Genomic DNA, 56,494 nt, shown 5'->3' with positions numbered 1-56,494 from the left:
CCATCACCCGCACCGACATGACACGCCCCTCTCCGTCACCCACCACGGGCACGACCGCCCGCTCGCCAACCGCCCACAGCGGCCGACGACGAGGAACATACACACCGTCACTGACAATTCACTCTGAGGAGTGAACACGGAGCTCCAGTGGCCCGGGGCGGACACGCAATGGTCCACGAACAGCAGGCACCGAGCACTGAACAGCGAACAGGCTTCGGATGACAGCTGACAGATGACAGATGACAGATTTCAAAGTCTGTCATCTGAAATCTGTCAGTTGTCATTTGTTTGGCGCCCCGCCCCTGCGTTCCCCCGCCGACCACCTCCTCCCGAACCCCCGGGCCCACTGTTCCGCCCGAGATTGTCAGTGACGGACGTTAGGGTCGGGGACCATGCGACTGCTGCATACCTCCGACTGGCATCTCGGGCGCTCGTTCCACCGGGAGAGCCTGCACGACGCCCAGCGTGCGTTCCTCGACCACCTGGTGGCGGTGGTCGAGGAGGAGCACGCGGATGCCGTGCTGGTTGCCGGCGACGTGTACGACCGGGCGTTGCCGGGTCTGGACGCGGTCGCGCTGTTCGACGACGTGCTGCACCGGCTGGCCGGGCTCGGCGTGCCGACGGTGTTCATCAGCGGCAACCACGACTCGGCCCGCCGGCTGGGCGTCGGGGCCGGGCTGATCGGGCAGGCGGGCATCCATCTGCGCACGGATCCGGGCGAGTGCGCCGTCCCGGTGCTGCTGGCCGACGAGCACGGGCCGGTGGCCGTGTACGGGCTGCCGTACCTGGAGCCGACGCTGGTGCGCGAACGGTTCGGGCTGGAGCGCGGAGGGCACGCGGCGGTGCTGGGCGCCGCGATGGAGCGGGTGCGGGAGGACCTCGCGGCCCGCCCGGCGGGGACGCGCGCCGTGGTACTGGCGCACGCCTTCGTCACGGGGGGCGCGCCGAGCGACAGCGAGCGGGACATCGCGGTCGGCGGCGTCGCGTCGGTGCCGGCCTCGGTGTTCGACGGGGTGCACTACGCCGCGCTCGGCCACCTCCACGGCTGCCAGACACTCGCGCCGCACCTGCGCTACAGCGGTTCGCCGCTCGCGTACTCGTTCTCCGAGGTGAACCAGCGCAAGACGATGTGGCTGGTCGATCTCGCCGCCGACGGCTCGGTGGCCGCCGAGCGCGTCGACTGCCCGCAGCCCCGCGCGCTCGCCACCCTGCGCGACAAGCTCGACACGCTGCTCACCGACGAGAAGTACGCGCCGTTCGAGCACTCCTGGGTGCAGGTCACCCTGACCGACGCAGCCCGCCCGAGCGAGCCGATGGAGCGGCTGCGCCGTCGCTTCCCGCACACCCTCCAGTTGCTCTTCGACCCGGAGGAGACGGAGACGGCGCCCTCGCAGTCGTACGCGGCCCGGGTCAGCGGGCGGGCCGACCTGGAGATCGCGGAGGGCTTCCTGCGGCACGTGCGCCCCGGCGCCGAGCCGGACGGGGACGAACTCGGCTGGCTGCGGGCCGGGTTCGAGAGCGTGCGGGAGACCACCGACCGGAAGGCGGACCTGCCCCGATGAGGCTGCACCGGCTCACCGTCACCGCCTTCGGCCCGTTCGCGGGCAGCGAGACGGTGGATTTCGACGCGCTCGCCGCCGGCGGGCTGTTCCTGCTGCGCGGCGCGACCGGGGCGGGCAAGAGCAGCGTGCTGGACGCGGTGTGCTTCGCCCTCTACGGCGACGTTCCCGGCAGCCGCAGGGCCAACCGGCTGCGCAGCGACCACGCCGACCCGCACCAGCTGACGGAGGTGCGGCTGGAGCTGACGCTCGGCGGGCGACGGCTGCAGATCACCCGGCTGCCGGAGCAGCGGCGCCCGAAGAAGGTCGGCTCCGGCACGACGGTCGAGCGACCGCAGACGCTGCTGCGCGAGTGGGCGGCCGACGCGGGGGACGGCGCGCCCGGTTGGCGCGGGGTCAGCAAGTCGCACCAGGAGGCCGGGGAGGAGATCCACCGGCTGATCGGCATGAACCGGGAGCAGTTCTGCCAGGTCGTTCTGCTGCCGCAGGGCGACTTCGCGCGCTTCCTCAAGGCCGATTCGGAGGAGCGCGGCAAGCTGCTGCGGCGGCTGTTCGACACCGAGCGGTTCCAGCACGTCGAGGCGTGGCTGGCCGAGCAGCGGCGGGTCCAGGAGGCCGCCGTCCAGGCGGGGCGGCGCCGACTGCGCGATCTCGCCAGCAAGGCCGAGCAGGCGGCCGGCCCGGGCGCCGAGCCGGCCGGCCAGTGGGTGCCCGACGAGGACGAGTCCGCCGACCTGACGGCGGGCGTGCTCGGCTGGGCCGCGATCCTGCGCGCCGGCGCGGCCGAGCAGCAGGCCGTCGCGGACGCGGCGCTGGCGGGCGCCGAGGCGGCCCACCTCGCCGCGCAGAGGGACCGCGAGGCCGCCGAGGAGCTGGCCGGGCGCCAGCACCGCCACCGACAGGCCCGGCAGCAGGCCGACCGGTTGGCCGAGGTCGAACCCGTGGTGGAGCGCGACCGACAGCGGCTGGCCGCCGCGCAGGCGGCCGTCGGGGTGGAGTCCCCGCTGCGGCTGCGTGAGGGCGCCGCCGAGGCGCACCGGCGCGCGCAGGACGCCGAGCGCCGCCACCGGGAGGCGCTGGCCCGCACCGGCGGCGAGGGCCAGGCCCTCGCCACCGCCGGCGCCGCGGAACTGGCCGAGGCCGAACTGCGCCTGCGGGCCGAGGTGGTACGGCTGGAGACGGCCCGGGCGGACGAGCGCCGCTGCGCCGAACTCGCCCGCGAACAGCGGACCACGGCCGACGACCGCCGCCACGCCGAGGAGCTCGCCGAGGAGGCCGAGGACTGGCTCGCCGAGTTCGAGGACCAGTTGAACCGGCTCCAGAAGGAGCAGGCCGGGGCGCAGGCGGCGAGCGCGAAGGTCGAGCAACTGGACGGCCGGCGCACCGAGTTGACCGCCCGCCTGGGCGCAGCCCGGGAGCGAGACGGACTGCGGGCCGAGATCGCGGCCGGCGAGCCGAGGGTCCACGCGCTGCGCACCGCCGCGCTGGACGCCCGCGAGCACAGCCAGGACCTGCGCGAGCGCCGACTCGCCGGCATGGCCGCCGAGTTGGCCGAGCAGCTGCGGGCGGGCGAGGCCTGTCGGGTCTGCGGCTCGCCCGAACACCCGGCGCCCGCCGAGGCCGGCCCCGGTGGCCGGGTCAGCGCCGCGGACGAGGACCGGGCGCGCGCCGCCCAAAGCTCCGCCGAGCAGGCGGCGGCGAACGCCGAGCAGGCCCTCACCGCGCTGCGGGTCCGCGAGGCGACGGCTGCCGGGGCGGCCGGGCCGGACGGCGCCGACGCCCGCACGGACGCCCTCTCCGGCGCCCTCGCCGCACTGGAACGCGAGCACCGCGAGGCACGGCAGGCCGCGGAGGCGCTCGGTCGGGTCGAGCAGGAGATCGGCCGCCTCTCCGACGACCGCGCCCGCCGACTCGACGAGCGTCGCGAGGCCCGCGAGCGCGCCGCCGTCCTCACCGACCGGCTCCAGGCCCTCGACGCCGAGCAGCGGGAGCTCACCGCCCGGGTGGCCGCCGCCCGGGGCGAGGCGGCCTCCGTGGCCGAGCGGGCCGCGGACCTCACCCGGCTCATCGACGGCGTCGCCGCGGTGGCCGGCGCCGCGCGGGTCTGCCAAGAGGCGGCGGCCCGACTCTCCGAGGCCGAGGACGAACTCGGCAAGGCCGCCGCCGCAGCCGGCTTCCCGGACGCCGAAGACGCACTCGCCGTCCTGCTCCCCCGGGAGCAGCGCGAGCAGCTGGAGGACCGGCTGGACCGGCACCGCGCCGAGCTCGCCGCCGTCCGGCACGAGCTCGCGCTGCCCGAACTCGCCGAGGCCGCGGCCCGTCCCGCCGCCGACTTGCCCGCCGCCCAAGCCGCACTCGACGCCGCCACCGCCCGGCTGCGCCGCGCGCACGCCGCCCAGGCCGCGGCCCGCGAGCGCCTCGAGTCGCTGACCGCGATCGGTCGCCAGCTCGCCGACCTGACCGCCGAACTCGCCCCCGCGTTGGTGCGGTACGGGCGGATCAACCGGCTCGCCACGCTGGCCGCCGGCACCTCCACCGAGAACCGGCTCCGGATGCGCCTGGAGTCGTACGTCCTGGCAGCCCGGCTGGAGCAGGTCGCCGCGGCGGCCAGCGACCGGCTGGTCCGGATGTCGGGCGGCCGCTACACCCTCGTCCACAGCGACGACCGCGGCACTGGCAACAAGCGCTCGGGCCTGGCCCTGCGCGTGGTCGACGCCTGGACGGGCACCGAGCGGGACACCGCGACCCTCTCCGGCGGCGAGAGCTTCTTCGCCTCCCTCGCCCTCGCCCTCGGCCTCGCGGACGTCGTCACCGACGAGGCCGGCGGCATGCCGCTGGACACCCTCTTCATCGACGAGGGCTTCGGCACGCTCGACGAACACTCGCTGGAGGAGGTGATGGACGTCCTCGACGGCCTGCGCGAGCGCGACCGGGCGGTCGGCATCGTCAGCCACGTCGCCGACCTGCGCAGCCGGATCCCGGCCCAGCTCCTGGTCCGCAAGGGCCGGCACGGCTCGACCCTGGCCCTGGCCGGACGGGAGGACGCGTAGGGCCCGCCTTCGAACGTCCGGCCGCGTTCCGGTCGCTGGCCCGGGGCCGCTGCTCGGGACCGCTGCTCGAGGCTCAGCCCGAGCAGGCGATCCGCTGCGCCTGCTGCCAGGCACACACCGGGCAAAGCGTGCTGCCCGGGTGGTCGGCGGGCAGCTCGGTCGGCTCCCCGCACAGGACGCAGTCCGCCCGCGGCCCGGTCAGCGCGGGGTCGTGCACCAGCGCGGCCTCGGCGTCGTCCCCGGCAGGCAGGGTGCAGACCGCCGGGGCTTCGCTCGTCTCGGCCTCGTTCGGCTCAATCTCGTCGGTCGTGCTCTCGGTCATGCCGTCTTCCTACTCCGCGCCCCCGCAGTATCGCAAGGCGGCTACGCCGCCTCGATCATGGCGGCGACGCCGTCCAGCAGGGGCCCCAGCCCGAACGCGAACAGCGCGTCCAGATCGAGGTCGTAGCCACCCTCGGCGGCCCCGGCACGCGCAATGGTCCGGGCGAACACCGGGTAGCGAGCCGCGTTCACCAGGGCCGCCAGGGCCGGAGTCTGCTGGTCCATCCACTGCTCCTCGGTCAGACCTGTGTCGGCCTGCGCCCGGGCCTCCCGCTCCACGTGGACGGCAACCCCCTGGACGTAGCAGTAGAGCAGGACGTGCAGGTCGAGCATCGTCGAACGGCGCCTGCGTCCGTTCGTCGACCTCAATCAGGCTCTGGCCACCGAGAACCCCGGCGGACCTGCCTCCGAAGCCTCCGTCGAGCACGCCAAGAACGCGTTCGCGCTCGACCACTGACAGCCCGCGCGACAGATGACGGGTGACGAAAGACAGCAAACAGATGACAGATGATGAAATCTGTCAGTTGTTCGTTGTCATCCGCACCGCCCCACCCTCCTCCGCCGCGACCACCCCCACTACCGTGGCGGCATGCGCCAGGACCTCCATCAGCGTCTCCTCGCCGCCCGCGCCGCCACGCCGACCTACCCCCAGGTCGGGGCAACCAGGGGCGGCCGACTGCCGGACGGCTATGCGCACCTGCGGCGGCGGGTGCACCTCGGCCACGGCCCCGAGGTGCTGGAGCGCGCCGGGCGGTACGTCCTCGGCTGGGGCAGCCAGTTGGGCACCGGTTTCGCCGTCCATCCGGGCGCGCCCGCCCAGGAGGGGGCGACGGTCCTGATCCGGCTGAGCCTTCCGGGGAGCCGCTGGCCACGGATCGTCATCCCCTGCCGCGTGGTGTGGACGGTCGACGAGCCGGACCGGATCGGCTTCGCGTACGGGACGCTCCCCGGGCACCCCGAGTGCGGCGAGGAGTCTTTCCTCGTGAGCATGGACGCCGATGGCGAGGTGTGGTTCGAGGTCGCCGCGTTCTCCCGGCTGGCCGCGTGGTACGCCCGCCTCGGCCGCCCGGTCGCCGCGCTCTGCCAGTACCTGGCGATCGAGCGCTACCTCGCTGCGGTGGCCACCGTCGCTGCCGGCCCCGGCGCGCAGCGCCCCTGAGGAAGCCGGCCCGGTCAGCCGAGGAAGGAGAGCCGGACCGTCCGGCGCGGGTTGTCCCCGTTGGTGTCGACGAGGACGACGGACTGCCAGACGCCGAGCGTCAGTTGGCCGCCGATCACGGGCAGGGTGGCGTGCGGGGCGACCAGACCGGGGATCACGTGGTCGCGGCCGTGTCCGGGGCTGCCGTGCCGGTGGCGCCAGCGGTCGTCGGCGGGCAGCAGCTCGCGCAGGCTGGCGAGGAGGTCGTCGTCGCTGCCGGAGCCGGTCTCCAGGACGGCGATCCCGGCGGTGGCGTGCGGGACGAAGACGTTGAGCAGGCCGTCGCGTCCGGCGGCCCGGTCGGTGAGGAACGCGGCGCAGCGGTCGGTGATGTCGAGTGCGACCTCACGGCTGCCGGTGGTGATCTCGAACGTGGCGGTCTGGAACAGACCGGTGGGGTGGGAGTGGATGTTGTCCGCCATGGCGTCATCCTGGCCCACGTCACGGGGCCCGGCGCACTGCCTCGCCGACTCCGCCTGCCCGGGAGGCAAACTGGCGTAGGGTGATCGGTTCGGGCCGGGACGGCACCCGTACGCGTTTCGGGCACGCCGAAGACCCGACGGTCCAGAAGGTCCGCCGGGCCGGTGCCGGGGCATGCGGGGGTAGGCCCGGGGGCCTAGCCGCGTCCGCCGAAGAGGCTGCGCCGCAGCCGGCGCAGCGGCGCCAGCAGTGACACCCGCGCGTGGCGGCGCCGCGCGGCCGGGGCGCCGACGCCGCGCGGCGTCAGCTCCCTTATCAGCCCGAGCGCCTCGGCGGTGTCCACCGCCGGGAGTGCGGGCGCGCCGAGCACGGCCAGGTGTCGGTCGATCCGGCGGCCGGTCGCGCCGACACCGCACTGGATCGCCGGCACGCGGGGCCGAGTCCGCACTTGCATGTGTTCCATCAGTTTTCCCACCCCTACGAGGCGCCAGGGCCGTGAGGCGAAGACTATCCGTGAGGGACGGCCTTCGCGCAACCGTCCTTGGTCTTGTGCCACCGTATCGTGCGGCGTCAACTGACGATGCACCAGGGGGCACTCGGACGGTCACGACTGGACATCAATGGTGGTGCACGACCGGCTGTCCGTCAGCGGAGTTCGGAGGCACGGGCCCGGCGCCCGCCCTCCGAGGCACGCGCCGGGCGCATGGGATGACCCCGGCGATCGGGTCGGCGACAGAGACAGGGGTTGATATAGGGGTCACCCTTCCTCGGCGAATCCGCCAAGTGATCATTCATGAAGTGAAGACATTCGAGGGATTGACTCGGGCGAAACCTCCAAGCAATATCTCTTTCTACCGCACGCACCGCGCATGGGCCCGCACGTTGCCCGAGCGTGCGTTCGAGTGGTGAATAACTCCGGCTCCCCCGAGCCACTGCCCGGCCGCCTCGACGCTGCGGCGGCCAGGCTCGGAAGGGTGCCCGGACCGGCGGCCGGCCGTCGAGGGTCGGCCGGGCCGCCACCAGACTGCCGGTGCCGCCCCGATCAGGGGCCCGGCACCGGCGGTTCCGGCCTCCGGCCGACGAAGACTTCCCGGCGGCGGGCGATCCCGCCTCGCGAAGACCCTGGTCCACAACAGTCCACGAAGGTCCGCGAAGGTCCACGGAGGCCCCAGTCCGCGGGCTCCGGTCCGCGAGGGCCCCAGGACAGGACGTCCCCGCAGGTCGCATCCGGGGATCGGTAGAATCGGCCAGCGTGTCCCTCCTCCTCAGCATCGTGCTCCCGGTCCACGGCGTGGAGCGGTTCCTGCCGCGCTGCCTCGACTCGATCCTCGGCGACACCCCCGCCGCGGAGTCCCGCTTCGAGGTGATCGCGGTCGACGACCTCTCCCCCGACGGCTCCGGCGCGATCCTGGACGAGTACGCCGCCCGCGACCCCCGGCTGCGGGTCCTGCACCTCACCGAGAACCAGGGCCTCGGTGGCGCCCGCGCCGCCGCCCTGCCGCACGCGCGCGGCGAGTACGTCTGGTTCGTCGACAGCGACGACTGGCTGCCCGAGCGCACCGTCAGCGTCGTCCTGGACGAACTGCGCCACGAGGGCCGCCAGCCGGTCCCCGCCGACGTGCTGATCACCGACTTCACCCACGTCTACCCGGACGGCGAGACCGAGCCCAACCCGTGGCGCCACGTGCTGCTCGGCTCCCCGCTCGTCGACGGCTGCACCCTGGCCGAGCACCCGGAGCTGTTCCAGACCGTGATGTCGGTCTGGAACAAGGTGTTCCGCCGCGCCTACCTGGAGGGCCTCGGCGTCTCCTTCGGGCGCGGCTACTACGAGGACATCTCGGTCACCTACCCGGCGCTGCTGGCGGCCGGGCGGCTGCGCTACCTCGACCGCCCCTGCTACGTCTACCGGCGCGGCCGGGACGGCGCGATCACCGCCACCGCGTCCCCCAAGCACGCCGACGTGTTCACCCAGTACGACGCGATCTTCGCCTTCCTGGACCGCCCGGACCGCCCCGGCCAGCCCGTCCCGGCCGCGCTGCGCACCCTGGTCTTCGACCGGACCGTCCGCCAGGCGCTGAACGTCTACGACACCCCCGGGCTGGTCCCGGGCGACCGGCGCAAGGAGTTCTTCCGCCGGATATCCCAGCACTTCGCCCGGCACCGCCCGGACGGCTACCAGTTCCCCGGCGGCGTGCGCGGCGTGCAGTACCGGCTGGCCGCGCGCGGCGCGCGCATCGCGTACGCGGAGCTGCGCCGCACCGGCCGGCTGCCGCGCGAACTCAAGCGCGGGGCGCGGGCGGTGGCCCCGGCGGTGAAGAAGGGCGTGCGCAGCGGAGCCCGGTTCACCGCGTACAACGCCTTCCGCCGGCTGCCGCTGGACGAGCACCTGGCCGTCTACGCGGCCTACTGGCACCGGGGTTACGCGTGCAGCCCGGCGGCGATCTACGAGAAGGCGAAGGAACTCGCCCCGCGGATCCGGGGCGTGTGGGTGGTGGAGAACCGCGCGCAGGCCGCCACCATGCCGCCCGGGGTGCCGTACGTGATCGTCAACACCCCCGCCTACCTCAAGGTGATGGCGACCGCCAAGTACTTCGTCAACAACGTCAACTTCCCGCGCACGATGGCGAAGCGGCCCGGCACGGTGCACGTCCAGACCCAGCACGGCACCCCGCTGAAGGCGATGGGCATGGACCTGCGGGACCGCCCCGAGGCCGCCGACGGCATGGACTTCGGCCGGCTCCAGGAGGCCATCGACCGCTGGGACTTCCTGGTCTCCTCCAACCCGCACACCAGCGAGCACTTCGCCCGCGCCTTCCCCGGCCGGTACGAGATGCTCGACACCGGCTACCCGCGCAACGACCGGCTGGCCAACGCCACCCCGGACGAGGTGCGCGCCATGCGCGAGCGGATCGGTCTGCGGCCCGGCCGCACGTCCGTGCTGTACGCGCCGACGCACCGCGAGGCCAAGGGCGGCTACGTGCCGCTGCTGGACGTGAAGGAGCTGGCGCGGCGGCTCGGCCCGTCGTACACGCTGCTGGTGCGCACGCACTACTTCCACACCGGCGGCCCGGGGGACCTGGCGGCGGGCGAGGACGCGGCGGAGATCGTGGACGTCTCGGCGCACCCGACGGTCGAGGACCTGTACCTCGCGGCGGACGTGCTGGTGACGGACTACTCGTCGATGATGTTCGACTACGCGGTGCTGGACCGCCCGATCGTCGTCTTCGCGCCGGACTGGGACGAGTACCGGCGGGTGCGCGGGGTCTACTTCGACCTGTTCGCGGAGCCGCCGGGCGCGGTCACGGTGGACGTGGACGGGCTGGCGAAGGCACTGCTGGCGGGTGACGCCGATCCGGCGGCGCGGGCGCGGTTCCGGGCGAGGTTCTGCCCGTGGGACGACGGCGGGGCGGCGGAGCGGGTCGTACGCCGGGTGTTCCCGGTCTAGCCGGGTCGGCCTGCCGTCTCCGGGTTGCCGGAGGGGTTGGCCGGAGGGGTCCGGATGGGGCCGGTGCCGCCGGTACGGCGACCGGCCCCGCCGGCACGGGCTCAGCCCCGGCGGGCGGCCAGGAACTCGTCGAAGGTCAGGTAGCCCTGGTGGCGGGTGTCCATGGCGTGGATCAGCGCCTCGGCCATCGAGAGCGTCACGTCGTGGTCGCCCATCTCGTTCGCGACGAGCGCGTACTCGGCCGGAGTGATCTTGCCGTCGCCGTTCTTGTCGAAACGGTCGAACATGGCCTTGATCGCCTCGGTGGTCTCCATGGTTGCCCTCCTGGTACTGCGGGTTGTGCGATGTTCGGACGGGCGTACCCTACCCGGCCGTGGTGTGGGCCACGGCGGGCAGGAGTGGACGGGCGGCGGGGCCGGTGGCGTAGTCTGCGGAACCGATACCGGCCCGGGCACCTCCCGGGCGCTCATTCGTCCAGGGAGGGACCATGCTCGATCTCGTCACCAGGCTGGTGCTGAAGCCCGTCTCGCGCGGCATCTGGCGGCCGGTCATCGAGGGTGTCGAGAACGTGCCGCGCAAGGGCGCGGTGATCCTGGCCAGCAACCACCTGTCGTTCATCGACAGTGTGGTGATCCCGCTGACCACTCCGCGCCGGGTGCACTTCCTGGCCAAGGCCGAGTACTTCACCCGCACCGGCCTCAAGGGCCGGCTGTCCAAGGCCTTCTTCGAGGCGATCGGCGCCGTGCCGGTCGAGCGCGGGACGTACCGCTCCGCCCAGGCCTCCCTGGAGTCGGCGCTGGAGATCCTGCAGGACGGCAAGGCCTTCGGCATCTACCCCGAGGGCACCCGGTCGCTGGACGGCCGCCTCTACCGCGGCAAGACGGGCGTCGCCTGGCTGGCGCTGACCGCGGGCGTGCCGGTGGTGCCGGTGGCGCTGGAGGGGCCGGAGCGGATCCTGCCGCTGGGCAAGCGGGTGCCGCGGATCAAGAAGGTGACCGTCCGGTTCGGCGAGCCGCTGCACTTCGACGAGTTGCACGGGCAGGCCCGGTCGCTGAAGGCCCGCCGGCAGGTGACCGACGAGGTGATGGCGGCGATCCAGCGGCTCTCCGGCCAGGAGGTCGTGGAGAGCTACAACGAGGTCCCGAAGGCAGCCTGAGCCGCCTGCGCCGCCGGGTGTGCCCGAAGGCGGCCCGAGCCGGCGCGGCGTCAGGCGCGCGGGCTCAGGCGTGCCCCAGCGCCGCCGCCGTCGGCTCGGGAACGGTCGCGGCCGCCTCCGGCGCCTCCCGGCGCAGCAGCGCCGCGTACCGGCCGTCCAGCTCCACCAGATCGTCGTGGGTGCCGAGTTCGACGACCTCGCCGTGGTCCAGGACGGCGATCTGGTCGGCTCCGCGCACGGTGGAGAGCCGGTGCGCGATGGTGATCGTGGTGCGGCCGGCCGCCAGGGTGTCCACGGCCTGCTGGACGGCGCGCTCGGTGCGGTTGTCGAGCGCGCTGGTGGCCTCGTCGAGGATCAGCACGGGCGGGTTGCGCAGGATCGTGCGGGCGAGCGCGAGGCGCTGCTTCTCACCGCCGGAGAAGCGGTAGCCGCGCTCGCCGACCAGGGTGTCGTAGCCGTCCGGCAGCGCGGCGATGGTGCCGTGGATCTGCGCCGCGCGGGCGGCCTCGACCAGTTCGTCGTCGGTGGCCTCCGGCTTGGCGAAGCGCAGGTTCTCCGCGACGGAGGCGTGGAAGAGGTAGGTCTCCTGGGAGACCACGCCGACCGCGCGGGCGAGCGTGTCGAAGGAGAGCTCGCGCACGTCGGTGCCGTCGATGGTGACCCGACCGCCGGTGACGTCGTAGAGCCGTGGGACGAGGTAGCTGAGCGTGGTCTTGCCCGAGCCCGTCTCGCCGACCACGGCGAGCGAACTCCCCGCCGGGACCTTGAGTTCGACGCCGGACAGGGTCGGGCGCTCCTGCTCGGGGTCGTAGCGGAAGTCGACGCCCTCGAACCGGACCTCGCCGCGGATGTCCGCCAGGACGACGGGCTCCGCCGGCTCGGCGATCTCCACCGGCAGGTCGAGGTACTCGAAGATCCGCTGGAAGAGCGCGAGCGAGGTCTGCACCTGCACGCCGGTGGAGAGCAGGCTGACGGTCGGGCGGAACAGGCCCTGCTGGAGCGTGGTGAAGGCGACCAGGGTGCCGACCGAGACGATCGGCGCGCCGTCGGCCGCCGCCAGCCCGGCCGCCCAGTAGATGACGGCGGGCATCGCGGCCATCACGATCTGGATGGTGTTCATCCGCCAGCGCCCCGCCATGCTGGACCGCACCTCCAGGTCGGCGAGGCGGTCGGACTGCTCGGTGAACTCCCGGGCGAGCGAGTCGGAGCGGCCCATCGTGCGGCCGAGCAGGATGCCGCTGACGGACAGCGACTCCTGGACCGCCGAACTCATCGCGGCCAACTGCTTCTGACGCTCGGTGGTGATCTTCTTCCGCTCGTTGCCGACCCGGCGGCTGATCCAGACGAACAGCGGGAGCAGGAGCAGCGAGACGACGGTGAGCCGCCAGTCGAGCGCGACCATGGCGACGACGGAGGCGATCACGGCGGTGAAGTTGGAGACCAGGCTCGTCGCGGTCGACGTCACCGTGGACTGCATGCCGCCGATGTCGTTCGCGATCCGGGACTGCACCTCGCCGGTGCGGGTACGGGTGAAGAAGGCCAGCGACATCCGCTGGAGGTGCCCGTAGACGGCGGTCCGCAGGTCATGCATGACGCGCTGGCCGACGGTGGTGGAGATCAGCGTCTGCAGGACGTTGAACACGCTGTTCACCACGGCGGCGGCGATCATGCCGAGCACGAGCAGGCTGAGCAGCCCGGTGCGGCCCTGCGGGACGGCGGTGTCCAGGACGGCCTTCAGCAGGAACGGCGAGACGACCGACACGACGGCGGAGGCGCCGACCAGCAGTCCGACGGTGGTGAGGCGGCCCGTGTAGGGGCGGAAGAGCGCGAGGATGCGCCGCCACTGGGCCGGCGGGTGGGGCATGCCCTCGGCGTGCTCGGGCGGGGTCCAGTCGATGGAGTCGGGCCTCAAAAGCGGGCCTCCCTGGGTCGGACGCGCGAGGGCGCGCTGGGGCGGACGGGCGAGAGTGCGGAGAATGCGGCGGGCGCGGCCAGGGTGGCCGGCGTGGCCGACACGGCTGTCACCACCGGTACGGCCGGCACGGCCGGCATGGCGGTCGGGCTGGCGCCCGCATAGCGAGAATAGCTCATAGTTAGACAAGCTAATAGTGAGACTAGCTCTATTCCCGTTATCGCACGCCGCGGGCCGCCCGACCGCCTCCCCATATCGTCCGGTTCAGTTCACGCTGTTCAGTTCGCGCGGTTCAGTTCGTCTGGTCCGGTCGGCGCAGCTCAGTTCGTGCGGTAGGTGCGCGCCGCCTTCGAGGAGAGACCGCCCAGCTTCCCGGACGGCAGCACCCTCGCCAGCGCGACCGCGAGCTTGTACCGCTTGCCCGGCACGGACACCGACCGGCCGCGCCCCAGGTCGCGCAGCGCCTCGTCCACCACGCGCTCGGCCGAGAGCCAGGACCAGGACGGGATGTTGCCGGTGCCCATGCCCGCGCGCTGGTGGAACTCGGTACGGGTGAAGCCGGGACACAGCGCCATCATCCGCACCCCGCTGCCGCCGAGGTCGCGCAGCACCCCCTGCGTGAAGCTCACCACCCACGCCTTGCTCGCGCCGTACGTGCCGCGCGGCAGGAAGGCCGCCACCGAGGCGACGTTGACGATCGCGCCCCGGCCGCGTTCCCTCATCCCCGGCAGAGCGGCCGTGGTCAGCCGCAGGATCGCCTCGACGTGCACCTTCAGCATGTCCAGCTCGTCCTGGAGCGGGACGGTCAGGAACGCGCCCTTGTTGCCGAAGCCCGCGTTGTTGACGAGCAGGTCCACCGGGCGCGCGGTGTCGGCCAGCCGCGCCTCGACGGCGCCGATGCCCTCGTCGGTGGCGAGGTCGGCGGTCAGCACCTCCGTCTCGATGCCGTACTTCCCCTGTAGCTCGGCGGCCGCTCGCTCCAGGCGCTCGGCGTCCCGGGCCACCAGGACGAGGCGGTAGCCGCCACGGGCCAGCCGACGCGCGAACGCGGCTCCAATACCGGCGGTAGCGCCGGTGATCAAGGCTGTGGTCATACCCCCGACCGTACCGACTCGCCGCGACCACGCCCACACCGAATGCGACACCCTGCTCGGCGGAGTGCGGATGCTCAGACCGCGACGGCCTTGGCGCGGTCGGCCGCGATGTGGAGGGCGAGGCCCCCGAGGACCGTGCCCATCGCGTAGCGCTGGATCCGGAGCCAGGCGGGGCGGCGGTTGAGGAAGGAGGCGATGCTGCCCGCGCTCATCGCGATCAGCCCGTTCATGCTCACCGCCACCGCGATCTGGGTCAGGCCCAGCAGCAGGCTCTGCGCCGCGACGTGACCGCGCTCCGGGTTCACGAACTGCGGCAGCAGGGACAGGTACATGATGGCGATCTTGGGGTTGAGCAGGCAGGTCAGGAAGCCCATCACGAACAGCTTGCGCGGTGGGTCCGGCGGCAGCTGCTGCGGAGCGAACACCGCCGCACCGCCCGGCTTGACGGCCTTCCAGGCCAGCCAGAGCAGGTAGCCTGCGCCGGCGAGCTTGATCGCGGTGTATAGCACCGGTACCACCGTGAACACCGCGGCGACCCCCACCGTCACGGCGCCGAGGTACACCAGGAAGCCGGTCGCGACCCCGACCAGCGACAGCATTCCGGCGCGGCGCCCCTGGGCGATCGAGCGCGAGACCAGGTAGATCATGTTGGGCCCCGGCGTGAGCACCATGCCCAGCGCCACGGCGGCGATTCCGAGCATGGCGTGCACGTCGACGACGGAGGTGAGCGCGTTCATGCGAGGAGGCTAGGGTGCGGGCCGATCTCAATGCAATGATGGCTTTGCACTCGGTGCAATCTGCGGCAACCCCACCGAGTCCTGCCGACGCTTGCCGACTCCCGCGACCCCACCCCGGAGGGCCCGCCGATGGACGACTACCGGCTGATCGCCGACGAGATCGCCACCGCCATCACCGAGGGGCGGCTGCGACCCGGCGAACAGCTCCCCACCCAGCGCGCCTTCGCCCGCAGCAGGGGCATCGCCGCCTCGACGGCGGGACGCGTCTACCGGGAACTGGTCCGGCGCGGGCTCACCACCGGCGAGGTCGGGCGCGGGACCTTCGTCCGAGCCGACCGGCGGCCGCCCGGCCCTCACGTACCGCTCGCCGAGCCCGCCGGTACGCCCATCGACCTGGAGCTCAACTACCCCGTCGTCCCCGAGCAGTCCGCGCTCCTCGCCGCCGGGCTGACGCCGCTGTTGCGGGCAGACGCACTGGGTGCCGCGCTGCGCCCGGTGGGCGCGGCCGGGACGGCAGCGGCCCGGCGCGCCTTCGCGGAGCTGGCGTCCGGGCCGGGCGGCGCGTCCTCGTGGCAGGTCTCCCGGGAGGACGTGCTGTTCGCGGGGAGCGGTCGGCAGGCCATCGCCGGGGCGCTCGCCGCGCTCGTACCGCCCGGCGGGCGCCTCGGCGTCGAGGCGCTCACCTATCCGGTGGTCAGAGCCGTCGCGCAGCGTCTGGGTATCGCGCTCGTGCCACTGCCCATGGACGAGTCCGGCCTTCTGCCCGATGCCCTCGCGGCCGTGCACCGGTCCGCTCCGCTCAGCGCCGTCTACCTCCAGCCGCGGCTGCAGAACCCGCTCGGCGGCAGCCTTCCGGCCGAGCGCCGGGCGGCGCTCGCGGACGAGTTGCGCAGGCTCGACCTGCCCGTCGTCGAGGACGCGATCTGGTCGTTCCTGCGGCCCGACCTCGCGCCGCTCGCGGCTCTCGTGCCGGAGCGGACCATCCTGGTCGACAGCGTCTCCAAGCGCCTCGCCCCTGGCCTGAGCACCGGGTTCGCCGTCGTTCCGGCCGCCTTGCGCGATCGCATGGCCGCCGCGCTGCGATCCGGCGGCTGGGCGCCCAGTGGGTTCGCACTGGAGGCGGTCGTGCGCTGGATCGGGGACGGCGCGGTCGCGGCGGTGGAGGCGGCGAAGCGTGCGGATGCCACGGAGCGTCAGCTGCTCGCCCGGAAGCTGCTGGCCGGGCAACAGGTGCGGTCGGACCCGTGCTCGTACTACGTCTGGTGGGAGCTGCCGGCGGCCTGGCGGGCGGAGACCTTCGTCGCGGCTGCGGCGCGCGAGAGCATCGCCATCACGCCCGCCGCAGCCTTCGCCGTCGACCCGAGGGTATCCCCGTCGGCCGTCCGGGTCGGGCTCGCCTCGCCACCGCTTCCCGACCTGACCCGCGCCCTGGAGACGCTCGCGCGAATCGCGCGGAGCTCGCCGGAGGAACTGCTCGAGTAACCGCGGGCGGGTGACGGGGAACAGCCGACGGATGACAGCTGACAGATAACAGATTTCGAAATCTGTTATCTGTCAGCTGTTACCCGTCCGTCGTCACCCGTCGGCCCGCGCCCCGCTGCCGCGCGCCGCCGTGTCCGCCGCTCCACCGGCGCCGACCGCACGGAGGCGGGAGGCAGCGGTGGCGGCGAGCTGCGGGGCGATCCTGGCGACGTCACGGGAACCGACCACCGCGATCAGGCTCGGCAGCAGCCAGCGGACCGGCTGCATGCCGCGCAGCCAAGGCTGGGCGTAGACGTGGACGGACCGGCGGGCGATGCCGGCCACGATCCGGTCCACGGCCGGCTCCAGCGGGTACGTCTTGTTGGCGGGCCACGGCAGGCGGCTGCGCATCTGCTTGAGGACGGTGTCCTCGTCCGCGCCGCGCACCATGTCGGTGTCGGTCCAGCTCAGGTAGCCCACCCCGACCTTGACCCCCTGGTGCGCGACCTCCGCGCGGAGGGAGTGGGCGAAGGCCTCCACCCCGGACTTGCTCGCGCAGTACGCGCTCATCAACGGCGCGGGCGTCAGTGCGGCCAGCGAGGCGATCTGGAGCAGGTAACCGCGGCTTTCCGTGAGGGCGGGCAGGAACGCCCGCGCGGTGGCCACGCTGCCGAGCAGGTTGACCTCGATCACCCGGCTGAACGCCCGGTGGTCGCTGTCCGTCAGCGGTCCGCCGATGGCGATCCCGGCGTTGGCGACCACGGTGTCGATCCGGCCGTAGTGCTCCTGGATCCGGCGGGCGGCGTTGGTGAGCGCGTCGAGGTCCGTGACGTCCACCTCCCAGGTGGTCGCGGACGGGCCGCACTGGGCTGCGACGTCCTTGAGTTCGGCCGGTTCCAGCCCGAGCAGCGCGACCTTGGCCCCACCCCGGGCGAGCTTGCGCGCGAGGGACGCGCCGATCCCGCGGGCGGCCCCCGTGACAACGACGACCTGCTCGGACAGCGACGGAATGGCGTTCATGCGACGACGGTCCTCTCGGAAGCGGAAGCGGAGGCAGGGGCGGGGGCGGGGGCGGGGGCGCGGACAGCGGCAGGATCGGCGCTCAGGTGCGCGGCGGCCAGCCGGTGGATCTCGGCGGCGACCTCGACGGGCCGCTCCAGCGGCGCCATGTGGCCGACCCCGGGAAGCAGCAACAGCCCCTGAGGATCAGCGAGTTCGGCGACGATGCGGTGGGCGTGCACCAGCGGGGTCAGCCGGTCCGCGGTGCCCGCGATCACGGCGGTGGGAGCGGCGAGCCGGGCGAGCCCGGCATGGACGTCCAGCCGCCCGAGGACGCTCGCCCAGCGCGCGCGGACGCTGGTCGGGCATGCGTGGACGATCCGGGCCGTCGCCTCCACCCGTCCGGCGGGCGAATCCGGGCCCATGGTGGCGTACTTGAGCGCAGCGCGGCTGACCGCCGACACCCGCCCGAGGGGCATCCGGGAGTGCAGCAGCCGCCGGTGCAGGAAGCGGCGCAGCCCTGCGGAGCGCACCGCCTCCGGAACCACGGCGAGTTCCTCCACCAGGCGCCCGGCGCCGGTGGAGATGAGAACGGCGGCGGCGGTCCGTTCGGCGATCTCGGGGCGTCCGCCGGCGGCCATGATGGTCATCCCGCCCATGCTGTGGCCGGCCAGGACGGCTTTCTCGCCCGCCGGAACGGTCCGGGCGAGCACGGCGGACAGGTCCTCGGCGAGCGCCCGGGTGGAGTAGCGGGCCCTGCTCGGCGGGATCTCGCTATGCCCGTGGCCGCGCTGGTCGTAGGCCACCACCAGGTAGCGGTCGGCGAGTTCGCGAATCACCGGAGCCCAGAAAGCGGTTGAGCACGTCCAGCCGTGGGCGAGCACGACGGTCGGTGCGCCGGGTTGCCCGTGGATCTCGACGTGCAGGCGCACCCCGTCGGCCGAGCGGACGCTCAACTCCTCGACGGGCGCGGGTGGTACGCAGTCGGCCGGAAGCTGCGGACTCATGCCGACACCCCCTGGGCGACCCGTGCCACGGCCGGGGCGGCACGCATGATCAGCTCGTACTCGCCGAGGTCGACCTTGCGGGTGGCGCGGCGGAAGGCGGTCGTGGAGCCGGGCCACAGCACGGTGTTCTTGCCGCTCGAATCCATGTACCAGCTCCGGCAGCCGCCCGTCGTCCAGACGGTTCGGTCCATCCGGTGCTGGAGTTCGAGGTTCCACTGGCGCTGGGCACGGGCGGTCGGCTGCATCGCGACGGCGCCGATCGAGCCGAGCGTGGTGAGCGCGTCGATCACGTAGTTCAGCTGCGACTCGATCATGAGGATCATCGAGTTGTTGCCGAGGCCGGTGTTGGGGCCGATCACGAAGAACAGGTTCGGGAAGCCGCGCACGGTCGAGCCGCGCAGTGCCTCCATGCCGTCCTTCCACTCGCCGGCCAGGCTGGTGCCGTTGACCCCGAAGACCTTTGTGCCGATGGGCATGTCGGTCACGTGGAACCCGGTACCGAAGACGATGGCGTCCACCTCGTGTTCGCTGCCGTCGGCCGCGACCAGGGTGGAGCCGCGCAGTTCGCGCAGGCCGGAGGGGACCACCTCGGTGTTGGCGGCGGCGAGCGCCGGGTAGTAGGTGTTGCTGAGCAGGATGCGCTTGCAGCCGATCCGGTAGTCCGGGGTGAGCGTCGCACGCAGGACGGGGTCGGAAACGCCCTGGGCGAGGTGGCGTTCGGCGATTTGCTGGACGGCGCGCAACAGCCCTGGCCTCCGGACGAACGCATCGACCTGAAGTTCGCGCAGTGCGAAGAGCGCGCCGCGGCGGATCTTGCCGGTGATAGGGAGCCGGCTGTGCAGCCACTTCTCCAGCTGCGTGATCTCGCGATCCCGGCGCGGCAGGACCCACGCCGGGGTTCGCTGAAATACCGTCAGTTTGCCGACCTGCGGCTGGATCGACGGGATGATCTGGGCGGCGGACGCGCCGGTGCCCACCATCGCGACGCGCTTGCCGGTCAGGTCGTAGTCGTGGTCCCAGCGGGAGGTGTGGAACACCTTGCCGGGGAAGCCGCCGAGGCCCGGCAGGTCGGGGATCTGCGGGTCGGCGAGCGCGCCGGACGCGGAGACGATGGCGTTGGCGGTCCACTGCCCGGCCGAGGTGGTGATCCGCCAGCGGGTGTGCTCGTTCTCCCAACGCGCCTCCAGCACCTCGGTGTTGAGCCGAAGGTGCGGGCGGAGGCGGAAGACGGTGGCGACCTTCTCCAGGTAGGCGCGGATGTCGGCCTGGCCGGAGAAGCTGCGCGGCCACTCGGGGTTGGGCGCGAAGGAGAAGGAGTAGAGGTGCGAGGGGACGTCGCAGGCGCAGCCGGGGTAGCTGTTGTCGCGCCAGGTGCCGCCGACCGAGTCGGCGCGCTCCAGGACGACGAAGTCGGTGATCCCGGCGCGGCGCAGCCGGACGGCGGCGCCGAGTCCGCCGAAGCCGGAGCCGATGACGGCCACCCGGACATGCGGAACGGCCTCGGCGACCCCGGGGGCGTCACCGGCTCCGGGGGTGTCGACGGCCCCGGACGTATCGGAGGCGTCGGACGCGCCGGGGCGGGGGCGCTTGCTGCTGGATGCCATGCGGCGTCCTCCTGAGGTGGGGGGCGGTGGTGTGCGCGCCGCCAAGAGGAACTCTCCCGGGCAGTCTGCCCGGGACTCCGATTAACAATGCCAGCAATCACTGGCATGGTTGGCAGGGTAGCCCCTGCCGGCACCGGAGGGAAGACGGCCCACCACCCCGACCCCGGCGGCGGCCCGGCGCCCACAGCCGACGGTCCTATGCTGAACGCCGTGGACAAGGTCAGAGCTGCTGCGGGCGACAGAAAACGCGAGTACCGGGTGGAGGAACTCGCCGAAGCGGCCGGCATCACCACCCGGACGCTGCGCTTCTACCGCGAGCGCAAGCTGCTCCAGCCGCCCCGCAAGGAGGGCCGGATCGCCTGGTACGGCGAGGAGCACCTGACCCGGCTCCGGGTGATCGGCGAGCTGCTGGAACGCGGGCACACCCTGGGCGGCATCGCGGAGCTGATCGGCGCCGGTGAGAGCGGGCGGGACGTCGCCGAGCTGATCGGGCTGGAGGCCGCGATCGTCGCGCCCTGGTCGGACGAGACCCCTCTGCGCCTGACCTGGGACGAGCTGAAGGCCACCTTCGGCGACCAGCTCACCGAGGAGAACACCGCCGAGTCGATCGCGCAGGGCTACATCGCCGTCGACGACGACGGCATCACCCACATCAGCCGGCGCCTGATGGACGCCACCACCGCCCTGGTCGCGGAGGGTGTGCCGCTCTCGGCCGTCCTGGACGCCAGCCGGCGCACCCGGGAACACGTGGACGCCATCGCCGAGATCTTCATCGAGCTGGTCAGCACGCAACTGCTCGGCGCCCTGTCCGCGGACGCCCCGCTGCCGCCCGGCGAGGCGGCCCGGCTCACCGAGCGCATCCTGCGGGTCCGACCGCTGGCACGAACCGTCGCGGACGCCCAGTTCACGCTCGCGATGGACCGGCGGGTGCACGCCGAATACGACGAACTGCTGCGCCAGCGACGGGAGAGCAGCGCGGAGAACGGCGCCGAAGGCGATCGGCCGAACACCTGAGCACACACGGCGGGGGCGACGGTGGTCCACCCACCGTCGCCCCCGCCGCAGCACCGCCTTGGTGCTTCACCGCGTCAGTGCCTCACCGCTTCGCCCGCAGCCCTGGGAAGCGCCTCAGTTGACGTTCACCGCGGTCCACGCCGCCGCGACCGCGTTGTACTCGGCGCTGCCCGACCCGTACAGGTCCGTCGCCGCGCTGAGCGTGGCCGCACGGGCGCCCGCGTAGTCGGTGGTGGACGTGAAGTAGACGGTCAGCGCGCGGTACCAGATCTGTGCGGCCTTGTCCCGGCCGATGCCGGTGACCGTCGAGCCGTCGGCCGTCGGACTGTTGTAGTCGAACCCGTTGATCGTCTTCGCGCCACTGCCCTCCGACAGCAGATAGAAGAAGTGGTTCGCCACGCCGGACGAGTAGTGCACGTCCAGGTTGCCCACATCGGCCGACCAGTTGTCGGCGGAGACGCCGTCCTTGCTCGGCTGGTCCATGTAGCGCAGCGGGCTGCCGTCGCCGCGCAGGTTGATCAGCTCGCCGATCAGGTAGTTCGGCGGGTTCGAGGGCAGGTTGGCGTAGAACTCGACCATCGTGCCGAGGATGTCCGAGGTGGCCTCGTTCAGGCCACCGGACTCACCCGAGTAGTTCAGGTTGGCGGTCGCGGCGGTGACACCGTGCGTCATCTCGTGGCCGGCCACGTCCAGCGCGGTGAGCGGGTGGGTGTCGCCCGAGCCGTCGCCGTACGTCATGCAGAAGCAGTCGTCGCTCCAGAAGGCGTTCACGTAGTTCGAGCCGTAGTGCACCCGGCTGGCGGCGCCGACGCCGTCGTTGCGGATGCCGTTGCGGCCGAAGGTGCTCTTGTAGAAGTCCCATGTCTTCGCGGCGCCGAACTGGGCGTCCACAGCGGCGGATTCGCGGTTGGAGACGGTGCCGTCGCCGAAGGTGTTGGACGTGTTGGCGAAGAGCGTGCCGCTGCCGGCGGTGCCGTTGTTCATGTCGCTGGTGGACTGACCGCCGCGGGAGGCGTCCTTCAGCTGGAACGAGGAGCCGCTCTGGGTGGTGTCCAGCGGGACGTTGCCGACGAAGACGCCGGTGCCGGTGCCCGCCGCGGTCTGCACCTTCTCGTGGGTGGACAGCACCTGTCCGGTGGCGGCGTCGGTGACCAGCACCTGGCGGCTCGGGGTGCCGTCCGCGCGCGTGCCCTCGACCTGGACCCGGTACGCGAGGCGCGGCTTGCCGTCGCTCGCCCAGACCACCAGCTGGGCTGCGCCGGCCTGGTGCACCTCGGCCATCGGGGACTCGTCGGCGTCCAGCGTGACGCCCACGGTGGCGCGGACGGCGCCGGCGGCGTCGGCGGCGGCCCGGTCGGCGGGGATCTTCGGGGTGAGGCTCGGCACGCCGACCTGCGCGGCGATGGCCTTGTTCACGGACTTCACGGCGCCGTCGGAGCTCTGGTGGACCACCAGGTCGCCGCCGATCACGGGCAGGCCGGCGAAGGTCCGCTCGAAGCGGAGGTGACGGGTGCCGTCGGCGTCGACGACGGCGTCCTTGGCGACCAGTCGCTCCTGGTCGCCCAGGGCCAGCGCCTTGGCCAGCGGCTCGGACTGGCCGCTCGCCAGCGCGATCGCTGCGGCGTGCTGCTGGGCCGCCTGCGCCTGGAGGGCAGGCGTCGGGGCGGCCTGGGCGGCCGTGGTGCTCACCTGGATCACGCCGGTCAGCAGGGCCGTGGCCGAGAGCACGGCGACGGCTGCGAGCTTTCGCTTCACGTACGAGTCCTTCCGCGAAACCGCGCCTGTGCGCGGTCGCACCGCGTCCCGGGGGCCGGGGTCGGCACCTGTGGGGCGGGACGGGCACTGACGTGCTGAAGCCCCGTGCGATGAGCGGCAGACCACCGAGGGGTGGGGGTGGGGACTACCGGAGGGGGCTGGTCAAAAGAATGACAACCCGACAGCCATTTTGACAGGTCTAGTTCATCAAGTGGCCAGGTCCCGCCAGCTCAACAAGCCCTCGGAGAGATGGGAAAATTGGGGCAATACACCCGCTCTTGCAGTGAGTTCCCACGCGAACCAAGCTCTTCGGCCTGCGCCGATACTTGATTGACCGTCAGAGCGCTTACAGGAGATCGGCGCCCGGCCGGATTTTACATGCCTGTAAAACTCCTAAGCGGAGTTTTGACGTCCGCCTGGCGAGGTCCCGCCACCGACCCCACTTGTTCGCCGTCGATGCGTCTGCTAGCGAAGGGAACTCGCGTGTTCGCCTGACTCCGTTGTGCAGTCGTCGAGTTGAGCATATGTCCTACGCGGCGATGAGGGGCGCGGACGGCGGCCGGCAGTTCACGCTGCGACGGGTTCCCCGGCGGGCGCCGAGCGACGGTCATCGTTCGGCACGGTCCCGTTCCTGTCCGCGTCGTCAGCCGCTCGTGAGCCGCCACTGCTGGGTCTTCAGACCGGGCGTGCAGGTGGTCATGGTGACGACGTTGCCAACTCCGTTGGCGGTCATGCACCGCGCGCTGCCGTTCTCGGCCAGCGTGTACGTGCCCGATGCCCCCGCGGGCCGCACGACCCATGCGGTCAGGAAGCTGAAACCGGGGTTCAGTGACACGGTGCCGTCCGTGTTCTGGACCAGCAACGGGCCGCCCTTGTTGCACGCGTTGTAGTCGGTGTAGTCGCCCGGGCCGAGGGTGCCCACCCAGCCGTACTGGGAAGCGCCGCCCAGAACGACCGGGTTGCCGGCGGACAGGCTGTCGTTCGCCAGTCCGAGCGGAAGCCCGTACTGCTCGTTGACGATTCTGCTCCAGCTGTTGCCTCCGCAGTCCGCGGGCCGGGGCTGCGTCGGCGGGGCGGGCGGGTTGCCGCCGCCGACGGGCGAGCCGCCGCCCGACGGGGAACCTCCCTGGGAGGCCGAACCGCCACCGGAGGCGTTACCGCCTTGCGGGGGATGCGGGTTGTTGTTGGGAGCGGGCGGATTGCCGCCGCCGCCGGCTCCGCCGCCCGCCGGATTCGCCTGACCTCCTGCGACTCCGCCGCCACCACTTGCCGCTCCGCCGTTGCCCTTTCCGCCCGCGACGGCGGCGCCGCCCGCACCCGACGCCGTTGCGCCGTTGCCACCCGTGGCGGGCGGTTGGCCCTGCTGCGGCGGCTGGTTCGGGGTTCCCGCCGGCTGGTCGGCGGCGGTCGAGGCCGCCGCGGTGTCGCCCGGGGCCGGGGTGGCGGGGGCCGTCGTGGACGGGGTCGCCGGGGCGCCGGTGCCCGGTGTCACCGGGGCCGTCGTGACGACGGCTGGCTGCGCACCCGGCGGCATCTTGGCGTCCGCGCCACCGCTGCCCGGCCCGCGGTCGATGAGCAGGACGGTCGCCGTGCCGATCGAGATGACGATCGGGACGATGACGGGCACGAGCAGCGCGCGCCGCGACCGACGGCGGCCCGGATCGGTGACCGGCTGTGGTTCGACCTTCGCGACCTCGTTCGGTGTGCCCCCGCCTGCCGGCTCACCTTCGACCGCCGTACCGCCGTCCTTCGCCGAGGCGTCCGCCACCACGGCTCTGGCCTTCCCGTCACCGGCCACTTCCTCGCCCACGCCCACGCCCGCGCCCGCGCTCGGCGCACCGATCGCCGCCCGCGCCGCGGCGGCCATCGCGGCGGCGTCGGCGTGCCGGTCCTCGGGCTTCTTCGCGAGCGCCTTCGCCACCAACTCCCGTACGGCCGGCGGGAACTCGTCCGGCAGCTCAGGTGCGGGATCGCGGACGTGCTTGAGCGCCACCTCCAGCACGCTCTCGCCGACGAACGGCGGCTTCCCGGTGAGCAGTTCGTAGCAGACCACACCGATCGAGTACAGGTCGGAGGCCGGGGAGACACCGCCCTTGCCCTCGGCCTGCTCGGGCGCCATGTAGAGCGCGGTGCCGATGATCGCGTGCGAGGCGGTGATCTTGGTGCTGGCGATCGCGCGGGCGATGCCGAAGTCCGTGATGGTGACCCGTCCGTCGGCGCGCACCATGAGGTTGGACGGCTTGATGTCCCGGTGGACGATCATCTGCTGGTGGGCCGCGTGCAGGGCGTCCAGCGCGGAGGCGATCAGCGTGAGGGCGCGCTCGGGGGCCATCGGGCCGTCCGCGGCGAGGACCTGGTCGAGCGGCCGGCCGTCGATCAGCTCCATGACGATGTAGGCGCAGCGCTCGTCGTCGCCCCCGCCCTCACCGCCGTCCGGGCTCTCGCCGTAGTCGTGCACGTCGACGATCCCCGGGTGGTCGATCGCGGCGACCAGTTGGGCCTCACGCCGGAAGCGCTGGACGAACGTGCCGTCCTCGAACAGCGCCGCGTGCAGGATCTTGACGGCGACCTTCCGCGCCAGCACCGCATCGTCGGCCCGCCAGACGGTGCCCATGCCGCCGCCACCGATCCGCTCGGTGAGCGCGTACCGCCCGCCGAGCACGGCCCCCCGACCCCTCATGCCCTGCCCCCCGATGTCATGACCCTCCCCAGCGGGCCTTTCGGCACACAGTGTGCCAGAGGGTGCCGTGGACTCAGCACCCGTGGTGCAGAGCTGTTTTGGCAAGTCCCGGGCGGGCGGTTCAGTCAGGCGTGCGAGTCCCTGCCGGGCGTGCTCGGCGAGCTCCCGAACGGCGGCCACGACATGGCCCCGGGGCGTCACCGTGGACGGCGGGGGCCCACGGCTCACGACTCACGACTCACGGCTCACGGCTCACGGCTCACGGCTCACGGCTCAGGCCGGCAGCGTGCGCTTCAGCAGGGCGAGCAGGGCCTCCCAGTGGCGCTCGTCGGCGGCCGCGTCGTAGCGGGTGGTGTCCCCCTGCGTGAAACCGTGCAGGGCGCCCTGGTACACCTCGGCCTCGTAGCGGACACCGGCCTCGGTGAGCGCCTCGGCGAGGCGGGCGATCTGCTCCGGGGGCAGCGACGGGTCCTCGTCGGCGTGGCCGAAGTACAGCTCGGCGGTGATCCGGTGGGCCCCGAGGTGCGGACTGTCCGGGTCGTCGGTCGCCAGGTTGCCACCGTGGAAGCCGGCCACGGCGGCGACGCGCTCCGGGTGGGTGGCTGCCATCCGCAGCGCGTGCACCGCGCCGCGGCAGTAGCCGAGGAGCCCGACCGGGCCGGCCTCGACGAGCGGGGAGTCGGCGAGCCAGCGGAGGAAGGCGTCCGCGTCGCGGTCGGTCACCTCGGGGGTGAGGGTGGCGAGCAGCGGGCCGAGGCGCTCGAAGAAGCTCGGGTCGTTGGCCGGGTCGATCACGTCCGGGTAGGCCATGACCGGCGCCCGACCGTGCCGGTAGTAGGCGTTGGGGACGAGGACGGTGTAGCCGGCCTCGGCGAGGCGGTCCGCCTTGGCCGCCAGGTGGGGCCGGAGGCCGATGGCGTCCATGTGCAGGATGACGGCGGGGTGGGGCCGGCCGTCGTCGGGGTGGGCGAGGTAGGCGTCGGCGATGCCGTCCGCCGTCGGAATGTCAACGGTGGTGCCGCGCACGGTCATGGTGATCACTCTTTCTGTCGGCTTCGCGCGGCAGGGTAGCTGGCGGGACCGGATTCGGCGCGCGAATTTCCGCTACCGGAAAGCGATCAGGCAGGCGGCATGCGGCTCACGGCTCGGCCGTCCGCCCACCTTGCGTGACCTCGCCAGCGAACGGGCGAGGCGATGACGGCCAGCCTGTCATGCGGGAACACCCGTACGGCCGAAGCGCGTTCAGCGGGCATGGGGATGATCGCGGGAGCGGCGGCGGTGGTGGCGGGGCTGGTGCTGCTGGCGGTGTGGCAGATCCAGGGCGAGACGATGCGTAGGCGCCGGCCGGAGCGCCGCTCCGGGAGCGGCACGGGTCTGAGCACCGCCGGGCTGGAGGAGCTGCACGCGCTCTTCAGCGCCGACAAGCAGGTGCAGATCGAGCAGCGGCAGGAACAGCTGATGCTGCGCGACGACGCGCAGGCCGGGGCGCCGCCGCACTTCGGTGTGGACCTGGAGGCGGGCGTGGCGGTGCTGCCGGGCATGCCAGTAGTACCGAGTGGCGCCGGTAGGGCACCGACCGGCGGGCAGGACACCGACCGGCGGTGAGGTCCCGGACGGCAGCGGGCGGGCGCTGGCGGTCAGACGCCCCAGGTGCGGGAGCAGAGCACCAGCCGGTAGCCGTCCGGGTCGGCTATCGTCACGCCGTGCTCGTCCCAGTAAGGGTTGTTGGCCTTGACCCGGGTGCCACCGGCGGCCGCCAGCCGGGCGACGAGTGCGTCGTCCACGGGCGCGCCGAGATAGACGACGAACAGGTCGTCGACGGTCGGGGTGGGCTCCAGCGGGTGTTCCGGGTCGTGGGTGAGCTCGAAGTGCCAGGCGCCGCCAGGCGGGCCGACCATCAGCAGGTCGTGCTCGCCGGAGACCCGCTCGGTGGTCCGCCAGATCACGTCGAGGCCGAGGCCGCCGACGTAGAACCGCTCGGCCGCCGCGAGGTCCCGGGAGGGGCGGGCGATCCGCACTCGCGTCGTCGCATCGATCATGTGCGTGAACGTAGCAGGTGCCACTGACATCGAGACTGCCGGCCGGACGTCCGGACCGGCCGTCAGAGCCGTTGCAGGCGCTCCTCGTCCGAGGTTCGCGGGCAGGTGATGCAGGCCATGGCCTCGGGCTTGACGGCGTAGTAGAGGCAGCAGCCGAGCCGGGTGCGGGTGGGGTGGCTGCGGCCGTCGGGAGTGCGCAGGCGGCGGAAGTCGGCGGCGCCGGGAAGCGGGAGGGTGCCGCCGGGCAGGACGGCTTCGGCGGCGGCGACCGCGGCGTCCTCCTCACCGATCATCCGGCCGAGGTACCAGAGGGCGGAGGCCAGATCGTCCGTCACCATGCCCCAGAGTGCGCGCTCCCGGCGGCGAGTGGGTCCGGCGAAGGCTGCGAGCAGCGGTTCGACGTGGGCGACGACGGCGGCGCGCAGTTCGGCGCGGAGTTCGTCCTCGCCGGGGAGCGTCGAGTGGGCACCGGGGAGCGCCGGGAGGCCGACGTGCTCGCGCGGGCGCAGCGCGAGGTCGCCGGTGGGGGCGTGCAGCCAGAGGTCTGCGGGGTCGATCCGCGGGACGCGCCAACCGAGGTGCCAGGGGCCGGCGATGAGCAGGCAGGCGGACCAGAGGTAGTGGTGGAGCAGGCGGGAGGCGGTGACGTGGGGGCGCGGGGCGCGGCCGTGCTCGGCGGCGATGCGCGCCTCCTCGCCGGCCAGGGCGGCGGCCATGGCGCGCTCGTCGCTTGCCAGTTGGGCGCCGCAGTACCAGCCGTCGGCAGCGGACGGACCGGGTTCGGTCGGGCCGAGCACGCGCAGGTTCAGTACCGGGCAGAGCTCGTGCAGGCGCCGGTAGTCCTCGCACAGCGCCGGTGACGGAGGAGGTGAAGCCACCGGAGCAGGAGGCGACACGGGCGGCGACACCGGCGGTGCGGCGGGCATGGGCGGTCCGGAGATCATCGACACTCCCGAGACGGTTTCCCGAGATCGGATAAGGTGAGGCTCACCTTACATACCTTCAGAATGCGCGCGACACACGGCCCCACCGGCCTCCGCCTCACCCCCATCGCGGATTCGTTCGAATTGCAAAGACTTGACAAACTTAGGCAAGCCTAACCTAAGATGCCGAACGTGTTGAGAACCGACCTGCCGGCCACCACAGCCCCGGCGACACCTCGCCCCTCGGCGGTACGGCAGCCGTTGCTGCTGGTCGCCGGAGTGTGCGCGCTCGTGCTGTGTGCCGCGCTGAGCCTCGCGCTCGGCTCCCGATCCATCCCGCTGTCCACCGTGGCCGACGCCCTGACCGGTGCCGTCCACGGCGGCGACGCCGACGTCGTGACGGGCCTTCGCGTCCCGCGGACGGTCATCGGCCTGGCGGTCGGAGCCGCGCTCGGCGTGGCCGGAGCCGTCGCCCAGGGCGTCACGCGCAACCCGCTCGCCTCGCCGATCACCCTCGGCATCAACGCGGGCGCCGGCTTCGCCGTCGTCGCCGCGATCTACGCGCTGGGCCTCACCCGGCCGGCCGAATACGTCTGGTTCGCCTTCGCCGGCGCGGCCGTCGCCGCGGTGGCCGCGTACGCGATGTCCCGGCGCGACGGGGACCTCGACCCGGTCCGGCTCGCGCTCGGCGGCACGGTGCTCACCGTCGTGCTCACGTCGTGGACGTCCGCGCTGATGCTGGCCAGTCACCGCACTCTGGACGAGGCCCGGTTCTGGCTGGCCGGGTCCATCGCCGCGCGGCAGCTCGACACCCTGACCCCCGTCCTGCCGTTCCTCGCGGTCGGCCTGCTGGGCGCGCTCGCGATCTCGCCGGCCCTGAACGCGCTGGCCCTCGGCGACGAGGCCGCCCAGTCGCTCGGCGTGCCGGTGGCCCGGATCCGGGTGGCCGGCGGGCTCGCCGTCGTCCTGCTGGCGGGTAGCGCGGTCGCCGTCGCCGGACCCGTGGCGTTCATCGGACTGGCGGCTCCGCACCTGGTCCGTCCGCTGCTCGGCAACGACCACCGCTGGCTGCTGCCCGGTTGCCTGATCGCCGGTCCGCTGCTGCTGCTCGCCGCCGACGTGCTCGGCAGGCTGGTGGCCCGCCCGTCCGAGATCGAGGTCGGCATCGTGACCGCGTTCCTCGGAGCGCCGCTGCTCGCGGTCCTGACGCGGAGGGTGGCCCGGTGACCGCTATCGTCGCCCCCGTCGGCACGATCGCCCGCCGCCGGGCCCGCACTGCCGCCTGGTCGGTACTGGCCGCCGCGCTGCTGGTGCTCCTGACCGGCGTCGCCCTCGGCACCGGGCGGGTCAGCATCTCCACGTGGGACGCGCTGCGCGCCCTCATCGGGCAGGGCCAGCCCGGGAACGTCCTGGTGGTGCAGCAGTTCCGGGCCCCGCGCGTGGTGTCGGCGCTGATCGCGGGCGCCGGGCTGGCCATGGCCGGCTCCATGCTCCAGCGCCTTTTCCGCAACCCGCTGGCCGCCCCCGACACCATCGGCATCACCGGCGGCGCGTCCTTCGGCGCGGTGCTGATGCTCGCCATCGGTGCCTCCCAGCAGCTGATCCCGCTCGCCGCCCTCGGCGGCGGACTGCTCGCCGCGCTACTGCTGGGCGGCTTCGCCTGGCGGTCCCGGATGGCCGTCACCCGGCTGGTCCTGGTCGGCCTGGCGGTCCAGCAGGGCCTGGCCGCCGCCGTGAACCTGATGATCGTACGGTTCCCGGCCGAGCTGGCCGCCTCCGCGATGCAGTGGACCACCGGCTCGCTCTACGGCCGGAACTGGACCGAGGTCCGGATCGGCGGCACCGCCATCGTGCTCACCACCGTCGCCGTGCTGCTCTGCCAGCGGCGCGTCGCGATCCTCGACCTCGGCGACGACTCGGCCGGCGGCCTCGGCCTCAACCCCGCCCGGGACCGGATGTGGCTGCTGCTGCTCACCATCACCCTCGCCTCGCTCGCCGCCGCCCTCACCGGCCCGGTCGCCTTCGTCGCGCTCGCCGTCCCGCACCTGGTCCGGCTGCTCGCCGGGCCCCCCACCCTCGGCACGCTCGGCCTCACCGCGCTCACCGGCGCCCTGCTGCTGCTCGGCGCCGACCTCCTCGTGCTCCACGTGATCCCCGTCCACGGCTTGCCGGTCGGTGCCGTCACCGCCACGCTCGGCGCGCCCTGGCTCCTGGTGCTGATGATCCGCCAGGGCCGGCTTCCCCAGAGGAACAGCTGATGACGCCTGAATCGACCGCTGCCGCGAGCGCTGCTGCGAGTGCTGTCGCGAGTGGTGCTGCGACCGCTGCCACGAGTGCCGTCATGAGCGCTCTTACGAACGCCGCTACGAACGCTGGCACGAACGCCAATCGCCTCGCCGCCCACGGGCTCGGCCTCCGCTACGGCGACCGCGTGATCGTCGACGGGCTCGACCTCGAACTGCCCGGCGGCGCCGTCACCGCCATCGTCGGGCCCAACGCGTGCGGCAAGTCCACCCTGCTGCGCGGGCTGGTGCGCCTGCTCGCCCCGGTCGCCGGCACCGTCACCCTCGACGGCTCCGACATCCATCGGATGCCCGCCCGGGCCCTCGCCAAGCGGATGGGCCTGCTACCGCAGCAGCCCGTCACCCCCGAGGCGATCACCGTCGAGTCGCTGGTGCGGCTCGGCCGGTATCCGCACCAGCGGATGCTCAGCCCCTGGTCCAAGGCCGACCAGGCCGCCGTCGAGAACGCGCTCGCCCGCACCGGCACCGCCGAACTGCGCGACCAGCAGGTCGACCGGCTCTCCGGCGGGCAGCGCCAGCGCGCCTGGATCGCGCTCGCGCTGGCCCAGGACACCGACCTGCTGCTGCTCGACGAACCGACCACCTTCCTCGACCTGCGCCACCAGCTCGACGTCCTCGACGTGGTCGCCGACCTGCACGACGAGGCCGGGCGCACCGTCGTCATGGTGCTCCACGACCTCGGGCAGGCCGCCCGGTACGCGGACCACCTGGTCGTCCTCAAGGACGGGCGGCTCGCCGCGGCCGGGCCGCCGGCAGAGGTGCTGACCGCCGAGCTGGTGGAGGGGGTGTTCCAGGTGCCGTGCCGGGTGGTGCCCGACCCGGAGACGGGCACGCCGCTGGTCGTGCCACGGGCCCGGGTGCGGACCGGTACCCGCGCCTCCGCCTGACGCCCATTCGCCTGAACTCCCTTCCTCCGTCCCCCTGTTCAAGCCGATCCAAGGAACACCGATGAACCGCCGACTCCCCGTCGCCGTCCTCGCCGTCACGCTCTCCACGACTCTGCTCGCCGCCTGCGGCAGCAACGGGGACGGCTCGAAGGCAAGCGGCGACACCGCCAGCAGCTCCGCGTCCACCTCCGCCTCCGCCGGGTTCCCGCGCAGCGTCAAGCACGCCGCCGGAACCGCCGATCTCAAGTCCCAGCCGAAGCGTGTCGTGGTCCTGGACAGCGGCGAGCTCGACGACGTCACCCTCCTCGGCATCACGCCGGTCGGCGCCGTCTCGCCGCACATGAAGACCGAGGGCGGCTTCCCGAACTACCTCAAGGACAAGATCAAGGACACCAAGGACGTCGGCCCGATGAACGAGCCGAACCTGGAGCTGATCGCTTCCCTCAAGCCCGACCTGATCCTCTCCTCCAAGGTCCGCCACGCCAAGGTCTACGACCAGCTGAACGCGATCGCGCCGACCGTGCTCGCCGAGACCACAGGCTTCCCCTGGAAGGAGAACCTGGCGCTCTACGCCCAGGCGCTCGGCAAGGAGGACGAGGCCAAGAAGGCGCTCGCCGACTACGAGGCGCGCGCGGCCAAGCTCGGCGAGGCGATCAAGGCGAAGAACGGCGGCACCATGCCCACCGCGTCCGTGGTCCGCTTCGTGGCCGGCCCGACCCGCCTCTACGCCAAGTCCTCCTACAGCGGCGTCGTACTCAAGGACGTCGGCCTGGCCCGCCCGGCCTCCCAGGACGTCGACAAGAACATCCTCGAGGTCAGTGCCGAGCAGATCAACCAGGCCGACGCCGATCTGGTGTTCGTCACCACGGCCGACGACCCCTCCAAGACCAAGGAGACCGAGGTCCAGCAGACCCCGGTCTGGCAGGGCCTGAACGCCGTCAAGAACAACAAGGTGTTCAACGTCCCGGACGAGACCTGGATGTCCGGCATCGGCGTCCAGGCCGCCGACGCGATGCTCGGCGACATCGCCAAGGCCGCGGGCGTCGAGGTGCCCAAGTAGTCGAGGCGCCCGAGTATCCGCCGACAGTTGACGACGGACGGATGACGGCGAACAGATGACAACTGACAGATTTCAACATCTGTCATCCGTCAGTTGTCCGCCGTCACCTGTCCGCGACCACCCCGAGGATCACACCCCATGCGGCTCTACCTGCTCGCCCTCAATCCCACCGACTCGGTCACCGCCGGCTTCCTGCCCGCCGCCGCCCGGCTCGGGCTCGACGTCACCGTCCTCACCGACTGCGCCGAGCCCCACCGTCGGGCGTACGCCACCCTCCCGTTCACCGCCCCCGAGGTGCTCGAGTGCGACGTCCGGGACTTCCGCGCGGTGATCAGCCTGATCTCCCGCCACCACGCGCCCGACGCGGTGTTCAGCAACAGCGACCACCTGCAGACCCAGACCGCCCTGGCCGCCGACTACTTCGGTCTGCCCGCCAAGGACTGGAAGGCCGCGCTGCGGGCCAAGGACAAGGGGCAGCTGCGCCGCCACCTCGCCCTGACCGGCCAGGACACCGTCTGGTCCGCCGAGTTGGCGCCCGGCCAGGACGCTGCCGAACTCGACCCGCCGTTCCCGTGCGTGGTCAAACCGCGCGAGGGGGTCGCGAGCGAGGACGTCACGCTCGTCACCGACGCCGCCGAACTCGCCCTACGCTGTGAGGAGATCCAGCACCGCCGGGCCGGCGCCACGCTCGTCGTCGAGGAGTTCCTGGACGGGCAGCTGTGCACCCTGGAGACGCTGGGCGACGGCCGGGGCCGCCACGTCCTCGGCGGGTTCCGCACCCGGCTCTCCCCTCCCCCGGACTTCATCGAGGAGGTCCTGGAGTTCGTCCCCGCACACCCCGCCGACGCCGTCGCCCAGGTCCTCGCCCAGCTCGAGGCGCTCGGCGTCGGACTCGGCGCCTGCCACACCGAGTTCGTCCTCCAGCCCGACGGCCGCGCCCGGATCATCGAGGTCAACTACCGCGCCATCGGCGACCAGTGCGACCTGATGCTCGCCGAGATCCTCCACATTCCGCTCTTCGAGCACATCCTCGGCGTCCACCTCGGGCGCGAACTCCCCGCCGACCTCGGTGACCAGTGCGCCGCCACCCCGCGCCGCGCCCGCAACGAGGTGATCTGCGCCGACCGGGCCGGTGTCCTCACCGCCGCCCCCGGCCCGTACGACGAGGAGCGCGACGGCGTCCGGCTCGCCTACCGTCCGCTGCGCCCGCTCGGCGAGCGCCACGAGCGCTACCGCACCAACCGGGACTACCTGGGCGTCATCTGGGCCGTCGGCACCGTCCAGACCGCCGTGGACGCCGCTGTCGCCCGCTTCCTCGCCGCCAACCGCTGGGAGATCACTCCATGACCGCCGCCGAGCAGCTCACCCTGCGCCTGCTCTCCGCCCTGGTCCGCGAGGACGTCCTCGGCCTGCGCACGCGCGGCACCGTCGAGGAGCGGCCCGACGGCCCGTGGCTCGTCCTCGCCGACGCCGGACTGGCCGTGCCCGTCACGCCCGAGGGGTTCCAGTCCGAGTACGCGGCCCGGCTGCCGCTGCTGGAGCTCGGCGGACACCAGCTCGCCGGACGAGAGCTCCGCGGCCGCGAGCTCGCCGGAAGGGATTCCGCAGGACTGGACGCCATCGTGGCGAACCTCGCCGAGCTGGCCGACCCCGAGGACCTGCCCGGCTGGGCCGCCCTCGCCGAGGAGTGCCGCCAGACCCTCGCCACCATGGAACTCCACGAGCAGGTCCAGCCCGAGGTGCACGCGCGGCTCACCGACCTGTACGGTGCCGACCCCGCCAGCTGGGCCGGCCCCTCCGCCGCCCTGGGCCACGACGCCCTGGCCGCCTACCTCGACCACCCGGTCTACCCGACCGCGCGCGGCCGCGCCGGGCTCACCGACGCCCAACTGCGCTCTTACGCACCCGAGTTCCACCCGGCCTTCGAACTGCGCTGGCTGGCCGTGCCCACCGACGCCCTCACGACCCACGGCGAGCAACCGCTCCCCAGCTGGTGGCCCACCCCGGCCTGGCTCGGCCTCGGCGACTCCTGCCCCGGCGACGGCTGGACCACCCTGCCCGTCCACCCGCTCACCGTCGGCGCACCACTCGACGAGGCACTGGCGGCCACCGGCCTGGCCGGTCGCGCGATGCTCGCCGATCGCCGCTACCTGACGGTCGTGCCCACGCTCTCCATGCGCACCGTCGCCGTCGCTGACGACCCCGCCTGCCACCTCAAGCTCCCGCTCGCCACCGCCAGCCTGGGCCGGCTCAACCGCCGCACCATCAAGCCCGGCACGCTGGTCGACGGCGCCGCCGGCCAGCGCCTGATCGAGGCCGTGCTGGACCGCGAACCGCGCTTCGCCGGGCGGATCCTGCACGCCGACGAACAGAGCTGGGCCCACGCCGGGCACGAGCTGCTCGCCGTCCTGCTGCGCCGCTACCCCGCCGGGTTGGAGAGGGCCGTCACCGTCCCGCTGGCCGCGCTGCTGGCGCCCGCGCCCGGCGGCCGCCTCGTGCTCGACGACCTCGCCGACCGGTTCTACCACGGCGACCCGCTCGCCCTCTACGACGCTCTGCTGGAGCTGCTGCTCGACTGGCAGACCACGCTGTTCGGCTACGGCATCGCACTGGAGTCGCACCAGCAGAACACCTCGCTGGTCCTCGACGCGGACGGGCTGCGCCTGCTCTACAAGGACGACGACGGGCCTCGTGTCCACACCGCCCGCCTCGCCGCGACCCTCGGCGAACTCGCTCCCTCCCCCGACGAGTTCGACGACGCACGGATCTTCGGCGATGACGACCGGGCGCTGACCGACCTGTTCACCACCATCACCGGCCACCTCTGCACCGCGTCCCTCGCGTTCGGCCTCGCCGACCACGGCCGCGCCGAACTCGCCGACGCCCTCGCCCTGTTGCGCAAGCGTCTGACCGAGGCCGTCGACCGCATCGGCCCGGTGGGCGACCCGCTGCGGACGGACCTGCTGGACGCCGAGCGGCTTCCGGTCAAGGCCATGGTCACCGCCGGAACCCTGCTCACCAAGCAGCGCTCGGGCGCCGCCGACATCAACAAGCACTACACCAGCGGCCCCAACTACCTCCTGCCGAACCGCCGTACGCGATGACCGTGGAGACCCTCCTTCAGCGGTCCGCCGGCAGGGCCGCGCGCCCCAGCGGGCTCGACCGCCGCCAGGTACACGCCGTCGCCGCCTGCTACTTCGTCGCCTCCTTCGCCGCACTCGGCCTGCCGCCGTACCTGACCGCCATCCTGCCCGCGCTCGGCGACCCGCAGGCCCACTGGGCCGGCGTGCTGTACATCGTGCCGACGGTGTTCAGCGCGCTCGGTGCCCCGTTGTGGGGCCGTCTCGCCGACCGCTTCGGCCGCAAGCGGCTGCTGCTGCGCGCCCAACTCGGACTCACCGTCTCGTTCCTGCTCGCCGGCGCGGCCGACAGCCTGCCCGCGTTCACCCTCGCGCTGGTCCTCCAGGGATTCCTCGGCGGCACCTTCGCCGCCACCAACGGCTACCTCGCCGCCGCCCTCGACGGACCCCGGCTCTCCCGCGCGCTCACCCTGATGCAGGGCAGCGCACGCGCCGCACTGGTGGCCGCACCGATCCTGGTCGGCGCGCTGTCCCCGTGGATCGACCCGCACCGGCAGTACCTGGTGATGGCCGTACTGCCGCTCGCCGCAGCCGTGTTGCTGTCGCTGCTGCCCGAACCCCGGCCCCTCCCGGCAGCCGCCGCGACCACGGAGAACGAGCCCGAGGCCACCCGGCTGGCTCCGCTCCTTCCGCTCTACGCCTTCGAGTTCACCTTCGTCTTCGCCACCGTCATATCCTTCCCCTATCTGATCACCCTCGCCGAGCACCGTCTGCCCGGCGTCTCCGGCATCACCACCGGGGTTCTGTTCGCCCTGCCGCACCTGTGCTACCTGGTGTCCGCGGCCCGTGCCCACGCGGTCTTCCACGCCCGCCCGCACACCGGGATCGCCCTCGGCTTCGGCTTCGTGACCCTCGCCCTCGCCGGACACGCCGTCGCCCACTCCCTGCCGGTGTTCGTCGCCGTCCGGCTGCTGCTCGGGGCCGGGCTCACGCTCGGCTTGGTCAGCCTCGCCGTCCTCGCCGCCGGCGCCGCCAAGGGCCGCCCGCCCGGGCGGATGTTCGGCACCCTCGAACTCGTCTCCAAGGGCGGCGCCGTTGCCGCCGGCGCCGTCGCCGCGCTGGCCAACGACCGGTTCGGCGCCGCCGCACCCGTGGTGGCCGGCACCGCCGCCGCCCTCCTGGCCGCCCTCGCGGCCACCGCACTCACTGTCCCGTTCGCCCGCCAGCGTTGGAGTCGCCGATGACCCACGAACTGCCCACCGCCGACGACGCGGTGGCCCACACCCTGCTCAACTGCCTGCTGCGCGAGGTTTCCGCGCCCGAGCACCAGACCGCCGTCACCGACAACCGGCTGCAGATCCGCCTCCCCCGCCGCGGCGTCCTGCTGCGGGTCGCGCTGCGCCGCACCTCCCTGCTCGGCGCGCACCGGTTCACCGGCCCGGTCGAGATCGAACGGTCCGGCGGCTGGCAGGAGTTGGACTGGCGCGAGCTGGCCGGCCACGTCCAGGACGAACTGGAGCTGCGCACCGGCACGGTGAACGAGGAGTTCCTCGACCAGGTGGCCTCCAGCCACGAGGGCGTGCGCGAGGGCCTGGAGAGCCGGCCGGCCGCCGGACCGCACCGCTACCTCGAGTCCGAGCAGGCCCTGCTCTTCGGCCACCGCTTCCACCCCGCACCCAAGTCGCGCTCCGCCGCCCGCGGCAACTGGCGCCGGTACGCACCGGAGGCGCGGGCCGGCTTCCGGCTGCGACACCTGGCCGTACGGGAGGAACTGCTCGCCGAGCGCTCGCTCGACGACACGGCGACCGACCTCCTCGACGGACTCGGCGAAGTGCCGGCCGGGTACCGGCTGCTGCCCGCGCACCCCTGGCAGTACCAACTCATCGGCGATCACCCGCTGTTGCTCGGCGCCCTGGCCAGCGGCGACGTTCTCGACCTCGGCCCGCGCGGCGAGGAGTTCGCCGCCACCGCCTCGGTGCGCACCCTCCACGGCGCGGACGCCTTCCTCAAGTTCAGCCTCAACGTCCGCATCACCAACTGCCTGCGCAAGAACGCCGCGTACGAGCTGACCGGCGCCGTCACGCTCACCCGGCTGCTCGCCCCTGCGCTCGCCGACCTCGCCCGGCGCTTCCCCGACGCGGCGATACTGCGCGAACCCGCCTTCCGCACACTGGCGTTGCCCGGCGCGGACGGCCGCCCGGAGCTCTCGCTGTTCGAGGGCTTCGGCCTGATCGTCCGCGAGGGCTTCGCGGGCGTGCTCCGGCCCGGCGTCACCCCGCTGCTCGCCGCCGCCGTCGCCGACGAGCACCCGACCAGCTCGGCGCACATCTCCCGCCTACTGGAAGGGACTTCGGACAGCCGGCGGGCTTTGGACTGGTGGCGCGCCTACCTGCGACTGCTCATCCCGCCGGTGCTGGCCGCCTACTTCGACCACGGCGTGGTGCTCGAACCGCACCTGCAGAACGTGCTGATCGGCGTCGACGCCTCCGGCCACCCTGCGCAGGTGCTCTTCCGCGACCTGGAAGGCACCAAGCTCGTCCCCGAGCAGAACGCCGCGCTGCTCACGTCCCTGCCGCCCGAGGTAGCCGGCCCGATGACGTACGACGCCGAGCGCGGCTGGGACCGGGTGGTCTACTGCCTGCTGGTCAACCACGTCGCCGAACTGCTCGCCGCGCTCGCCGACCGCCACCCCGAGCTGGAAAGCAGCCTGTGGCAGGCGGTCCGGGACACCCTGGAGGAGTACGCGGCCGCGCACGGCCGCACGCCGCGCCTGCGCGCACTCCTCGCCGGGGTCCCGCTGCCCGCCAAGGCCAACCTGCTCACCCGCTGGGAGCGCAAGGCCGACCGCGAGGCCGGCTACGTCCGGCTGCCCTCGCCACTGGCCGGTTCGGTCCTGGCCGAGGCCGCCCGGCTCCCCTTCCCCGTCACTGTCGGGAGCGCCCGATGACCGTGTCCGTCCGCCGGCACGTCGCCGCACTCAAACCCGACGAACTTCCCGCCTACGTCTACGACTTGGCAGCGCTTCGCGAACACGCCGCCGCCGTCCGGGCCACGCTGCCGGACCGGGTCGAGCTGTACTACGCCGCCAAGGCCAACCCGGAGACGCCTGTGCTCACCGCGCTGCGGGAGGCCGTGGACGGCTACGAGGTCTCCAGCGGCGGCGAGTTGGCGCACGTACGGCAAGCAGTGCCGGACGCCCCGCTGGCCTTCGGCGGACCGGGCAAGACCCCCGTCGAGATCGCCGCCGCGGTCGACGCCGGCGTACACCGCTGGCACGTCGAGAGCGAGCAGGAACTGCACCGGCTCGCGGCGGTCCTCGCGGAGCGGCCGGGCGTGGCGGTCGACGTGCTGCTGCGGGTCAACCTCACCCTCGGCGCCGGCACCCTGGACGCGGTGACGCTCGCGATGGGTGGGCGGCCCACGCCGTTCGGGCTCGACCCGGACCGCGCCGAGGAGTGCGCCCGCCTGCTCACCGGCGACAGCCCGCTCGGGCGGCAGCTGCGCCTGCGCGGGGTGCACGCCCACCTGGCCAGCGGGCTGGCCGCCACGGAGCAACTCGCCGTCGCCGAACAGATCGTGGACTGGTCGGCGGCACTGGCCGAGCGGCTCGGCTTCCCGCTGGACGAGGTCAACGTCGGCGGCGGCATGGCCGTGGACTACGAGGACCCGTCCGCCCGCTTCGACTGGACGGCCTTCGGTGAGGGGCTGGCAAAACTGCTCGACGCATACCCGGGGCTGACCCTGCGGATCGAGCCCGGCCGCGCACTGACGGCGTACTGCGGCTGGTACGCGACCGAGGTACTGGACGTGAAGCGCAGCCACGGCGAGGACTTCGCCGTCGTCCGCGGCGGCACCCACCACCTGCGCACCCCGGCCACCCGGGGCCACTCCCAGCCCTTCGAGGTGCTGCCGGTGGACGCCTGGCCGCACCCGTGGCCGCGCCCCGCCGTGACCACCGGCCGCGCCACCCTGGCCGGCCAACTCTGCACCCCGAAGGACGTCCTGGCCAGGGCGGCCGATGGTGCGGACGGTATGCGGGCGGCGGACCGGGTGCTGTTCACGATGGCGGGCGCGTACGCGTGGAACATCTCGCACCACGAGTTCCTGATGCACCCCCGCCCGGGCTTCCACTACCTGGGCGGCTGACAGGCGGGAGCGAGTTCCAGGAGGCATAGGGAGCGCAGGGGGACCGTGAGCTCACGTGCCGACGAACAGATCGCAGGCGACAGATAACAGATGACAGATTTCGGAATCTGTCATCTGTTATCTGTCATCCGTCGTCTGTAGAAGTGCACTGTGGGCAGGCGGAGTTCACCCGGAGATAGCGGAGATCTCACCGCATGGAGGACGCGTGGACTTGTTCTGGAAGCTCGAAGAGAGAAACCACGCGAAGCAAACGGCCTTGCCCGGGAACGGTCTTGCGCGCGAACGGCCAACGGCCTAACCCGCCCGCTCCCCCGCGACCTTGCGCCCCGCCCTGACCACCTCGCGCAGCAGCGCGCCGACCTCCCCCGTCGTGGTGTGCGGGTTGAGCAGCGTCAGCTTCAGCCGGACCCGACCGGGCCCCTCCCCGGGCAGTTCGGTGCGCCCGACCACGGCTCGTCCGGTGCGCAGCAGCAACCGGCGTAGCTGGCCGTTGAGTTCGTCGATCGCCGCCTCGTCCGCCGCCTCCTGCGGGCGGTAGCGGAAGACGACCGTGGTCAGGACGGGTTCGCCGTGGAGTTCCAGGAGCGGTTCGGCGCGGACGGCGTCAGCGGCGGCGTGGGCGAGGTCGTGGCAGGCGTCGACGAGCCGGCCGAGCCCGTCGCGGCCGAGGGTGCGCAGGGTGACGGCGAGTTTGAAGGCGTCCGCGCGCCTCGTGGTGCGCAGCGAGAGGCCGAGCAGGCTGGGGTACCCGGCGCGTTCGTCGTCGACGGGGTTGAGGTACTCGGCGCGGCGGGCGAGGGAGACGTAGGTTTCGGCCCGGCGGACCAGGAAGACGCCGGCGGCGGCGGGTTGCCAGCCGAGTTTGTGCCAGTCGAGGGAGACGGAGTCGGCGCGGGCGATGCCGTCGAGGAGCGGGGCGAGCCGGTCGGAGAGCAGGGCGCCGCCGCCGTACGCGGCGTCGACGTGCAGCCAGGCGCCGTAGCGGGCGGCGAGGTCGGCGGCGATGTGCAACGGGTCGATGGAGCCGGTGTCGGTGGTACCGGCGGTGGCGACGATGGCGACGGAGGTGGCCCCGGCCCAGCTGGTCTCGGCGAGGGTGCGTTCCAACGCGTCGGGCTCCATGCGGAGTTGGCGGTCGACGGGGACGGCGACGACGGCGCGTTCGCCGAGGCCGAGCAGGGCTGCGGCGCGCTGAACGGAGAAGTGGGCGGCCTCGGAGGCGATGATGCGCGGGTCGGCGCCGGCCGGGATGCCGTCCAACTCGACGATGCCGTCGAGTTTCTGGTCGCGCGCGAGCATGAGGCCCATGAGGTTGGACTCGGTGCCGCCGGAGGTAAGGACTCCGGCCGCGCGGGCGGGGTCGTAACCGACGAGGGCGGCGAGTTCGGCGAGGAGGGCGGTCTCCAGGGCGGTGGCGGCGGGGGCCTGGTCCCAGGAGTCCTGGGAGGGGTTGAGGGCGCTGACGGCGAGGTCGGCTGCGGCGGCGACGGCGAGCGGCGGGCAGTGCAGGTGCGCGGCGCAGGCCGGGTCGGCGGGGTCGGCGGCGCCGTAGGCGAGGAGTTCGGTGAGGCGGGCGAGGGCGCTGCGGCCGTTGGTGCCCGCGAGACCGTCGGCGACCAGGGCGGCGAGTTCGGCGGGACTGCCGGCGGGCAGTGGTCCGGCGCGCATGCCGGTGCCGGCGTCGAGGGCGTCGAGGACGGTGGCGAGCAGCGGGCCGAGCGCGCCGGGCCCGCCGGCCCCGCCCGCGAGGGCGTCCAACGGCACTGGTTCCCCGGGCAGTTCGGGCCCGGATCCGGCGCCCGCGCCGCTCACCCGGCGTCCCGGGCGGCGGCATCGATCGCGTCGGCGAGCCGGTCGAACACCGCGGCGGCCTGCTCGTCCGTGATGGTGAGCGGCGGGAGCAGCCGCAGCACCGCGTCGTGCCGGCCGCCCAGTTCGACGATCAGGCCGCGCTCCAGGCAGGCCTCGCGGACCCGGACGGCGAGCGCGGGGTCGGCCGGGCGGGCGCCGCAGGCATCGGGTTCGGCGGCGGGGTCGACGAGTTCGACGCCGAGCATCAGGCCACGCCCGCGGACGTCCCCGATGACCGGCAGTTCGGCGGCGAGGTCGCGCAGCCGGGCGGCCATCCGGTCGCCGACGGTGGCGGCGCGCTCGACGAGCCCGTGGGCGGCGACGTACCGGAGGGTGGCGGCGCCGGCGGCCATGGCGAGGGTGTTGCCGCGGAACGTGCCGGTGTGGGCGCCGGGCCGCCAGCCGTCGTAGTCCTCGCGGTAGACGACGACGGCGAGCGGGAGGCTGCCGCCGATGGCCTTGGAGAGCACCATGGCGTCCGGGACGATGCCGCTGTGTTCGACGGCCCACATCGCGCCGGTGCGGCCGACGCCGGTCTGCACCTCGTCAACGATCAGTGGGATGCCGCGTTCGGCGGTGATGCGGCGCATCTCGCGCAGCCATCCGTCGGGTGCGGGCACGACGCCGCCCTCGCCCTGGACGGCCTCCAGGATCATCGCGGCCGCGGCGACGACGCCGCCGGAGGGGTCGTCCAGCAGCCGTTCGACGTAGGTGGCGGCGAGGTCGGCGCCCGCGTCGCCACCGACGCCGAACGGGCAGCGGTAGGCGTAGGGGTAGGGCAGCCGGACGACCTCGCCGCCGCTCGGCAGCGGCTCCTTGACGGCGACGTTGCCGGTGAGCGCGAGGGCGCCGGCGGTCATGCCGTGGTACGCGCCGGTGAAGGCGAGGGCGCCGGAGCGGCCGGTGGCGGTCTGCATCAGCTTGAGCGCGGCCTCGACGGCGTCGGTCCCGGCCGGGCCGCAGAAGTGCACCCGGGCGCGGGCGGCGAACTCGCCGGGGAGGCTCTCGAACAGGGCGGTAGTGAAGTCGTCCTTCTCGGCGGTGGCGAGGTCGAGGAGGTGCAGCGGCGCCCCGCTGTCGAGGGTGCGCCGGATCGCCTCCAGCACCACGGGGTGGTTGTGCCCGAGGGCGAGCGTCCCGGCGCCGGAGAGGCAGTCGAGGTAGCGCCGGCCGTCCGCGCCCTCCACGGTCATGCCGTTGGCCCGGACGGGGACGATCGGAAAGGACCGGGCGTACGTCCGGGCGCCGGACTCGCGGATGCGCTGGCGGCGCAGGACGGCCTCGCCGGCGACCGGGGCTCCGGCGGCACCCGGGGCTCCGGAGGGGGTCCGGGCTCCGGAGGGGGCCTGGGCGGGAACGGCGGCGAGCGACAAGACGAACCCCCAAAAAGAAGTTAGGAAAGCCTAACTTTATCGCCTCTGACCTGGCCGAATGCCCCGTGGGCACCCAGAACCACCCGACCGGGTGAATATCCCCCGTTATCCCAACGAGCACCGACCCAAAAGGTCACGCCCTCCGGCACATCGACCCGTCACCCCCGCCGGCCCGCGACCGGCCCGTCCCCCTTCCAGCGGTAGCAGAGCTCGGGCCGCCCGACGCTCCCGTACTGCGGCTCGCGCACGGCGAGCCCGGTGTCGACGAGGTGTTCCAGGTATCGCCGCGCGGTGATCCGCGAGACCCCGGCGGCGGCCCCCGCCGCGGCGGCCGACAGTCCGGTCGCGGCCTCGCGCAGCACGCTGGCGACGGTGTCCAGGGTGGGCGCGCTGAGCCCCTTGGGGAGGGCGCTGCGCTCGGGCGTACGGAGCAGGGCGAGCGCCTGGTCCACCTCGTCCTGGCCGGTCGCCTCGCCGGTCCGGCCGAGGCTGTCGCGGTAGCGGGCGTAGCGTTCGAGGCGGTCGTGCAGTGCGGCGGCACTGAAGGGCTTCAGCAGGTACTGGACGACTCCCGCCGAGACCGCCTGCCGGACCATGCCGAGGTCGCGGGCCGAGGTCACCGCGATGATGTCGGTGGTGTGGCCGGCGGCGCGCAGCGTGCGGCAGAGCTGGAGGCCGTGGCCGTCCGGCAGGTAGAGGTCGAGCAGGATGAGGCCGACGGGCGCCCCGGCGGCGCGGGCCCGCTCCAGGAAGCGCAGCGCGTCCGCGCAGCTGTGCACCGTCCCCGCGGCGTGGAAGCCGGGCTCGCGCTCGACGTACAGGGTGTGCGCGGCGGCGGCGACGGGATCGTCCTCGACGATCAGCACCGGGATCCCGGACTCGGCGGCGCCCGAGGCTGTCGGCCCTCCGGTCACGACGCCGCCTCCGCCCGCTGTCGGGGCATCCCCGGCCCGGTCCGGCCCGAGAGCGGCAGCCGGACGGTGAGCACGGCGCCCCGGTCGCGGCCGACCTCGACGGTGCCGCCGTTGCGCCGGGCGGCCTGGGCGACGAGCGCCAGCCCGAGGCCGTGGCCGCGCCCGTCCTGCTTGGTGCTCCAGCCGCGCCGGAACACGTCCTCGACGGCGGCCGGGTCGATGCCCGTCCCGGTGTCTGCGACGCGGAGCAGGAGGTGCCCGCCGCCGTCCGGCTCGTCGGCTCCGCCCGCCGCGCCTGTGCCGTCTGCCGTGTCGCTTCCGTTCGCCGCCTCGATCCGGGCGGTGACGGTGACCTCCGGCGGGACGGGGCTCTCGGCGGCCCCCGCGATCGCGGCGTCCACGGCGTTGTCGATCAGGTTGCCGAGGACGGTGATCAGGTCCCGGGCGGAGAGGCCGGGCGGCAGCACGCCGTCGTCGATACGGCTGTCCTCGGTGAGGGTCAACTCCACGCCCCGCTCGGCCGCTTGGGCCGCCTTGCCGAGCAGCAGCGCGGCCAGCACCGGTTCGGTGACCGCGGCGACGACCCGGTCGGTGAGCTGCTGGGCGAGCGCGAGTTCGGCGGTCGCGAACTCCACCGCCTGTTCGTGGCGGCCGAGTTCGATCAGCGAGACGACCGCGTGCAGCCGGTTGGCGGCCTCGTGCGCCTGGGCGCCGAGCGCCTCCGTGAAGCCCCGAACCGAGTCCAACTCGCCACTGAGCGACTGAAGTTCGGTGTGGTCGCGAAGGGTGACGACCCGGCCGAGGCCGGTGCCGATGGTGGAGGTGTTGAGCACCACCACCCGCTCGGCGGTCAGGTGTACCTCGTCGCGGACCGGCTCGTCACCGAGCACGGAGGTCACCAGCGCCTCCGGCAGGCCCAGCTCCGCGACCGTCCGGCCGTCCACCTCCCCTGCCAGACCGAGCAGTTCACGGGCGGCGTCGTTGCAGAGCACCACCCGGTGCGCGCGGTCGAGCAGGACCAGACCCTCGCGCACCGAGTGCAGGGTCGCCTGGTGGTACTCGTAGAGGTGGCTGAGCTCGGCCGGTCCCATGCCGTGAGTGTGCCGCCGCAGCCGGGAGTTGGCCAGATACGTGCCGGCGCCGCCGACCGCGAGCGCGGCCACCGCCACCCCGGCCAGGGCCAGCAGCGGGCCGCTGAGCTGCTCGGAGATGCTGTCCACCGTGATGCCCGCGCTGACCAGCGCGATCACCCGGTGCCGGTCGTCCAGGACCGGGGTGACCACGCGCACCGAGGGGCCGAGCGTGCCGGTGTACGTCTCGCTGCGGGTCTGCCCGGCGAGCGCCCAGTCGATGTGCCCGAGGAAGCGCTTGCCGATCTGGTCCGGCAGCGGGTGGGTCCAGCGCACGCCGTCGGTGTTCATGACGGTGATGAACGAGACCCCGGTCTCCACGCGCACCTGCTCGACGTAGGGCTGGAGCACCGCGGTCGGGTCCGGCCCGGTGACGGCGGTCCGGACGGTCGGCGAGTCGGCGACCGCGTGGGCGACGGCGGTGACCTCGCGGCGGGCCGCGGCCTCGGTGCGGTCGGCCGTGAAGAGGTACGCGAGCACGGCACCGCCCGCCACCACGGCGGCGACGATGACCACCTGGACGACGAACAGTTGGCCGGCCAGACTGCGGACCAGCCGGCGCGGGGCGGCAAGCAGCCGGCGCGGAGCGGTGGGGGTGCGCACGGACATGCCTGCCAGTGTGCACCACGCCCGCGAGCACCCCCGGACGTGCGAAGGCCGGTCTGCACCGCGACCGGCTCGTGAACTCTATGAACGCAAACGTGACCTCCGTCACGCCCGGGGCCGATAGTCGGAGCGGCCCACCACCCGGGGCCGCCAGGACTGCAGGGCGAAGGAGCCGCAGATGTCGATCGCTGGAGCCGCACAGCCGACGGGGGGCAGACCCGAGGAGACCTCGGACGGACACCGCGACGGACACCGCCCGGAGGGGCCGGGCGCGCAGCCGCCCGCGAAGCGGGACCGCACCCACTACCTCTACCTCGCCGTCATCGCGGCGGTGATCGCCGGCGCGGTGGTCGGTCTTGCCGCGCCCGGCTTCGCGGTCGAGCTGAAGCCGGTCGGGACGGGCTTCGTCAACCTGATCAAGATGATGATCAGCCCGGTGATCTTCTGCACCATCGTGCTGGGCATCGGCTCGGTCACCAAGGCCGCCAAGGTCGGCAAGGTCGGCGGACTGGCCCTCGGCTACTTCCTCACCATGTCGACCGTCGCCCTGGCCATCGGCCTCGCGGTCGGCAACCTGCTGGAACCGGGCGGCGGGCTGCACCTGACCGCCGCGCTGGCCAAGTCCGGCCACGCCCAGGCCGCGGCGGGCGGCGCCCAGTCCACCACCGACTTCCTACTCGGGATGATCCCGACCACCATGTTCTCGGCCCTCACCGAGGGCAAGGTGCTGCAGACCCTGCTGGTCGCGCTGCTCGTCGGCTTCGCCCTCCAGGCGATGGGCCCGGTCGGCGCCCCGGTGCTGCGCGGCGTCGAGCACGTGCAGCGACTGGTGTTCCGGGTCATGGCGATGATCATGTGGGTCGCGCCGGTCGGTGCCTTCGGGGCGATGGCCGCCGTCGTCGGGGCGACCGGCACGGCCGCACTGAAGAGCCTCGCCGTCATCATGATCGGCTTCTACGTCACCTGCGCCCTGTTCGTCGTCGTGGTGCTGGGCACACTGCTGCGCCTGGTGGCCGGGGTCAACGTGTTCGCGCTGCTGCGCTACCTCGGCCGCGAGTTCCTGCTGATCCTCTCCACGTCCTCCTCCGAGAGCGCACTGCCCCGACTGATCGCCAAGATGGAGCACCTGGGCGTCAGCCGCCCGGTCGTCGGCATCACCGTGCCGACCGGCTACAGCTTCAACCTCGACGGCACCGCGATCTACCTGACGATGGCGTCGATCTTCATCTCCGAGGCGATGGACAAGCCGATGTCGCTCGGCGAGCAGCTGTCGCTGCTGGTCTTCATGGTGATCGCCAGCAAGGGCGCGGCCGGGGTCACCGGCGCCGGGCTGGCCACCCTGGCCGGCGGGCTGCAGTCGCACAAGCCGGCGCTGGTGGACGGGGTCGGGCTGATCGTCGGCATCGACCGGTTCATGTCGGAGGCCCGGGCGCTCACCAACTTCGCGGGCAACGCCGTCGCCACCGTCCTGATCGGGCGCTGGACCGGCGAGTTCGACGCGGCGCGGGCGCAGCGGGTGCTGGCGGGCGAGCTGCCGTTCGACGAGCGGACGCTGATCGACACGCACGACGGGCCGCACGCGGTGACGGCCCCGGCCTCCGGGCCGACGGTCTCGCCCGCGCCCTCGCCCGAGGTCGTTCCCGTCCAGGGCAGCGCGGCGACGGCCGCCTGACGCCCTCCTCTTACTCCCCCGCTCCGGCGCCGCCCACCCAACCCGGAATGGCGCCGGAGCGGGGGTTCCACGTCATTGCCGACGGCAGGGAGACCAGGGCGAACAACTAACAGATGACAGATTTCGAAATCTGTCATCTGTTAGTCGTCATCCACCGGCTGCTCGCCACCCATCGGCCGTCAAAGGTCCTCGGACCCGCTGACCGCCCAGGCCAGCCCGCTCGCCGGATCCTCCAGTGCAACGTGCAGATGCCGCAGCCCGGCAGCCGGTTCGCACCAGGTGAAGCAGCGCATCCGGGCCACCAGTGCGTTCACCTCGGCCCGGTCCGGTCCGTCCGCGCCCGCCATCGCGCCCAGCGCCCGCCAGAGCGCCAGCCGTCCGTGAGCGCCGCCGCGCGCCCGGTCCACCGCACCCGCCTGCACCAGCGCCGGGACGGCGAGCGCGAACGGCAGGTACCCACCGGTGACCAGTGAGCCACGGGCCAGCTGCGCCGCCGCCTGTGGGGCCGAGCCCCGGACGCAGGCCACCTCAGCCCAGTCCGCCAACACGGCCAGCGCCTGGGTGGCCCGCTGCCCGCGCAGCCGCAGGCCCGGTTCGGGCAGCGCCACCGGGCCGAGGCCTTCCCGGCTCGCGGGCAGGGTCAGCAGCGCACTGCGAGCTCCCCCGGCCGGCAGGTAGTCGCGCACCCTGGCCCCCTCGCCCCACCCGGTCGCCTCCCACGGCTCCAGCCGCATCGGCACGCCCTCCGGGTCCGGTTCGGCGCCGCGGGAGAGGTCCTCGCCGATCAGCACCCGGGTGTGCGCGACCAGCCGCCGCACCGGGGCCGGGCCGAGCAGCGGAGCCAGCCGCAGCCAGGAGTGCCGGGTCGCCAGCACCTCCCACAACGGTCCGGAGTCATGGTCGCCGGCCCCGGCGGCGGTGCCCGGGCCGCCGTCCCGGTCGAACAGCCGGACGGCCAGCTCCGGCGGCGCCGCGTACGCGATCAGGTGGCCGAGCGGCGCGACCTCCGCCGCCCCGAGCAGTTCGCCGGCGCGCGCCGCCGCGCCCGCGCGGGCCCGCCGGTAGGCGGCCAGCAGCTCGGGCCAACGTCCGTCGTCGGCCAGGGCGCGCAGGCGGCGGTCCTCGTACGTGATCACGATTCGCAGAGTACGGGCCGGGGCGGCACATCAGCTGACATGCCGTCAGTTCGGTGCGTCGGGTGCGTCGTCGGGCGCACCGCCCGAAGCCCGCCCGCACCCGCTCCCGCCCCTGCGCCGCCCCTCGCCCTCACCCCTGCGTTCGCGTTCGAGGACGGCACGGAGGCGCCGGTGGGCGCGCCGACGGGTGACCGCCAGGGTGCTGCGGTGCAGTCCCAGCAGTTCCGCCGCCTCGTCGACGCTGTAGCCGTCGAGGTCCACGAGCACGACCACCCGGGCCTGCTTGGCGGTCAGGCAGCGCAGCAGCCGGACCACCTCCCAGCGCGCCTGGAGCTCCGCCATCCCCCCACCGAGCGGGTCGGCCACCGCCGCCCGCTCCTGCTCCCGCCCGACCGGTTCGGGGAGCGTCGCTCGACGGCGCTCCCGCCGCCACTGGTCGCGCAGGATGTTCGCCATCGTCGTGAACACGTAGGCGTACGGCTGCGGATGGCCGAGGAACCGCTCCGGGCGGCGGGCGATTCTCAGGTACGCGTCGTGGACGATGTCGCCCGCCGTGAACGGGCTTCCGGCGAGCGAGACGGCCGCCCGATGGAGTCTCGGCAGCATCTCGGTGAACACCCGGTCGAAATCGGCCGGTTCACCGCCCGGCTCGCGCCCGCCCGTACATCGACTGCTGAATTCCACCATGCCGCTCTCCCCGTAAATCGGCACCCCGAAGGCCCAGTTGAGGCCTCTCCCAACCAGGCGCACAGCTGTGACTCAGGTCACATCATAGTTCGTCGTCTCACTGTGAGCAGTCATTCGTATGCAATACGTCACCGGCGCACGGGCCGTACGGGGAACGGGAATTCACCACCGATCACCGGCTCCGGACGACCGGGACGCACCGCAGGACGAGAACCGTTGAGCAAGGGAGAACCACCGTGCGAGGTTGCATCGCCAGGAAGATCGCCGCGTTCGGGGTCGCGGCCGCCGCCACCCTCGGCGTGCTCGGGACGACCACCCTGCCCGCCGCCGCCGACCCGATCGCCGACCACACCGTCATCGCGGGGCAGAGCGTCGGGAAGCACTCCATCACCGCCTCCTACCACTGCGTGATCACCGCCGACTACGGCTGGCGCTGGGAGGGCGAGTGCAACGTCTACTCCGGCCAGCTGCGCACCATCACCTACTGCGCCGACGGCTCGCACACCACCGGCCTGTGGATCGGCGCGCGGCCGCAGGCGTGGGACGTGTGGGGCAACTGCCCGGGCTCCAGCTGGACCAGGATCGTCTTCCAGACCCGCGGATGACCGGATAGCCCGACGACCGCCCGACCGGGGGTGACGCCCGCCGGGCGTCACCCCTTTCCCCCTCCGCTTCCCGGCCCGCCGGCTGCGCCGAGGCCCGGAAGTGGGTGCGGCGCAGCAGCCCAGGGTCGCCGCCCCGGACGCCGACCGGCAGCAACGCCGAACCCTCCGGCGGCGGCCCACCCGCCGCCGGAAACTGGTCGCCAGACAGACCGTCGCCCGACACGCCGTTGGCGGACGTGCAGCCGACCGGTAGGGGCGGGCGGCCCGGCGTTGGCACCCCGACGAGTACCGGAGGCGGCACCGCGGCCTTCGCCCACGGGTGGGGAGCCCTTCGGACGGGGGGATGGGGGAATCAGGCAGCGCAGTCGGACCCGCCGGGAACGGAGTCCACCGGCATGGTCACGGGCTCACGCGTCGCCGGAAACTCCTCGATGGTGAGCTCGCCCGTCTCTCGGTGGCCGACGCGTTCCCCTGCGGTCGGGGAGAGCGCGACGAACGCTGAGGCGAGGAAGAGGAAGGAGCCGAGGCCGACGCCGATCGGGAAGATGAACTCCATCGGGCTCGCACCGTCGAGCCCGGTCCGGGTGGGCTCCACGTGGATGTGCACGGCGGCCATGCCGGTGTAGTGCATGCAGCTCACGGCGAGACCCATGATCAGCGAGGCGGCCGCTGCCGCGTACACGTTGCGGATGGTGACTGCGGCCCAGAGCGCGGCGGTGGCGGCGCCGACGGCGATCAACACGGACAGCGCGACAGTGCCGGGGTCGTAGCGCATGCCGGCATGCAACCGCAGGGCGGTCATACCGAGGTAGTGCATCGCGGCGATGCCGACACCAGTCGTGAGTCCGCCGGCGAGCAGGGCGAGACCACGGTGTCCGCCGCAGCCGACGGCAGCCAGGCCCAGCCACGTGACCAGCACCGCGACCAGCAGGCTGAGCACGGTCAGCGGGACGTCGTAGCGCAGTTCGGTGCCGTCGACGGTGAAGCCGGACATGGCGACGAAGTGCATCGTCCAGATACCCGAGCCGATCGCGGCGGCGGCGGTGAGCAGCCAGTTCCGGCGGGCGGCGCCGCTCGCAGCGAAGCCTCGCAGGGTGTAGCGCAGGCCGAGCGCGGCGCCGGCGCAGGCGACCACGTACGAGAGCGTGGGCATCAGCCAGCCGAAGCCGAAGTGGTTCAGGGTGCCCATGGGACCTCCGGTCGACCGGTCGGGCCCGGGGCGGCTCGCGCTGTGCCCGGGCTCCCCGGGCCGGGCGGACTCAGGGCCGCCGGCGACGGTGGCAGGTCCATGCAGACCGATCATCCGTCATATGCCAGCCGCACGTGCAATTCCGGTCTGGGGCGCGTGGGACGCTATCGAGCGGCCGGAATCGGCCACCTGAAGATCCGAAAAGCTACCCGCAATGTGAGGGCGGTGTGCTCGAATGGGGCAGTCGTGTATCCGCGCGAGGCACACGTGCGGGTCATGACCGGCGAACAGGTTTCAACGAACAGATGACAGCGGACAGATGACAGAGTCTGAAATCCGTCATCTGTCCGCTGAAATCTGTCGCCGGCCTACCGCGCCGTCACCCGGATCCGCATGGGGCTCGCCGCCCGGAGCGTGATGCCCTGGCCGATCGCCACCCGCCGGTCCACCACGTCCACATCGAAGTCCCGCAGCAGCATGGCCAGTGCCAGCACCGCCTCCAGCATCGAGAAGTGCTGCCCGATGCACGCCCGCGGCCCGCCGCCGAACGGCAACCAGGCGTACCGGTGCCGGGCCTTCTCCCGCTCGGGCAGGAAGCGGTCCGGGTCGAAGCGGTCCGGCTCCTCCCAGTGGTCGGGGTGGCGGTGGGTGACCCACGGCACGACGAGCACCTGGGAGCCGCCCGGGACGACGTGCCCGCCGATGACCGTCTCGGCCACCGAGCGCCGCCCGATCAGCGACGCCGCCGGATAGAGGCGCATCGCCTCCTTCAGCACCCGGGTGACGTACGGCAGCGCCTCCAGGTCCGAGGCGATCGGCGCGCGGCCGGCGAGCACCGCGTCCGCCTCCTCCTGGGCGAGGCGGCGTTGCTCGGGGTGCCCCGCGAGCAGGTGCAGGGCGAAGGCGAGCGACGTCGCGGTGGTCTCGTGCCCGGCGAGCAGGAACACCAGGACCTGGTCGCGGAGTTCGGCCGGGTCGAGCTGCTCCCCGTCCTCGCCGCGGGCCCGGCGCAGCAGCCCCAGCAGGTCGTCCGCCTTGTCGTCGGCCTCGCCGCGCGCGGCCCGCTCGGCGATGATCCGGTCGCAGACCGCGTACAGCGCCCGCTGGGCCTCGGTGCCACGCCGGTTGGCGCGGGTCGGCCAGTGCCGTGGCAGACGGATCGGGGCGACGCCCCGGTCCTGGACGTACTCGCCGAGCACCGGGAAACTGCGGTGCACGACCGCCACCGCTTCCTCCACGTCGGCGCCGAACAGGATCCGCGACACCGTGCGCAGCGCGAACCGCGACATCTCGTCCGCAGCGTCCACGACTCCCTCGGGCACCGCGTGCCAGCGTTCCGCGAGCGCCTGCGTCTCCAGGGCGATCGCGTCCGCGTAGCCGTCGACGCGGCGGCGGGTGAACAGCGGCTGGATGAGCCGGCGCTGGCGCTGGTACTCGCCGTCCTGGCTGGTCAGCAGGCCGTTGCCGACGCTGGTCCGCAGCTCGTCGTATAAGGCGTTCTCCTTGCGGAAGTTGGCGGACTCGCCGGCCAGCACCTGGTGGGCGCCCTCCGGGGAGAACACCGCGACGAGGTCCATTCCCAGCCCGACCGGCCCCACGCGGAAGCGGACCACGTCGCCGTAGTCGTGGCGGGCGGCGCGCAGGGTGCGCAGCGGTCGGCGGCCGAGGTCGAGCCCCGATCCGATCAGGGGCAGCCCGGGCGGGCCGGGTATCGAGCGGGGGGCGGTGGCGATGGCGGTGGTCATCGGGTCTCCTTCTGCGCGGGGAGGCCAACCAACCTAACTGACGTTCGATCAGCGGCGGAAGGGCTCAGGAGAGGCGGACACCGATCGGATCGCGCCCGCCCCTCCGCCCCGCCCTTGCCGGCGGATCCGGGTGTTTCTACTCGTACTCGGTCCCGCCCTTGCGGGTCAGGTAGGCGTCGCTGACGACCTTGGCGATCGCTCGGCCGCCGACCACCATGCTCCAGCGCTCGGTCACCGGCCGGATCACCACGCCCTCCCGCAGGTGCAGTTCACGCCCGGAGACGGTCTCCTTGCCCTGGGCGAGTGCCAGGACGGTGTCCGGGTCGAACGGCCCGCGCCACAGCTCTGGCACCAACGGCAGTTCGCCCTCCAGCAGTTCGGCGGCCGGCAGCCAGCGCAGCTGCCCGTCGACGACGGCGGACACGTCGAACGCGGCGTAGCCGGGCAGTTCGACCCGGCCGGACGCGCCGTACGTCAGGTCCTGGACGCCGGCGCCGAAGACCTCACCGAAGATGCCGACCCGCTCGGCGCCGAGCCGTTCGGCCAGCCGGGCCGCAACGGCCGGTATGTCGTGGGCGCGCACCGCACGCCAGTACAGGTTGCGCTCGTCCTCGGCCAGCGCGAGCCCCTGCGCGCCGATGCCCTTGGACGAGACCTGCACCTCACCGGTGGCGGCGACGTAGGTGACCAGGCAGCAGCTGCCGTGCAGCTTCTCGGTCAGGACGACCGGCTCGCCGGCTTCGAAGACGTCCGGGTAGCGCTTGAGGTTCTCGATGTCCACCCAGGGCAGCAGGTCGGGCGCGCTGACTACGTCGCCGTTCATCGACGTCGGGATCGGCGGCTGCCACTTGACGACCCCGAGCGTCTCGGCGAAGTCCTCGCCGCTCTCGGCGGCGGCGGCCAGGTCGGTTTCGGCCAGCGCGGACGGGCGGCAGACGATGCCCTGCGACAGCTCGCCGCGCAGCCGGACGGCCTTCACCCGGTCCGCGCCGCTGCCGGCCAGCTTGCCGGTCAGGCCCAGCTCATCGATCAACTCAGCGGGGAGGACGGACTGTTCGGGGATGTAGACGGCGTAGTCGCCGGTCCGGTACACGCCCTTCGCGACCACCGCCCGGTAGAGGCCGACCTGCGCGAGCTCAAGGGCGTCGGCATTCGGGTGCTCCAGGATGATCAACTTCTCGGCGGTGACTCGAAGTGTGGACATGACGGATGGACTCCTCCCCCTGGCTCGGCTCGGCGCTCACCGCCGGTAGGCCTGAACCACAGCCGTCGGCCTGAGCACAGCCGATCGGCTTGAACACGGTCGGCCACCACTCTGTCCGCTCGGGCCGCCCGGCGCGACGCAATTTCCGGCGAGGCGAATCCGACGACGCGATTGCCGGGCGCGCAGGGCCGTTCCGTCTCACGGTCGACCCGTGCCCAGCTCGCACCCCGGTCCGCGCCCCCGCGCTGCCCGTCCGGGCATGTTTGAGCCTTCCCACAGCCGGGCAAACACCGCGATCAACCGCGCCTGTGCAATGCGACAGGCGATTTCTCACTCGCATTTGCGGCACTATGATCGCCGTAATGGCCGCACCTGCGGTTCGTCCCCGCGCCCCTTCCGGCGCGCGCCCAGGAGGGGAAGCACCGATGAGCCACCGCACGACCACCACCCGCAGACTCGCCGTCGCCGCCGCTGCGGCCCTTGCCCTCAGCCTCGGGGTCACCGCCTGCGGCAGCGACGGCGGTAGTACTGCCTCCGGCAGCACATCCTCAGCGCCGTCCGGCTCGGCGGCCTCGCCGTCCGCAGGCGGGTCGGCCGGCGGCAGCGTCCCGAAGGCCTCCGGCGACATCACCGTCTTCGCCGCCGCCTCGCTCAAGGAGACCTTCACCGAGCTGGGCAAGAGGTTCGAGGCCGCGAACCCGGGCGCCAAGGTCACGTTCAACTTCGGCGGCAGCTCCAGCCTCGCCACCAGCATCAACTCCGGTGCCCCGGCCGACGTGTTCGCCGCCGCGAGCCCGGCCACCATGAAGACCGTCACCGACGCGGGCGGCGCGAGCGGTCAGCCGGCGACCTTCGTCAAGAACACGCTCACCATCGCCGTACCCAAGGGCAACCCCAAGCACATCACGGGCCTGAACGGCCTCACCGCCTCCGGCGTCAAGGTCGCGCTCTGCGCGAAGGAGGTGCCCTGCGGCGCCGCCGCGCTGACCGCGCTCAAGGCCGCAGGCGTCAACCTCACCCCGGTCACCCTGGAGCAGGACGTCAAGGGCGCCCTCACCAAGGTCGAGCTCGGTGAGGTCGACGCCTCGCTCGTGTACCGCACCGACGTGAAGGCCGATGCCGGGAAGATCGACGGCGTGGACTTCCCCGAGGCCGACAAGGCCGTGAACGACTACCCGATCGCCGCGCTGGCCAAGGCGCCGAACAAGGACGGCGCGACCGCGTTCGTCGCGTACGTCCAGTCACCCGAGGCCAAGCAGGTGCTGGGCGCGGCGGGCTTCCAGGCCCCGTGAACGACCGCACCACCGGCACGGGCACCGACACCGGCCCCGGGGACGACCGTGGGGGCGCCCCCGGGGCCGGCAAGTCCAGCCCCCCGGACAATCCCGGCCACCCCGGCGACCCCAGCAGCCGGGGTGAAACCGACGCCCCCGACAGGCTCGACAACCCCGACGCCCACCAGCCCCGCCGGACACGAGCCCCGAAAGCCGTGCCACGCCGACGGCGGCATCCGCAACGCGTCCCGGTCACGCTGCTGCTCCCGGCGCTGCTCGGGCTGGCGTTCCTGACCCTCCCGCTGGTCGGTCTGCTGGTCCGGGCCCCCTGGAGCACCCTGTCCGACCAGCTCACCAGCACCGCCGTGTGGGAGGCCCTGCGCCTGTCGCTGGTCTGCGCGACGGCGGCCACCGCGGTGTCGCTGGTCCTCGGCGTCCCGCTGGCCTGGCTGCTCGCCCGCACCGAGCTGCCAGGCCGACGGGTGATCCGCGCCCTGGTCACGCTGCCGCTGGTGCTGCCGCCGGTGGTCGGCGGTGTGGCGCTGCTGCTGGTCCTCGGCCGGCGCGGAATCGTCGGCTCCTGGCTGGACTCGACGTTCGGCGTCACCCTGCCCTTCACCACCACCGGAGTGGTCATCGCCGAGGCGTTCGTGGCGATGCCGTTCCTGGTGATCAGCGTCGAGGGCTCCCTGCGGGCCGCCGACCCCCGCTACGAGGAGGCCGCCGCGACGCTCGGCGCGTCCCGGCTTACCGCGTTCGGCCGCGTCACGCTGCCGCTGATCGCCCCGGGCATCGCCGCCGGGGCCGTCCTGGCGTGGGCCCGGGCGCTCGGCGAGTTCGGTGCGACGATCACCTTCGCGGGCAACTTCCCGGGCCGGACGCAGACCATGCCGCTCGCCGTCTATCTGGCCATGGAGTCCGACCCGGAGGCGGCGATCGCGCTCTCCCTGGTCCTGCTGGTCGTCTCCGTCGCGGTCCTGGCCGGCCTGCGCGACCGCTGGATGTCGACACCGTGACGGCCGAGCCTTGTAACGGCCGACCCTCGCGACGGCCCACCCGCGTAACGGCGGACCCCGCGACCGCGACCGCCCCGACCCCCTGGACGCACGCCTCATGAGCACCGCCCCCGCCCTCGACGCCCGGCTCCGGGTGGACCGCGCCGCGTTCACGCTCGACCTCGCGCTCACCGCCGCGCCCGGCGAGGTGATCGCCCTGCTCGGCCCGAACGGCGCCGGCAAGTCCACCGCCCTGCGCGCCC

General features: G+C 73.1%; 47 protein-coding genes (1 of these 47 running past the window's edge). 22 read left to right on the top strand and 25 right to left on the bottom strand.

All coding sequences use genetic code 11. The features are described from left to right. Nucleotides 1-392 precede the first annotated feature (392 nt). Nucleotides 393-1,562 (top strand): exonuclease SbcCD subunit D, encoded by a 1,170-nt coding sequence (locus F7Q99_RS23330; protein WP_153464461.1) that lies wholly within the window; start codon nt 393-395, stop codon nt 1,560-1,562. Beyond that, entirely contained in the window at nt 1,559-4,609 is a 3,051-nt protein-coding gene (locus F7Q99_RS23325) for an AAA family ATPase (protein ID WP_153464459.1), read from the top strand. The genes F7Q99_RS23330 and F7Q99_RS23325 overlap by 4 nt, the downstream gene beginning before the upstream one ends. A 73-nt stretch (nt 4,610-4,682) precedes the next feature. Here F7Q99_RS23325 and F7Q99_RS23320 read toward each other — a convergent pair whose 3' ends face one another. Together F7Q99_RS23320 and F7Q99_RS23315 are read right to left on the bottom strand one after the other, a co-directional pair. Further along, on the bottom strand, nt 4,683-4,931 hold the full coding sequence (locus tag F7Q99_RS23320; RefSeq protein WP_153464458.1) for a hypothetical protein: 249 nt from the start codon (nt 4,929-4,931) through the stop codon (nt 4,683-4,685). A 41-nt stretch (nt 4,932-4,972) separates the two neighbouring features. Then, nucleotides 4,973-5,263, bottom strand: coding sequence for a TetR/AcrR family transcriptional regulator C-terminal domain-containing protein (locus F7Q99_RS23315; protein ID WP_153464455.1), 291 nt, complete (start codon nt 5,261-5,263; stop codon nt 4,973-4,975). Between the two features lie 256 nt (nt 5,264-5,519). Between F7Q99_RS23315 and F7Q99_RS23310 the strand changes: the two genes are divergently transcribed. Next, the gene (locus F7Q99_RS23310; protein WP_153464453.1) at nt 5,520-6,089 is read left to right on the top strand and encodes a DUF1990 family protein; all 570 of its coding nucleotides are present in this window, start codon (nt 5,520-5,522) and stop codon (nt 6,087-6,089) included. A gap of 14 nt (nt 6,090-6,103) precedes the next feature. Here F7Q99_RS23310 and F7Q99_RS23305 read toward each other — a convergent pair whose 3' ends face one another. Further along, complete coding sequence (locus F7Q99_RS23305; RefSeq protein ID WP_153464451.1) at nt 6,104-6,550, bottom strand: YjbQ family protein; 447 nt, start codon at nt 6,548-6,550, stop codon at nt 6,104-6,106. A gap of 194 nt (nt 6,551-6,744) precedes the next feature. Next, a complete protein-coding gene (locus F7Q99_RS23300; RefSeq protein ID WP_153464449.1) occupies nt 6,745-7,011 on the bottom strand; it encodes a hypothetical protein in 267 nt (88 codons plus the stop codon). A 789-nt stretch (nt 7,012-7,800) separates the two neighbouring features. Here F7Q99_RS23300 and F7Q99_RS23295 point away from each other — a divergent pair. Continuing rightward, a complete protein-coding gene (locus tag F7Q99_RS23295; protein WP_326847017.1) occupies nt 7,801-9,993 on the top strand; it encodes a bifunctional glycosyltransferase/CDP-glycerol:glycerophosphate glycerophosphotransferase in 2,193 nt (730 codons plus the stop codon). A gap of 101 nt (nt 9,994-10,094) precedes the next feature. Here F7Q99_RS23295 and F7Q99_RS23290 read toward each other — a convergent pair whose 3' ends face one another. Next, on the bottom strand, nt 10,095-10,307 hold the full coding sequence (locus F7Q99_RS23290; RefSeq protein WP_153464445.1) for an EF-hand domain-containing protein: 213 nt from the start codon (nt 10,305-10,307) through the stop codon (nt 10,095-10,097). Nucleotides 10,308-10,480: 173 nt separating this feature from the next. Between F7Q99_RS23290 and F7Q99_RS23285 the strand changes: the two genes are divergently transcribed. Further along, entirely contained in the window at nt 10,481-11,149 is a 669-nt protein-coding gene (locus F7Q99_RS23285; protein WP_153464443.1) for a lysophospholipid acyltransferase family protein, read from the top strand. Between the two features lie 64 nt (nt 11,150-11,213). On the opposite strand, the gene F7Q99_RS23280 is transcribed toward F7Q99_RS23285, so the two are convergent. The 3 genes from F7Q99_RS23280 to F7Q99_RS23270 all read right to left on the bottom strand — a co-directional run bounded on the left by F7Q99_RS23280 (nt 11,214) and on the right by F7Q99_RS23270 (nt 14,892). Then, the gene (locus tag F7Q99_RS23280) at nt 11,214-13,013 is read right to left on the bottom strand and encodes an ABC transporter ATP-binding protein (protein WP_153466537.1); all 1,800 of its coding nucleotides are present in this window, start codon (nt 13,011-13,013) and stop codon (nt 11,214-11,216) included. A gap of 368 nt (nt 13,014-13,381) precedes the next feature. Continuing rightward, nucleotides 13,382-14,155 carry an SDR family NAD(P)-dependent oxidoreductase gene (locus tag F7Q99_RS23275; protein WP_153464441.1) on the bottom strand — a complete coding sequence of 258 codons (774 nt, stop codon included), beginning with the start codon at nt 14,153-14,155 and terminating at the stop codon, nt 13,382-13,384. 74 nt (nt 14,156-14,229) lie between these two features. Further along, nucleotides 14,230-14,892 carry a LysE family translocator gene (locus tag F7Q99_RS23270; RefSeq protein WP_153464439.1) on the bottom strand — a complete coding sequence of 221 codons (663 nt, stop codon included), beginning with the start codon at nt 14,890-14,892 and terminating at the stop codon, nt 14,230-14,232. Between the two features lie 129 nt (nt 14,893-15,021). Here F7Q99_RS23270 and F7Q99_RS23265 point away from each other — a divergent pair, with 129 nt between their 5' ends. After that, entirely contained in the window at nt 15,022-16,374 is a 1,353-nt protein-coding gene (locus F7Q99_RS23265) for an aminotransferase-like domain-containing protein (protein WP_153464437.1), read from the top strand. A 93-nt stretch (nt 16,375-16,467) separates the two neighbouring features. On the opposite strand, the gene F7Q99_RS23260 is transcribed toward F7Q99_RS23265, so the two are convergent. Genes F7Q99_RS23260 through F7Q99_RS23250 form a run of 3 tightly spaced genes read right to left on the bottom strand, consistent with a single transcriptional unit; the run spans nt 16,468 to nt 19,963 of the window. Then, nucleotides 16,468-17,373: an SDR family oxidoreductase gene (locus F7Q99_RS23260; protein ID WP_153464435.1), complete on the bottom strand. Its 906-nt coding sequence runs from the start codon at nt 17,371-17,373 to the stop codon at nt 16,468-16,470. Next, complete coding sequence (locus F7Q99_RS23255; RefSeq protein ID WP_153464433.1) at nt 17,370-18,359, bottom strand: alpha/beta fold hydrolase; 990 nt, start codon at nt 18,357-18,359, stop codon at nt 17,370-17,372. Before F7Q99_RS23255 ends, F7Q99_RS23260 begins: the two co-directional genes overlap by 4 nt. After that, nucleotides 18,356-19,963 carry a flavin-containing monooxygenase gene (locus F7Q99_RS23250; RefSeq protein WP_153464431.1) on the bottom strand — a complete coding sequence of 536 codons (1,608 nt, stop codon included), beginning with the start codon at nt 19,961-19,963 and terminating at the stop codon, nt 18,356-18,358. The genes F7Q99_RS23255 and F7Q99_RS23250 overlap by 4 nt, the downstream gene beginning before the upstream one ends. A gap of 198 nt (nt 19,964-20,161) precedes the next feature. Between F7Q99_RS23250 and F7Q99_RS23245 the strand changes: the two genes are divergently transcribed. Beyond that, nucleotides 20,162-20,977, top strand: coding sequence for a MerR family transcriptional regulator (locus tag F7Q99_RS23245; protein ID WP_153464429.1), 816 nt, complete (start codon nt 20,162-20,164; stop codon nt 20,975-20,977). A 114-nt stretch (nt 20,978-21,091) separates the two neighbouring features. Here the strand turns inward: F7Q99_RS23245 and F7Q99_RS23240 are convergent, their stop codons facing one another. The 3 genes from F7Q99_RS23240 to F7Q99_RS23230 form a co-directional block, all read right to left on the bottom strand. After that, nucleotides 21,092-22,732, bottom strand: a complete 1,641-nt coding sequence (locus F7Q99_RS23240) for a M4 family metallopeptidase (protein ID WP_326847015.1) — start codon at nt 22,730-22,732, stop codon at nt 21,092-21,094. A 643-nt stretch (nt 22,733-23,375) separates the two neighbouring features. Next, nucleotides 23,376-25,412 (bottom strand): serine/threonine-protein kinase, encoded by a 2,037-nt coding sequence (locus tag F7Q99_RS42700; RefSeq protein ID WP_153464427.1) that lies wholly within the window; start codon nt 25,410-25,412, stop codon nt 23,376-23,378. 273 nt (nt 25,413-25,685) lie between these two features. Then, complete coding sequence (locus F7Q99_RS23230) at nt 25,686-26,444, bottom strand: dienelactone hydrolase family protein (protein WP_153464425.1); 759 nt, start codon at nt 26,442-26,444, stop codon at nt 25,686-25,688. A gap of 225 nt (nt 26,445-26,669) precedes the next feature. Here F7Q99_RS23230 and F7Q99_RS23225 point away from each other — a divergent pair, with 225 nt between their 5' ends. Beyond that, nucleotides 26,670-27,017 (top strand): DUF6191 domain-containing protein, encoded by a 348-nt coding sequence (locus F7Q99_RS23225; RefSeq protein ID WP_153464423.1) that lies wholly within the window; start codon nt 26,670-26,672, stop codon nt 27,015-27,017. A 32-nt stretch (nt 27,018-27,049) separates the two neighbouring features. Here F7Q99_RS23225 and F7Q99_RS23220 read toward each other — a convergent pair whose 3' ends face one another. Together F7Q99_RS23220 and F7Q99_RS23215 are read right to left on the bottom strand one after the other, a co-directional pair. Beyond that, nucleotides 27,050-27,451: a VOC family protein gene (locus F7Q99_RS23220; RefSeq protein WP_153464421.1), complete on the bottom strand. Its 402-nt coding sequence runs from the start codon at nt 27,449-27,451 to the stop codon at nt 27,050-27,052. A 62-nt stretch (nt 27,452-27,513) separates the two neighbouring features. Next, on the bottom strand, nt 27,514-28,329 hold the full coding sequence (locus F7Q99_RS23215) for a (2Fe-2S)-binding protein (protein WP_326847014.1): 816 nt from the start codon (nt 28,327-28,329) through the stop codon (nt 27,514-27,516). Between the two features lie 306 nt (nt 28,330-28,635). Between F7Q99_RS23215 and F7Q99_RS23210 the strand changes: the two genes are divergently transcribed. From F7Q99_RS23210 to F7Q99_RS23170, 9 genes are all read left to right on the top strand, one after another. Then, complete coding sequence (locus tag F7Q99_RS23210; protein WP_230210845.1) at nt 28,636-29,601, top strand: FecCD family ABC transporter permease; 966 nt, start codon at nt 28,636-28,638, stop codon at nt 29,599-29,601. Next, nucleotides 29,598-30,632: a FecCD family ABC transporter permease gene (locus F7Q99_RS23205; RefSeq protein ID WP_407697819.1), complete on the top strand. Its 1,035-nt coding sequence runs from the start codon at nt 29,598-29,600 to the stop codon at nt 30,630-30,632. Before F7Q99_RS23210 ends, F7Q99_RS23205 begins: the two co-directional genes overlap by 4 nt. A gap of 83 nt (nt 30,633-30,715) precedes the next feature. After that, nucleotides 30,716-31,564, top strand: coding sequence for an ABC transporter ATP-binding protein (locus F7Q99_RS23200; protein ID WP_153464417.1), 849 nt, complete (start codon nt 30,716-30,718; stop codon nt 31,562-31,564). 61 nt (nt 31,565-31,625) lie between these two features. Next, nucleotides 31,626-32,624 (top strand): ABC transporter substrate-binding protein, encoded by a 999-nt coding sequence (locus F7Q99_RS23195; protein ID WP_153464416.1) that lies wholly within the window; start codon nt 31,626-31,628, stop codon nt 32,622-32,624. 138 nt (nt 32,625-32,762) lie between these two features. Next, on the top strand, nt 32,763-33,971 hold the full coding sequence (locus F7Q99_RS23190; protein WP_153464414.1) for an ATP-grasp domain-containing protein: 1,209 nt from the start codon (nt 32,763-32,765) through the stop codon (nt 33,969-33,971). Then, complete coding sequence (locus F7Q99_RS23185) at nt 33,968-35,728, top strand: IucA/IucC family protein (protein WP_153464412.1); 1,761 nt, start codon at nt 33,968-33,970, stop codon at nt 35,726-35,728. Before F7Q99_RS23190 ends, F7Q99_RS23185 begins: the two co-directional genes overlap by 4 nt. After that, on the top strand, nt 35,725-36,948 hold the full coding sequence (locus tag F7Q99_RS23180; protein WP_153464410.1) for an MFS transporter: 1,224 nt from the start codon (nt 35,725-35,727) through the stop codon (nt 36,946-36,948). Before F7Q99_RS23185 ends, F7Q99_RS23180 begins: the two co-directional genes overlap by 4 nt. Beyond that, nucleotides 36,945-38,651: an IucA/IucC family protein gene (locus F7Q99_RS23175; protein ID WP_153464407.1), complete on the top strand. Its 1,707-nt coding sequence runs from the start codon at nt 36,945-36,947 to the stop codon at nt 38,649-38,651. Before F7Q99_RS23180 ends, F7Q99_RS23175 begins: the two co-directional genes overlap by 4 nt. Then, entirely contained in the window at nt 38,648-39,850 is a 1,203-nt protein-coding gene (locus tag F7Q99_RS23170) for a type III PLP-dependent enzyme (protein ID WP_153464405.1), read from the top strand. The genes F7Q99_RS23175 and F7Q99_RS23170 overlap by 4 nt, the downstream gene beginning before the upstream one ends. A gap of 294 nt (nt 39,851-40,144) precedes the next feature. On the opposite strand, the gene F7Q99_RS23165 is transcribed toward F7Q99_RS23170, so the two are convergent. From F7Q99_RS23165 to F7Q99_RS23150, 4 genes are all read right to left on the bottom strand, one after another. Further along, complete coding sequence (locus F7Q99_RS23165) at nt 40,145-41,614, bottom strand: pyridoxal phosphate-dependent decarboxylase family protein (RefSeq protein WP_326847250.1); 1,470 nt, start codon at nt 41,612-41,614, stop codon at nt 40,145-40,147. Nucleotides 41,615-41,658: 44 nt separating this feature from the next. Next, nucleotides 41,659-43,074, bottom strand: coding sequence for a diaminobutyrate--2-oxoglutarate transaminase (locus F7Q99_RS23160; protein ID WP_153464404.1), 1,416 nt, complete (start codon nt 43,072-43,074; stop codon nt 41,659-41,661). A 158-nt stretch (nt 43,075-43,232) separates the two neighbouring features. Continuing rightward, entirely contained in the window at nt 43,233-43,988 is a 756-nt protein-coding gene (locus F7Q99_RS23155; protein WP_326847012.1) for a response regulator, read from the bottom strand. After that, complete coding sequence (locus F7Q99_RS23150) at nt 43,985-45,727, bottom strand: sensor histidine kinase (protein ID WP_153464402.1); 1,743 nt, start codon at nt 45,725-45,727, stop codon at nt 43,985-43,987. Before F7Q99_RS23150 ends, F7Q99_RS23155 begins: the two co-directional genes overlap by 4 nt. A 181-nt stretch (nt 45,728-45,908) precedes the next feature. Here F7Q99_RS23150 and F7Q99_RS23145 point away from each other — a divergent pair, with 181 nt between their 5' ends. Next, the gene (locus tag F7Q99_RS23145) at nt 45,909-47,396 is read left to right on the top strand and encodes a cation:dicarboxylate symporter family transporter (RefSeq protein ID WP_326847249.1); all 1,488 of its coding nucleotides are present in this window, start codon (nt 45,909-45,911) and stop codon (nt 47,394-47,396) included. 179 nt (nt 47,397-47,575) lie between these two features. Here F7Q99_RS23145 and F7Q99_RS23140 read toward each other — a convergent pair whose 3' ends face one another. Together F7Q99_RS23140 and F7Q99_RS23135 are read right to left on the bottom strand one after the other, a co-directional pair. Further along, nucleotides 47,576-48,532: a hypothetical protein gene (locus tag F7Q99_RS23140; RefSeq protein WP_153464398.1), complete on the bottom strand. Its 957-nt coding sequence runs from the start codon at nt 48,530-48,532 to the stop codon at nt 47,576-47,578. Between the two features lie 45 nt (nt 48,533-48,577). After that, on the bottom strand, nt 48,578-49,219 hold the full coding sequence (locus tag F7Q99_RS23135; RefSeq protein ID WP_153464396.1) for an RNA polymerase sigma factor: 642 nt from the start codon (nt 49,217-49,219) through the stop codon (nt 48,578-48,580). 236 nt (nt 49,220-49,455) lie between these two features. Here F7Q99_RS23135 and F7Q99_RS23130 point away from each other — a divergent pair, with 236 nt between their 5' ends. Next, nucleotides 49,456-49,824: a hypothetical protein gene (locus tag F7Q99_RS23130; RefSeq protein ID WP_153464394.1), complete on the top strand. Its 369-nt coding sequence runs from the start codon at nt 49,456-49,458 to the stop codon at nt 49,822-49,824. A gap of 352 nt (nt 49,825-50,176) precedes the next feature. Here F7Q99_RS23130 and F7Q99_RS23125 read toward each other — a convergent pair whose 3' ends face one another. The 3 genes from F7Q99_RS23125 to F7Q99_RS23115 all read right to left on the bottom strand — a co-directional run bounded on the left by F7Q99_RS23125 (nt 50,177) and on the right by F7Q99_RS23115 (nt 53,962). Further along, complete coding sequence (locus F7Q99_RS23125; RefSeq protein WP_153464393.1) at nt 50,177-51,013, bottom strand: MHYT domain-containing protein; 837 nt, start codon at nt 51,011-51,013, stop codon at nt 50,177-50,179. A gap of 368 nt (nt 51,014-51,381) precedes the next feature. Next, entirely contained in the window at nt 51,382-52,758 is a 1,377-nt protein-coding gene (locus F7Q99_RS23120; RefSeq protein ID WP_153464391.1) for a cytochrome P450, read from the bottom strand. A 136-nt stretch (nt 52,759-52,894) separates the two neighbouring features. After that, complete coding sequence (locus F7Q99_RS23115; protein WP_153464389.1) at nt 52,895-53,962, bottom strand: RNA ligase (ATP); 1,068 nt, start codon at nt 53,960-53,962, stop codon at nt 52,895-52,897. Between the two features lie 425 nt (nt 53,963-54,387). On the opposite strand from F7Q99_RS23115, the gene modA reads away from it, so the two are divergent. The 3 genes from modA to F7Q99_RS23100 form a co-directional block, all read left to right on the top strand. Next, nucleotides 54,388-55,254, top strand: coding sequence for a molybdate ABC transporter substrate-binding protein (modA, locus tag F7Q99_RS23110; protein ID WP_153464388.1), 867 nt, complete (start codon nt 54,388-54,390; stop codon nt 55,252-55,254). Nucleotides 55,255-55,451: 197 nt separating this feature from the next. Beyond that, nucleotides 55,452-56,252, top strand: a complete 801-nt coding sequence (locus F7Q99_RS23105; RefSeq protein WP_326847248.1) for an ABC transporter permease — start codon at nt 55,452-55,454, stop codon at nt 56,250-56,252. A 97-nt stretch (nt 56,253-56,349) separates the two neighbouring features. Beyond that, a protein-coding gene (locus F7Q99_RS23100; protein WP_153464386.1) for an ABC transporter ATP-binding protein crosses the window boundary here: on the top strand, nt 56,350-56,494 show its beginning. The gene runs 920 nt beyond the window's last position; 145 of the gene's 1,065 nt are visible here — the first part of the coding sequence; its start codon is at nt 56,350-56,352; the stop codon falls past the right edge of the window.

The organism is Streptomyces kaniharaensis (genome assembly GCF_009569385.1).
Classification (GTDB): Bacteria; Actinomycetota; Actinomycetes; order Streptomycetales; family Streptomycetaceae; genus Kitasatospora; species Kitasatospora kaniharaensis.
The sequence above is the reverse complement of the archived record's forward strand: the minus strand, read 5'-3'. Positions and strand labels throughout refer to the sequence as shown.

What these genes read in the sequence shown, in the direction of transcription:
- F7Q99_RS23330 (WP_153464461.1), top strand. Translation starts at nt 393, where the DNA reads ATGCGACTGCTGCATACCTCCGACTGGCATCTCGGGCGCTCGTTCCAC.
- F7Q99_RS23325 (WP_153464459.1), top strand. Translation starts at nt 1,559, where the DNA reads ATGAGGCTGCACCGGCTCACCGTCACCGCCTTCGGCCCGTTCGCGGGC.
- F7Q99_RS23320 (WP_153464458.1), bottom strand. Translation starts at nt 4,931, where the DNA reads ATGACCGAGAGCACGACCGACGAGATTGAGCCGAACGAGGCCGAGACG.
- F7Q99_RS23315 (WP_153464455.1), bottom strand. Translation starts at nt 5,263, where the DNA reads ATGCTCGACCTGCACGTCCTGCTCTACTGCTACGTCCAGGGGGTTGCC.
- F7Q99_RS23310 (WP_153464453.1), top strand. Translation starts at nt 5,520, where the DNA reads ATGCGCCAGGACCTCCATCAGCGTCTCCTCGCCGCCCGCGCCGCCACG.
- F7Q99_RS23305 (WP_153464451.1), bottom strand. Translation starts at nt 6,550, where the DNA reads ATGGCGGACAACATCCACTCCCACCCCACCGGTCTGTTCCAGACCGCC.
- F7Q99_RS23300 (WP_153464449.1), bottom strand. Translation starts at nt 7,011, where the DNA reads ATGGAACACATGCAAGTGCGGACTCGGCCCCGCGTGCCGGCGATCCAG.
- F7Q99_RS23290 (WP_153464445.1), bottom strand. Translation starts at nt 10,307, where the DNA reads ATGGAGACCACCGAGGCGATCAAGGCCATGTTCGACCGTTTCGACAAG.
- F7Q99_RS23285 (WP_153464443.1), top strand. Translation starts at nt 10,481, where the DNA reads ATGCTCGATCTCGTCACCAGGCTGGTGCTGAAGCCCGTCTCGCGCGGC.
- F7Q99_RS23280 (WP_153466537.1), bottom strand. Translation starts at nt 13,013, where the DNA reads ATGCCCCACCCGCCGGCCCAGTGGCGGCGCATCCTCGCGCTCTTCCGC.
- F7Q99_RS23275 (WP_153464441.1), bottom strand. Translation starts at nt 14,155, where the DNA reads ATGACCACAGCCTTGATCACCGGCGCTACCGCCGGTATTGGAGCCGCG.
- F7Q99_RS23270 (WP_153464439.1), bottom strand. Translation starts at nt 14,892, where the DNA reads ATGAACGCGCTCACCTCCGTCGTCGACGTGCACGCCATGCTCGGAATC.
- F7Q99_RS23265 (WP_153464437.1), top strand. Translation starts at nt 15,022, where the DNA reads ATGGACGACTACCGGCTGATCGCCGACGAGATCGCCACCGCCATCACC.
- F7Q99_RS23260 (WP_153464435.1), bottom strand. Translation starts at nt 17,373, where the DNA reads ATGAACGCCATTCCGTCGCTGTCCGAGCAGGTCGTCGTTGTCACGGGG.
- F7Q99_RS23255 (WP_153464433.1), bottom strand. Translation starts at nt 18,359, where the DNA reads ATGAGTCCGCAGCTTCCGGCCGACTGCGTACCACCCGCGCCCGTCGAG.
- F7Q99_RS23250 (WP_153464431.1), bottom strand. Translation starts at nt 19,963, where the DNA reads ATGGCATCCAGCAGCAAGCGCCCCCGCCCCGGCGCGTCCGACGCCTCC.
- F7Q99_RS23245 (WP_153464429.1), top strand. Translation starts at nt 20,162, where the DNA reads ATGCTGAACGCCGTGGACAAGGTCAGAGCTGCTGCGGGCGACAGAAAA.
- F7Q99_RS42700 (WP_153464427.1), bottom strand. Translation starts at nt 25,412, where the DNA reads ATGAGGGGTCGGGGGGCCGTGCTCGGCGGGCGGTACGCGCTCACCGAG.
- F7Q99_RS23230 (WP_153464425.1), bottom strand. Translation starts at nt 26,444, where the DNA reads ATGACCGTGCGCGGCACCACCGTTGACATTCCGACGGCGGACGGCATC.
- F7Q99_RS23225 (WP_153464423.1), top strand. Translation starts at nt 26,670, where the DNA reads ATGATCGCGGGAGCGGCGGCGGTGGTGGCGGGGCTGGTGCTGCTGGCG.
- F7Q99_RS23220 (WP_153464421.1), bottom strand. Translation starts at nt 27,451, where the DNA reads ATGATCGATGCGACGACGCGAGTGCGGATCGCCCGCCCCTCCCGGGAC.
- F7Q99_RS23200 (WP_153464417.1), top strand. Translation starts at nt 30,716, where the DNA reads ATGAGCGCTCTTACGAACGCCGCTACGAACGCTGGCACGAACGCCAAT.
- F7Q99_RS23195 (WP_153464416.1), top strand. Translation starts at nt 31,626, where the DNA reads ATGAACCGCCGACTCCCCGTCGCCGTCCTCGCCGTCACGCTCTCCACG.
- F7Q99_RS23190 (WP_153464414.1), top strand. Translation starts at nt 32,763, where the DNA reads ATGCGGCTCTACCTGCTCGCCCTCAATCCCACCGACTCGGTCACCGCC.
- F7Q99_RS23185 (WP_153464412.1), top strand. Translation starts at nt 33,968, where the DNA reads ATGACCGCCGCCGAGCAGCTCACCCTGCGCCTGCTCTCCGCCCTGGTC.
- F7Q99_RS23180 (WP_153464410.1), top strand. Translation starts at nt 35,725, where the DNA reads ATGACCGTGGAGACCCTCCTTCAGCGGTCCGCCGGCAGGGCCGCGCGC.
- F7Q99_RS23175 (WP_153464407.1), top strand. Translation starts at nt 36,945, where the DNA reads ATGACCCACGAACTGCCCACCGCCGACGACGCGGTGGCCCACACCCTG.
- F7Q99_RS23170 (WP_153464405.1), top strand. Translation starts at nt 38,648, where the DNA reads ATGACCGTGTCCGTCCGCCGGCACGTCGCCGCACTCAAACCCGACGAA.
- F7Q99_RS23150 (WP_153464402.1), bottom strand. Translation starts at nt 45,727, where the DNA reads ATGTCCGTGCGCACCCCCACCGCTCCGCGCCGGCTGCTTGCCGCCCCG.
- F7Q99_RS23135 (WP_153464396.1), bottom strand. Translation starts at nt 49,219, where the DNA reads ATGGTGGAATTCAGCAGTCGATGTACGGGCGGGCGCGAGCCGGGCGGT.
- F7Q99_RS23125 (WP_153464393.1), bottom strand. Translation starts at nt 51,013, where the DNA reads ATGGGCACCCTGAACCACTTCGGCTTCGGCTGGCTGATGCCCACGCTC.
- F7Q99_RS23120 (WP_153464391.1), bottom strand. Translation starts at nt 52,758, where the DNA reads ATGACCACCGCCATCGCCACCGCCCCCCGCTCGATACCCGGCCCGCCC.
- F7Q99_RS23115 (WP_153464389.1), bottom strand. Translation starts at nt 53,962, where the DNA reads ATGTCCACACTTCGAGTCACCGCCGAGAAGTTGATCATCCTGGAGCAC.
- modA (WP_153464388.1), top strand. Translation starts at nt 54,388, where the DNA reads ATGAGCCACCGCACGACCACCACCCGCAGACTCGCCGTCGCCGCCGCT.